Raw genomic sequence first — 56789 nt, 5'->3', positions numbered from 1 at the left:
CGCGCAGGCGTTCCCGCAGCTGTTCCCAGCCGAGATATTGCTGTGGGCGCTCGTCGAACAGTTCGCGGTGCTGCGGCGTGAAAGGAGGCAGCTCGCGGGCCTCCAGGCGCACGGCATGCACGGGGGCGGGCAGTTGCAACTGTTCGAGACGGCCGCGGGTCAGTTCGAAGAGCATGGCCGCCTCGCGTTCGGCGCTGAGCAGGCCGACCGTGACCTGGCTGTCGGCGCGCCCGTGATGCTCCAGGTGCAGGGTGAAGCGCTGCACGCCGCTGTCGCGTCCGGCGAGAAAGGCGGCGAGATCGGCGCTCAGCCGTCGCAGGGGGAAGAGCAGCGCCTGGTGCGATTCCACGTCGAAATTGAGTTCGATGCGCAGGTCGAAGGTGTCCGGCGGCCGGTAGTGCTCCAGCGCCAGTGGGCTGCGGCCGCAGAGGCGGTCGATGTGCAACAGCAGTTCGGCCGGGAAGCGACGCGCCAGGGCGGCGCGCGGCAACTCGAGGACCTGGCGCAGATGGCGCAGTCCCATGCGTCCGAGGGCGACGGCCAGCTCCCGCGAGAGTCCCAGACGGTCCAGCGGAAGGGCGGACAGCTGGCGTTGCAGCGCTGCCTCGTCCTCGATGGCCAGGCCGTCGTGGCTGTTCGCCAGGACCCTCGCCGCCACCGGGTTCGGCGCCAGGCACAGGCGATGGCGGAAGCCCAGCGCCGTGAGTTCCTTGCGCAAGCGGGCCTCGAAGCGTGGCCAGGGGCCGAACAGGGCAAGGCTGGACTGCACTTCCAGCAGCAGCGCACGCGGATAGTGCAGGCTGACCTGCGAGCTGAAACCGTAGGCCCAGGCGGCGAGGAAGGCCTGCCAGCGCTCCACGGCGGCGAGGTCGTATTCCGCCGTGGCGAAGTCCCGGCTCAGGGCCTGGGCGGCGATCAGCGATTGACCGGGCTTCAGGCCGAGCGCGCGTGCCGCTGGGTTGACCGCCTGCAACTGCCGGCGCTGCGCTGGGCCGCCGAGCAGCGCCAGCGGTGCGTCGGGATTGCTCCGTTGACGCTGCGCGCTGTCCATGGCCAGTTGCGGCAGGAGAATGCAAGCCCAGAGCATGGCCACCTCATTGCCAGGCGCTGGCCGGCAGGGTGGTCGCCGGCGCGAGGCCGCCCCGGCACTTGAGGATGCGCAGGCGTGGGGGGCGGGTTTCGATGCACAGGCGTAGCGCTGCCGGCGAAGGGTTGACCGCTTCGCGCAGGGGGCGATAGGCGAAACCCAGGGCCTGGCCGCTTTCGGCGGCGACCTGGAGGCGGCGCAGGGCGCGGTCGTCGGCCTGCTGCGGCCAGCACAGCACAGCGGCGCAACTGCCCGAGCGCAGGCACTGTTCGGCAGCCCACAAGGCGTCGCGTCCGCTGGCCTGCAACAGGACCAGATGGCGCAGGTCGACCGCGGCGGCCAGCCAGGCCTGCGGATAGGGTACGTAGGGTGCGCCGACCAGGACGACGCGACGTTGCGCCTGGGTCAGGCGAGCGATGGTCGGCATCAGTAGTTGCAGTTCGCCGACACCGTCGCGGGCATGGAGGATTTCGCTCAGGGCGTGTTCCGGCCAACCACCGCCCGGCAGCAGTGCGTCCAGGCGCGCATGTCCGGTGGGCAGGGAAGCGCCGGCCGGCACGGCGGACTGGCCTTTCCAGATTCTACGTGCGTCGAGCAGCGCACTCAGCGCTATGTCATTGCCTCGTCCGGCGACGGCCGCGGGTGGAGAGATGTCGGATACGGATGAAAGGGAGGCCAAGGAAATAACTCGAATACTGTATGTAAATACAGTATTTGCTGTAGTCCTTTTCTGGTCAATGGCAGTCGGTCGGCATCCTTTCATGTGACACTGAGATTCAATAACGAATATAATTGAGAATCGTTATTGATCCTGGGTGCGCTATATCGGCCCAGTGCGTTCCGTCCCTCGAAAGGAATTCCCCTATGGATACCCTGGCCCCTGAATCCACTCGGCAAAACCTGCGTTCGCAACGCCTCAACCTGCTGACCAACGAGCCGCACCAGCGCCTGGAGAGCCTGGTGAAGAGCAAGGAACCCTTCGCCAGCCGGGACAATTTCGCCCGCTTCGTCGCTGCCCAGTACCTCTTCCAGCATGACCTGGAGCCGCTTTATCGCAACGAAGCGCTGGCCCGCCTGTTCCCCGGCCTGGCTTCCCGCGCCCGCGACGACGCCGCTCGTGCAGACCTGGCGGACCTCGGCCATCCGGTGCCGGAGGGCGATCAGAGCGTGCGCGAGGCCGACCTGAGCCTCGCCGAGGCACTGGGCTGGCTGTTCGTTTCCGAAGGTTCGAAGCTGGGCGCTGCGTTCCTGTTCAAGAAAGCAGCCGCGCTCGAACTCGACGAGAACTTCGGCGCCCGCCATCTGGCCGAGCCGGAAGGCGGCCGCGCGCAAGGCTGGAAGAGCTTCGTGGCGATCCTCGACGGCATCGAGCTGAACGAGGAAGAAGAGCGCCTGGCCGCCAAGGGCGCCAGCGATGCCTTCAATCGTTTCGGCGACCTGCTGGAGCGTACCTTCGCCTGAGGCGTTCCTTGTCCTTTGATCGGCGGCCAACCTCGCCGACGACGATTGCCCCGGCCTGGTTGCCGGGGTTTTCTGTCTTGCGCCGCCGGCCAGGAGCGTCGACCTGCGGAGGCCCTCAGCGAGGCGGCCGCTGCGCTTCCACTGAGTTGCCGAACGAGGTGCCCAGGCGAATGCGCGTCGCCGATTGGTTGTACAGGCCGAGCTGGTTTGGCGGACGCCGGACGATGGCGGCGGAATCCAGCTCCTGCTCGCGGCGGGCCCTGGCCGCGCTGTCAGGATCGGTCATCTGCTGGCTCAGGCATTCATAGGACAAAGCCTGGTAGCCGTTGACCTCGGTGTTGATGCAGTTCGCCGGTGGCGTCGGCTCGTCGGCCAGGGTGGCGCTCATGGCCAGGCCCAGGATCAGGGCCGGCAGAACCTGCGATGAACGGTGCATGGCGATTCTCCCGCGCTGGGATGGTGGTTTCCCGCTTATACGGCAATCGGTGAAAACATGTCACCGCAGGTACCGTCACACCACAGTCACACAGTGCCATCAGGATGTCCCTCCTGGGTGATGGCCATCTGGCCTGCACCGGGTAGTTCGGACTGGAATCCGTTGATGTCGATCCTCGGGGTGGCAAGGTCGTGCGCAGTGTCGTTGCTCGGTCTCGGCATGCTGCTGCCGGCGTCCGGCGCCGTGCCGGGCGATGGCGGCAGGCCGCCGTTGCGCCTGGCGGTGCACGCGTTCGATATTCCTCCGCAGAGCCTGGCATCGGCGCTGGTGACCTACAGCGGGGTGACGGGAATGGCGGTTCTGGTGGATGGCGAGCTGGCCCGTGGACGGCGCTCGGCCCGCTTGCAGGGGCGCTTCACCGCCAGCGACGCCCTGACCCGACTGCTCGGCGGAACCGGCCTGATGGCGCGCTACACCAGCCAGGAAGCGTTCACCCTGCTGCCGGCGCAGGCCGTCAGGAACGCTGCGCCGCTGCCGGCAGAGATGCCGAAGGTCGAGCAGCCGCTGGATCGCCACTATGCGGGAGCGGTCCAGGCGGCTCTGGAAGAACAGTTGTGCCGCTCGCCGCGCACTCGTCCGGGTACCTATCGCGCGGTGCTGCAACTCTGGATCGGTCGCTTCGGCGAGGTTCGCCACAGTCGCCTGCTCGGTTCGACCGGCGACCCGCAGCGGGACAGCGCCCTGGTGGAAAGCCTGCGCGGCGTGCGGGTGATGCAGGCGACGCCCGCTACGCTGGCCCAGCCGCTGACCATCCTGTTGCTGCCGAAGACGACGGGCAAGGCCATGGAATGCAAGCTGACGGAGGGAGTGGGAGGGTCATGAGCGATTCGCGGCAAAGCGCGATGGTGAAGCTGTTCCTCGCCTCCTACGACGACTTCAAGGCGCGCCTGAAACGGCGCCTGGGCTCCGAGGACCTGGCGTGCGACGTGCTGCACGAAACCTACCTGAGAGTCGACCGGCTGGATGATGCCCTGGAGGTCAAGAAGCCCCAGGCCTACCTGTTCCGCATTGCCCTGAACATTGCCGCCGACCGCCGCGAGGGCGACGCCCGCCTGCTCACCGGGGAGGAGGTGGCGGAGCTGTTGCAGGTGGCCGACGAAGGCCTCGACCCGGAGCGCATCGTCGGCGGTCACGCCGAGATCCGTCGCCTGCTGGAGGCGCTCTGCGAACTGCCGGCGCGGCGCCGGCAGATCCTCATCGCCTCGCGCCTGGAGGAGACGCCGCATGCGGAAATCTCCCGTCGCTTCGGCATTTCCACCCGCACCGTGGAGAAGGAACTCAAGGCCGCCCTGTGGTTCTGCGCGGAGCGCCTGGAAAGAAAAGTCATCCAGAGGTTCGGTCCCGGGGCCGGAAAACCGTCATAAGCATAAGCAGGCGGAAAACCGCCGCCATATCCATCCCATGAGCCATTCCGGTGTCCGTACAGCACAGTCATGACAGCCTCAGACTCCGCCGCCGATGAAACCGGCGACCTTCGCCACGAAGCGCACGCCTGGGTGATCAGCCTGACCTCCGGACGCGTCACCCAGGGCGACGCGCGTGCCTTCCGCCAGTGGTGTGCGCGCAGCCCGCAACACCTGCGAGCGTTCGTCGAGGCGCGCGATCTCTGGCAGGCACTCGGCAGTGCCGCCGCTCTGCCGCTGGAACCGCCGGCCGTGGCGCAGATCGCGCCGAGGCGTTTCGGTCGTCGCTGGTTCGTCGGCGGTGCGCTGGCCGCCTCGGTGGCGTTGTTCGTCTTGCGCCCGTCGCTGCTCGACCATGGCCTGGGTGGCGCCGACTACGTCACGGCGGTCGGCGAGCAACGCCAGGTGCAGGTGAGCGGCGAGACGCGGATCGAGATGAACACCCGCACCCGCCTGAACGTGCGGCGCAATCAAGAGCAGCAGGAAACCATCGAACTGCTCGGCGGCGAGGCCGAGATCATCGCCAGCCACCCGCCGCAGAGCAGCCTGCGGGTGATGGCCGGGAGCGCCTGGCTGAGCGCCAGCCGGGCCCGCTTCAACGTGCGCAGCAGCGGTGACGTCTGCGTGGTGACCTGCCTGGAGGGCAGCGTGCGGCTCGAACACCTGGGCCTGCGGCTGGACCTCCAGGCCGGCCAGCAACTGACCTTCGACGAGCGACGCAACGGTCCGCCGGTGCCTTTCGACGTTGCGGAGGTGATGGCCTGGCGCGAGCGCATGCTGGTGTTCAACGACGTACCCTTGGCCACGGTGATCGACGAAATCAACCGCTACCGTCCCGGCATGCTCCTGCTGCTGGACAAGGCTCTTGGCCGACGCCGGGTCCAGGCCCGTTTCAGCCTCGACCAACTGGCCGACGTGGCGACCCTGATCCGCGATGCCTATGGCATCGAGGTCACCCGCCTGCCGGGCGGGGTGGTGCTGCTCGGCTGAGCCACTGCTTCATTGCAGGGCTACCACCCGTCGATAGCGCTCCACGCCGTTGCGGGTGATCCGCGCCAGGCTGATCTCCAGTCCACTGGCGCGGACTTTGCTGCGTGCCGGCAGGCGCGTCCAGCCCTTTCCCGGCACCCAGGCGCGGATCTCGAACCGACTCACGTCGTCCAGCACAGCTACCCGCTCCGCCAGCGGCGGCAACGGCAGGCGGTCGCCGCTTGGCGAGGCGGCGCGGTAGAGGACCTTGCCCTGTCGCCACCAGCGCACGCGCTGTAGCGGCGCGCCTGGCTCGGTACTGGCGCGGACGATGTCCAGGCGCAATGGAATCTCGCTCAGGCGCTTCAGTGCGAGTCCGGGCGGCAGGCTGTCGCCGGCCCGGATCGGCTCGTCGCCGATGGGCAGGCCGGTCTCCTCCCGGATGGCGCTGTGCAGGGCGATGTCGCGCTCCAACTGGTTCAGCGCGCGCAGTAGCGCGGCGCTCTGCTCGGTGCTGTCCTCCAGGTGCGCGCAGGCCCGGGCGATGCTGTCCAGGCCGCGCCAGGCCATCAGGCTGACGATGGCCATGAGCATGATCGCGACCATCACCTCGATCAGGGTGAAGCCGGCTTGCCGGCGCCGCGTCGTCGCGCGTTCAGCGTACCCGGACATGGCCGTTCGCCTCGCGCAGCACGGTGACGCTGTGTTGGCCGTCGGAGAGCGTTATCCGCAACGGCGCGCCGACCCATTCGGCGTCCAGCAACACCGGCCGCGGCGGGCGCACGCTGACCCGCAGCGGCGCGGCCTGCCAGTCGCGCGCGCGCAATTCGGTGTCGGCGGCGAAGGCGTCGGTCTTGCCGCGATAGGCCTGCGGGCTGAAGCGATAGCCCTTGGCGCTGGGCTGCCAGAGGATCGGCGTACCGCGTACCCGCGCTTCGCCCTGGGCTATTTCCAGCAACCGCGCCAGGCGCGCGGCATCCTGGCGCAGCAGGCCCGTCGGGTCGGGGCGGGCGCTCAGGCTGATGGCCGCCGTGGCGATGCCGACGATTACCAGCACCACCATCAGTTCGATCAGGGTGAAACCGCCTTGCCGGGGTCGCCTCACCGGATGCCGCTCCGCGAAGAGAGAGGTTTCCAGAGTGCCCGACGAAGATGATCGGCGTGTGAAACATAACGGAGAGAATTCCGCGCTAGGCTGGTGCCGGAGCGCCGTTCGTGGCGCCCGTCGCCCATACGCCAGGAGAGCCCCGCCATGCCGGCCATGCCCCGTATCGATCCGCCCCGCCTGGTCCAGTTCGCCGCCGTGCTGGCGATCCTCGCCGGCCTGCTGTTCTGGGGCTATCTGTTGCTGGCGCCGATTCCCGGCGTGGTCCAGGCCGAGGTCGCCGACGTTCCGCCGCCCAGCGTCGAGGACGCCGCTCAACGCTGGTTCGCGGCGCCTTCCGGTGAGGTCGAGGTGCAACTGGCGGGATTGATCAGCGGCGGTCCCGCGGCGATCGCCATCCTCTCGGTGAACGGCGCACCGGCCCAGGCCTATCGCGAGGGCGAGGTCCTGGCACGCGCGGCGAAGGTGCGGCGGATCGAGGCCGACGCGGTGCTCATCGAGCAGAACGGCGAGGTTCGCCGGGTGGCCATGCAGCGGCTCGCCGAACCGCCGCCGCTGGCTACCCTCAAGCGCGGTTGAGATCACCGGGAGCGGCTCAGCAGGGTGTTCAGGCGCGCCAGCGGCACCGCCTGTTCGCGCTGCGTGCGCACACGGATTTCCACCCACAGTAGCGCGGGGGCGTCGGTGGCCTCGACGCGTTGTTCGCAGTACAACCGCAGGCGGCCCTGGGAGCATTCGAAATCGCTGTTTCCCGGAGCCGCGCCGACGCCCAGGCGTAGCTCGGCGAGCCGGTTCTCCGCTGCCAGCAGGGCCAGCGACTTGTCGCGTAACAGACCGTTGCCGTCGGTCATCAGGCCCACCGCGCGAATCGCCGCGGCCAGGGCGATGGCGACGATGGCCAGCGCGACCAGCACTTCGATCAGGGTGAAACCGCGGGAAGACAGGCGCCTGGACATCGCGGGAAGGTCGGCGAAAGGGGACTTCCAGGCTAGCCGGGAAATCTGACCGATTCCTGACAAAAGCTCGGGAGGGCGCTCCCGCGAGCCATCCCCGGCGCCTGCCGGAAAGCCTGGCTCCAGGGCCTTGCGGGCGCCTCCGGAAGGGCGGCGCACCCGAGGATTTTCAATATCGTTGACATATCTTCCTGAAACAATCCGCGGCGAATCGAACCATGCCGAGGAGTGTCGAGATGGATGTCGTGCAGTTCAGCTCCAGCCCGAAAGGACATCGGGGACAGCGGGGCTTCACCCTGATCGAGATCATGGTGGTGGTGGTGATCCTCGGCATCCTCGCCGCGATGGTGGTGCCCAAGGTGCTCGACCGTCCCGACCAGGCCCGCGCCACCGCGGCACGCCAGGACATCTCCGGGCTGATGCAGGCGCTCAAGCTCTACCGCCTCGACCAGGGCCGCTATCCGAGCCAGGCGCAGGGGTTGAAGGTGCTCGCGGAGCGCCCTGCCGATGTCTCGGCGAGCAACTGGCGCTCGTACCTGGAACGCCTGCCCAACGACCCCTGGGGCAAGCCCTACCAGTACCTGAATCCCGGCGTGAACGGCGAGATCGACGTGTTCTCCCTCGGCGCCGACGGGCAGCCGGGCGGCGAGGGCATCAACGCCGACATCGGCTCCTGGCAGCTCTGAGCGCGCCATGAACGGTCGTCGCCAGCGCGGCATGGCGATCATCAGCGCGCTGCTGATCGTCACCGTGGTCGCGGTCATAGCCGCCGGCCTGATCGCCCGCCAGAGCGCATTCATCCGCGCCCTGGAAAGCGAGCAGCTGCGCATCCAGGCCGGCTGGATGCTGCGCGGCGGCCTGGAATGGAGCCGCCAGTTGCTGCTCGAGGACAGCCGCCGCGACCCGCTGACCCGCCTCGACCAGCGCTGGGCGCAACCGATGCGTGGCTTGCGTCTGAGCAGCGCCGAATTGCCGTTCAACGGCCAACTGGAAGACGAGCAGGGCAAGTTCAACCTGCGCAACCTGTTGGTTGACCAGCGCCCCGATCTCCAGGCGCGAGCGAACTTCGAACGCCTCGCCGGTCTGCTCGGCGTGCGCCCGAAGGAGACGCGGCTGATCGTCGAGCGGGTACTCGATTCCTATGCACGGCTGCCCGCCGAAGCGCCGCCGGCCGATACGCAACCCGCAGGCTTCGACAGCGGCCGCGAGACTTCGCCGGGCGCCGTGTTGCGTGTGCTTCCGGCACGCATGCCTGCGCTCAGGCGTCTCGACGACCTGGCGCGGCTGGGCATTCCGCCGGCGACCCTGGAACGCCTGCGGCCCTACGTCACCATCCTGCCCGAAACCACCTGGATCAACGGCAATACCGCACGCGCCGAAGTGCTCGCCGCCTGCGTCCCGGGGCTCGGCCTGGAGCAGGCGCGGCGGGTGCTCGGCGAGCGCGACCGGGGCCGCTGGTTCCTCAATCGCGGCGACTTCGTCAACCGCCTGAACATGCCGCAATTGCAGGCGCAGTCGGTGAAGGTCGGGATCACCAGCGACTGGTTCCTGCTCACCGCCTATGCCCGGCGCGACCGGCAAGAGGTGCGCCTGCAGGCCTTGGTACAGCGCAAGGCCGGCGAAAGCACGGCGGTCAACTGGATGAGGGTGGGCTCATGAAAGCCGCCTGGCGTTGCCTGCTGCCGCCGCTGAGCGAGTTCGCCGAGGCGGCGCCGCTGCATTGTTTGCGCCTGGATGCGCGCGGCGCGGTGCAGGAACGAATCGAAGCCTCGCTCGCGGAACTGGCGCGGCGGCGCCAGGGATTGCCCGTGGCGCTGTTCCTGCATCCGCGCGATTGCCGCCTGGTCAGTCTCGAACTGCCGGCGCTGCCTGCGGCGAAGCTCGCCGCCGCGGTGAACTGCGCGGCCGAGGCGCTGGTCCTCGGCGATCCGGCGCAGCTACGCCTGGCCCACGGCCCGCGCGGCGCCGACGGGCGCCTGACCTTGGGGTGGCTGGAGGCGTCGGCGCTGGCCTCGCTGGAGCAGGCCGTACAGCGGCTGCGGCTCGATGTGCGGGAGGTGCAGGCCGCGCCGTTCCTCCTGCCGTTGCGCGATGACGGTTGGGTGGCCGGCGAGTGGGACGGCCATCTGCTGTTGCGCCGCTCGCTGAGCGACGCTGCGGTCCATCCCTTGCCGGAGCAGGGCCTCGCTGAGGTCCCGCAGGAGTTGCGGCTGTTCTGGCTGGGCGAGCGGCCGGCGTGGCGCTCCGCAGCCCTGGAGCGGGCCGAGGCGCTGGACGAAGCGCTGCGCTGGAGCGGGCCCGCCAGTCCGTGGGGATTGGTGCTGAAATCGCCGGCGACGAGCGCCGGCAACGGCACCTGGAAGATGCCCCTGGTCTGCGCAGCCCTGGCCTTGCTGGTGTGGGTCGCCGGCCTGAACCTGTACGCCGGGCAACTGGCCGGGCAGGGCCAGTCCTTGCAGCGGCAGAGCAGTCAACGCGTGCAGCAGGCCTTCCCGGAACTGTCGGTGGTGCTCGATCCGCTGCGCCAGGCTCGCGAGCGACGCGACGCCTATCTGGCCGGCAAGGCCGATGGCGATGCCGTACCGGGACTGGCCGCGCTGCTGCATGGCGCCGGCGAGGCGATGCCGTTCCTCGCCGGGCGCCTGCAACGACTGCACTACCACGCCGGCGAACTGGACCTGGAGCTGCTGCCGGGACCGCCAGGCGGCGATGCCGCAGCCTGGCAGGGCGAGTTGGGCAAGCACGGGTTGCAGGCCGATGCCTCCGACCAGGGCTGGCAGGTACGGGCCGCGGAAACTCCGCCAGCGCCGGCCGCTGGCGCGGCAGACAGTGGCGCTGCCGAGGCGGCTGCCGATGAAGATGAATAAGCGCCTGGCGGGCCTGCTGAATACCCCGGCGCAGCGCTGGAGTCCCCTGCTGCTGCGGCTGCAGGCCTACTGGCGGCAACTGGCGCCGCGCGAGCGCAAGATTCTCGCCGGCGGTGGCCTGGCGCTATGCCTGGCGCTGACCTGGCAAGTGTTCATCGATCCGCCGCTGGCGCGGATCGAGCATTGGCAGGCCGAGCTGCCGCGTCTGCGTGCGCAGGCCGCGGCGGTGGACGGTGTGTTGCACGAGGTCGAGGCGTTGCGCGGTCCGACCCTGAGCGGTACGGCGGACGCCGAGGCGATCCGTTGCAGCCTGCGCGATCAGGGACTCGACGGTTTCCAACTGAACGCCCCGCAACCGGGCCAATGGCAACTGGACTTCGCCGGCGTGTCCGGCGAGGCCTTGCTGCGCTGGCTGGCGCGTAGCCCGGCAGCGTTGCGCCTGAGCGTCAGCGAGGCGCAGGTGACGCGTCTCGACGCTCCTTCCGAGGAGCGCTCCGGCTCTTCGAACGAGCCGTCCGGCGGGCTGGTGTCCGCCTCGATCCATTTGCAGTCGACTTCCGCTCCCAAGGATTCCCCATGAGGCAATCAGCTTTCCACCATGCCCGGCGTCGTTGGCCTGTACTGGGCGTGGCGCTGGGCGCGCTGCTGGTCGCGGCGTGTAGCGAGACGCCGAAGGTCCCCGGCGTGCCCCCGGCCGACGAGGAAGTCGGCCGGCCGCTGAGCAGTGTCCGCTCCGGTGCGCCGTTGCGCAGCGCCGACGTTCGCGAGCGGCCCCAGGCCGAGCAGGCTCGTCGCGCGCTGAGTGCCGGGCGCGGCGTAGCGCGCTCCGGTGCCGTGGCTCCGGTCTCAGCGACAGCGGCCGAACTCGGCGAGCAGCCGGTCAGCCTGAATTTCGTCGATACCGAGGTGGAAGCGGTGGTGCGCGCACTGTCGCGCGCCACCGGCCGGCAGTTCCTGGTCGACCCGCGGGTGAAGGGCAAGCTGACCCTGGTTTCCGAAGGCCAGGTGCCGGCGCGCACCGCCTACCGCATGCTCACCAGCGCCCTGCGCATGCAGGGCTTCAGCGTGGTCGACGTCGACGGGGTCAGCCAGGTGGTGCCGGAGGCCGACGCCAAGCTGCTCGGCGGGCCGGTCTACGGCGCCGACCGCCCGGCGGCCAACGGCATGGTCACGCGGACCTTCCGCCTGCGCTACGAGAACGCGGTGAACCTGATCCCGGTGCTGCGCCCGATCGTCGCGCAGAACAACCCGATCAATGCCTATCCGGGGAACAACACCGTGGTGGTCACCGACTATGCGGAAAACCTCGACCGGGTCGCCGGGATCATCGCCAGCATCGACATCCCCAGCGCCAGCGACACCGACGTGGTGCCGATCCAGAACGGCATCGCGGTGGACATCGCCAGCACCGTCTCCGAGCTGCTCGACAGCCAGGGCAGCGGCGGTGCCGAGCAGGGCCAGAAGACCGTGGTGCTCGCCGACCCACGCTCCAACAGCATCGTGATCCGCTCGCCGAGCCCCGAGCGCACGCAATTGGCGCGCGACCTGATCGGCAAGCTGGACAGCGTGCAAAGCAATCCCGGCAACCTCCATGTGGTCTACTTGCGCAACGCCCAGGCGACCCGCCTGGCCCAGGCCCTGCGCGGGCTGATCACCGGCGACAGCGGCGGCGAGGGCAACGAGGGCGACCAGCAGCGCGCGCGCCTGAGCGGCGGCGGCATGCTCGGTGGCGGCAACAGCGGTACTGGTAGCCAGGGCCTGGGAACCAGCGGCAATACCACGGGCAGCGGTTCCAGCGGGTTGGGCGGCAGCAACCGCAGCGGCGGCGCCTACGGTGCGATGGGCAGCGGCCAGGGCGGCGCCGGACCCGGTGCGATGGGCGAGGAGAACTCGGCGTTCTCCGCCGGCGGGGTCACCGTGCAGGCCGACGCCACCACCAACACCCTGCTGATTTCCGCACCCGAGCCGTTGTACCGCAACCTCCGCGAAGTCATCGACCTGCTCGACCAGCGCCGCGCCCAGGTGGTGATCGAAAGTCTGATCGTCGAGGTCAGCGAAGACGACTCCAGCGAGTTCGGCATCCAGTGGCAGGCCGGCAACCTCGGCGGCAACGGCGTGTTCGGCGGGGTCAACTTCGGCCAGTCGGCGCTGAACACGGCCGGCAAGAACACCATCGACGTGTTGCCCAAGGGGCTCAACATCGGCCTGGTGGATGGCACCGTGGACATCCCCGGGATCGGCAAGATCCTCGACCTCAAGGTGCTCGCCCGGGCGCTGAAGAGCCGCGGCGGCACCAACGTCCTGTCGACCCCGAACCTGCTGACCCTGGACAACGAGTCGGCGAGCATCATGGTCGGCCAGACCATACCCTTCGTCAGCGGCCAGTACGTCACCGACGGAGGCGGTACCAGCAACAACCCGTTCCAGACCATCCAGCGCGAGGACGTCGGCCTGAAGCTGAACATCCGCCCGCAGATCTCCGAGGGCGGCACGGTCAAGCTCGACGTCTACCAGGAGGTCAGCAGCGTCGACGAGCGCGCCAGCACCGCCGCCGGGGTGGTCACCAACAAGCGCGCGATCGACACCAGCATCCTCCTCGACGACGGCCAGATCATGGTCCTCGGCGGCCTGTTGCAGGACAACGTGCAGGACAACACCGACGGCGTTCCCGGACTCTCCAGCCTCCCCGGCGTCGGCTCGCTGTTCCGCTACCAGAAGCGCTCGCGGAGCAAGACCAACCTGATGGTCTTCCTGCGTCCCTACATCGTCCGCGACGCCGCTGCCGGCCGCAGCATCACCCTCAACCGCTACGATTTCATCCGCCGCGCCCAGCAGCGCGTGCAGCCGCGCCACGACTGGAGCGTCGGCGACATGCAGGCTCCGGTGCTGCCGCCGGCGCAGCAGGGCATCCCGCAGGCCGCCTACGACTTGCGCCCGAGTCCGCGGCCGCTGCGCGCGGTACCCCTCGGCGAGGCGCCGCCGCTATGAGCCTGCTGCCCTACGCCTGGGCCAAGGCGCAGCGCGCCTTGCTGCGGCCGGGCGAGCATGGCGCGACCCTGCTGGTCAGCCCGCGTACGCCCGGCTGGGCGATCAGCGAGGTGCGCCAGCGGCATGCGCTGGCCAGCCTGGAGAGCGTCCGCGACGACGAACTCGACACCCTGCTGGCCAGCGCCTACTCCGATACCGGCAGCGCCGCGGCGGTGGTCGGCGCGGCGGAGAGCGAAGTCGACCTCGACCGCCTGATGGACGATATCCCCGAGGTCACCGATCTGCTCGACACCCAGGATGGCGCGCCGGTGATCCGCATGATCAACGCGCTGCTGACCCAGGCGGCGCGCGACGAGGCCAGCGACATCCACATCGAGCCCTTCGAGACCCATTCGGTGGTGCGCTACCGCGTCGACGGCGCCCTGCGCGACGTGGTCGCGCCGCGCAAGGCGCTGCACGCGGCGCTGGTGTCGCGGATCAAGATCATGGCGCAGCTGGATATCGCCGAGAAACGCCTGCCCCAGGACGGCCGCATCGCCTTGCGGGTAGCCGGGCGGCCGATCGATATTCGCGTCTCCACCGTGCCCACCGGCCACGGCGAACGGGTGGTGATGCGCCTGCTGGACAAGCAGGCCGGACGCCTGAGGCTGGAGACCCTGGGCATGGCCCCGGGCGTACTGGCGCCGCTGGATAACCTGATCCGCCAGCCGCACGGTATCGTGCTGGTCACCGGGCCCACCGGCAGCGGCAAGACCACCACCCTCTACGCCGCGCTGGCACGGCTCGACGCCAGCACCAGCAATATCCTCACCGTCGAGGACCCGGTGGAGTACGACCTGCCGGGGATCAGCCAGATCCAGGTCAACGCGCGCATCGACATGACCTTCGCCGTAGCCCTGCGGGCGATCCTCCGGCAGGACCCGGACATCATCATGATCGGCGAGATCCGCGACCTGGAGACCGCGCAGATCGCCGTGCAGGCCTCGCTCACCGGACACCTGGTGCTGGCCACGCTGCACACCAACGACGCGGTGTCGGCGGTGACGCGGCTGGTGGACATGGGGGTCGAGCCGTTCCTGCTCGCCTCGTCGATGCTTGGCGTACTCGCCCAGCGCCTGGTGCGGCGCCTGTGCACGCACTGCCGGGTCGAAGAGGACGGCGGCTGGCGCTCGGTCGGCTGTCCGGCTTGCAACCAGACCGGCTACAGCGGGCGCACCGGCATCCACGAGCTGTTCGTGATCGACGACGAGATCCGCCGCCTGGTCCACCAGGGCCGCGCCGAGCAGGATCTCCGCGAAGCCGCCCGCGCCGCCGGCATGCGCAGCATGCGCGAGGACGGCGAGCGCTGGATCGCCAGCGGCTCCACCACCCTGGAGGAAATCCTCCGCGTGACCCGGGACGCCTGATGCAGACCTTCCGCTACGAAGCCGCCGACGCCCAGGGCCGGATCGAGACCGGCACCCTGGAGGCGGACAGCCAGCGTGGCGCCCTCGGCCAACTGCGCGCCCGTGGCCTGACCCCGCTGGAGGTCCGCGAACAGGCTGGTGGCGGGGCCGGGCAAGGGGCGGGCGCGCTGTTCGCCCCGCGCCTGTCCGACGGCGACCTGGCCTGGGCCACCCGCCAGCTGGCCAGCCTGCTGGCCGCCAGCCTGCCGCTGGAGGCGGCGCTGAGCGCCACCCTCGACCAGGCCGAGCGCAAGCACATCGCCCAGACCCTGAGCGCCGTGCGCAGCGACGTGCGCGGCGGCATGCGCCTGGCCGACGCCCTGGCCGCACGGCCGCGGGACTTCCCGGAAATCTACCGGGCGCTGGTGGCGGCGGGCGAGGAGTCCGGCGACCTGGCCCAGGTGATGGAGCGCCTGGCCGACTACATCGAGGAACGCAACGCCCTGCGCGGCAAGATCCTCACCGCGTTCATCTACCCGGCGGTGGTCGGCGTGGTCTCCATCGGCATCGTCATCTTCCTCCTCGGCTACGTGGTGCCGCAGGTGGTCAGCGCCTTCTCCCAGGCGCGCCAGGACCTGCCGGCGCTGACCCGGGCGATGCTCCAGGCCAGCGACTTCGTGCGCGCCTGGGGCTGGCTCTGCGCCGGCGCCATCGGTGGCGCTTACTGGGGCTGGCGCTTGTACCTGCGCGACCCGCAGGCGCGGCTCGGCTGGCACCGGCGAGTGCTGCGCCTGCCTCTGCTCGGACGCTTCGTGCTCGGGGTGAATACCGCGCGCTTCGCCTCCACCCTGGCGATCCTCGGCAGCGCCGGCGTACCGCTGCTGCGCGCGCTCGACGCGGCGCGCCAGACGCTGGCCAACGACTGCCTCGCGCAGGCGGTGGAGGAGGCCACCGCGCAGGTTCGCGAAGGTGTCTCGCTGGCCTCGGCGCTGCGCACGCGGCAGGTGTTCCCGCCGATCCTCACCCACCTGATCGCCAGCGGCGAGAAGACCGGCGCGCTGCCGCCGATGCTCGACCGCGCGGCGCAGACCCTGTCGCGCGACATCGAGCGCCGCGCCATGGGCATGACCGCGCTACTCGAGCCGCTGATGATCGTGGTCATGGGCGGGGTGGTGCTGACCATCGTGATGGCGGTGCTGATGCCGATCATCGAGATGAACCAGTTGGTCCAGTAGTCCGGGCTCGAACAAGCCATTCCCGTGCTGGGCGGTTAACCGCTCCCGGCCATCCGCCGTGGAGGCGGGAGCGTCTCCGCAGTGCTCCGAGAGAGAGGTATCGGCGGATAACGCCGCTGGCGTAATCCGCCCGGGAGGGGCCTGTGCAAGCCGGCCTTCCTCTCGCTGTCATCAACCCGTGTGGCCTCTCGCCAGGGCTCGGGTGCATGTTTCAGCGAGGTTGCCCCGAAGGCGCGCCATGGCCGTCGCGGGCTGGCCGCCGGGAGGCGCTCGCGGAACCTCGCAGGTCCCGCGAAAAGGCCCGGTGCAGAGCCTGCGAACACCCGAGGAAAGGCTGCGAAAACAATTCGATGCTCCCGAGATTTTTTCCCCGATCTGTCACCGGAACTTGCGAGTTTTATCCCCAGCGGCCCCTTCGACCGGCTAGGGATGCAAAGCCCGGCAAGCACGGCGCCGCCTCATGCAAGACGACTTCCTCAACGTACCAACACCACGATGAAAGGAGATTCTTCATGTTCAAGCGCTCTCTGATCGCTGCCTCGCTGAGCGTGGCTGCCCTCGTATCCGCCCAAGCCATGGCCGACATCAACGGCGGTGGCGCCACCCTGCCGCAACAGCTGTACCAGGAGCCCGGCGTCCTGACCGCCGGCTTTGCCGCCTACATCGGCGTAGGCAGTGGCAACGGCAAGGCGGCCTTCCTGAACAACGACTACACCAAGTTTGTCGCCGGCACCACCAACAAGAACGTGCACTGGGCCGGCAGCGACTCCAAGTTGAACCCGAGCGGCGAAACCACCCCCTATCTGAGCGCCCATGGCTCCGCCTGGGGACCGCTGATCCAAGTGCCGTCGGTAGCTACTTCGGTCGCTCTGCCGTTCAACAAGTCAGGTAGCAACGCCGTCAACTTCGCAGACGTGAACACCCTTTGCGGTGTCTTCTCCGGCCGTCTGACCGATTGGAGCCAGATTCCCGGATCGGGCCGTAGCGGCGCCATCACAGTGGTCTACCGTTCCGAGAGCAGCGGTACTACCGAACTGTTCACCCGCTTCCTCAACGCCTCTTGCTCCAGCGCCCTCGAAGGTGGCACCTTCGCCATCACCACCAGCTTCGGTAACAGCTTCTCCGGCGGCCTGCCGGCTGGCGCCGTATCGGCCCAGGGCAGCCAGGCCGTGATGAATACGCTCAACGCCGCCGAAGGCCGCATCACCTATATGAGCCCGGACTTCGCCGCGCCGACGCTGGCCGGCCTCGACGACGCCACCAAGGTCGCCCAGGTGCGCGGCGTATCGCCGGCTCCGGCCAACGTCTCGGCAGCCATCGGTGCCGTTACCCCGCCGACCACCGCACAGCGTTCAGACCCGAACAACTGGGTGCCGGTCTTCGCCGCCACTGCCAGTGCGACCGATCCGAGCGTCCGTCCGTATCCGACCACCGGCTATCCGATCCTCGGCTTCACCAACCTGATCTTCAGCCAGTGCTACGCCGACGCTACCCAGACCCAGCAGGTGCGCGACTTCTTCACCCGTCACTACGGCGCCAGCGTCAACAACGACACTGCGATCACCAACCATCGCTTCGTGCCGCTGCCGGCTTCCTGGAAGCTTGCCGTACGCCAGTCGTTCCTGACCTCCACCAACAACCTGTACATCGGCCATTCCAACGTCTGCAACGGCATCGGCCGTCCGCTCTAAGACGCTCCAGTCCACGGGCGATAGCGGAGACCGGCGGTGCGCAAGCACTGCCGGTTTCTTTTTTTCCGGCGCTTAGCCGCTTTCCATGAACTTTCCGTGACAAGACTTCGGCCCGCCCGGTTGCGGGCTGTCTTTCTATCAGGAATGCGCGTTGGCAAGCCGACGCGTCGAGTTGAACACGCCCAAGGAATCTCGCGTCATGCCGTCTCGTCCGTTCGTGCCGTCGTCCCCCGTCACCGTTTCGCTCGATGGCGGCTTGCCGCGGCTGAAACCGCTGGCGCAGATCATCGCCTTGCTCATGGTTGCAGGTGGCGCCCAGGCTTCCCAGCCGTTCAGCGCCGCCTGGTTCGCCGCCAAGGGCGCCCAGCAGAGCGCCGGGGCGGCGCGTCCGAGTGCGCAGATGCCGGGCATGACGCCACCGCCGCTGGCCCAGCAGCAGAAGGTCAACCAGCAGTTGCAGCGCTCGCTGCAAAACCTCAACAACACCGTGGCGGCCATCGCCGCGCAGCAGGCCGCCCAGGCGGTGGGACGCCAGGCCGCGCTGGCTGCGCCGACGGACATCCCGGACGGCCTGGGCGAGGGCGGCCTGAAAGTGGACGCTTCCCTGCCTTTCGAGCAGGCCTGGCAGAACGCCAAGGCGCCAGTGCAGTCGCAGGCCGACGGGCGTACCACGGTGACGGTCGAGCAAACCGCGGATCGGGCGATCCTCAACTGGGAAACCTTCAACATCGGCCGGCAGACCACCCTGCAGTTCGACCAGCAGAGCAACTGGGCGGTGCTCAACCGGGTCAATGACCCGAGCGCCCGGCCGAGCCAGATCCAGGGCCAGATCAAGGCCGACGGTACGGTGATGGTGGCCAACCGCAACGGTGTGGTGTTCAGCGGCAGCAGTCAGGTCAACGTACGCAACCTGGCCGTCGCCGCAGCAGCCATCAGCGACAGCCAGTTCCGCGAACGCGGCCTGTATTTCGACGCCAACGGCAGCCAGCCGAGCTTCACCGACGCCGCCGGCGCGGTACGGGTGGAGCAGGGCGCCTTGCTGCAGACCGCCAATCCGGCCAGCTCCACCGCGGCGGGCGGCTACGTGCTGTTGCTCGGCAGCGAGGTGGAGAACGCCGGGCAGATCGTCACGCCCAAGGGCCAGACCACCCTGGCTGCGGGCGACAGCTTCTACATTCGCCGTGGCGTCGGCACCGATGGCAACCTGCGCTCCACCACCCGCGGCAATGAAGTGGCCACCTCCCTGGCCGCTGACAGCGCTGCCGGCCGGGTGGTCAACCAGGGTCTGATCCAGGCGGCCACCGGCGACATCACCCTGACCGGGCGCCAGGTCCGCCAGGAGGGCGTCGCCCTGTCCAGTAGCTCAACCGACGTGCGCGGCACCATCCACCTGCTCAACTCGGCCAGCGACGCCAGGGGCAGCGTGGTCCTGGGCGAGGGCAGCACCACCGCGGTGCTGGTCGATGCCAGCGGCGCCGGCGCCCTCGACAGCCAGCGCGATGCCGCCCAGCAGGCGCTGGATGGCACCACGCCGACCAACAACGTGATCGGTCGTTTCGACAACCTCAGCCGGGTCGCCGATCGCAGCGAGCAGTCGCGGGTCGAGATCGTCAGCGGCGGTAGCGTGGATTTCCAGGGCGGCTCGCTGACCCTGGCCAGCGGCGGCCAGGTGGCGGTCAGCGCGGCGGGCCGGAGCCTGCTGCGCGACGGCGCGCAGGTGGACGTCGCCGGCGCCGTCGGGGTGAAGGTGGCGATGGAAAGCAACAACATCCAGATCAATGTCCAGGGCAACGAGCAGCGCGACGCGCCGGTCAACCGCGACGGCGGCGGACTGGCCAGCAATGATGTCTGGGTCGATGCCCGCGAACTGGTCCTGGTTCCGGCCGGCACCAACGGCTACGCCACCGATCGCTGGTATACCGCCGGCGGCCTGCTGGAACTGGGTGGCTACCTTGGCACGCGCAACCATTCGGCCGGCGAGTGGATGGCCCAGGGCGGCACCCTGACCTTCACCGGCGGCGAGCTGGTGAGCCAGCCCGGCTCGACGGTCAACCTCTCCGGCGGGTCCCTCGATGTGCAGGGCGGCCTGATCCGGCAGACCTGGCTCAAGGGCAGCGACGGACGTCTCTACGAAATCTCCCGCGCCCCCGGCGACCTGCTCTACGAGGGCATCTACCGCGGCTATGAGGACAGCAGCCCGCGCTGGGGGCAGACGCGCTATTTCTACAATCCGCTGATCGCCCCGCAGAGCCGTTACGAGAGCGGCTACATGGTCGGCCGCGATGCTGGCCGCCTGGTGGTCGGCACCGCTTCGGCGGTGCTCGAGGGCGACCTGCTCGGCAAGGTATTCCAGGGCGAGCGCCAGGTGCGCGCGCCGCAGCCGGGCGCGGATGGCTACCAGCAGGCGCAGAACGCAGTGGCGCGCGGCGCCGAGCTGATCGTGGGCAGCTATACCCCGCGCTACGAAAGTGCCAGCGGCAACGTGCTGTACAACCTTGCGCCGACCCTGCAGCAGGTGCGCCTGGCCGATGGCGGCGAGCCGCTGGCGGCGAACCTGGACCTGGATACCGCGCTGGCCGACGAACAGCGGGGCGTCCTCCTGCTCGACAGCGAACGGCTGTCGGGTTTCGAGTTGGGGGCGCTGCGCGTGGCCGCCCGTGAGCGGATCGCGGTGGACAATGCCCTGCAGGTCAGCGATGGCGGCGAGATCGTCCTGTACGCGCCCGAGGTCGAGGTGAACGCCGACCTCACGGCGCGCGCCGGCAGTTTGCGCCTGGGCAACGTGCTGGAGCAGGTGGAGGTAGCCCGTGGCGAGCGGATCGATACCTATCTCACCCCCGCCGCCGGCCAGCGTGCCGCCCTGACCCTGGGCGATGGCGTGACGCTGGATGCGCGTGGCTTCTGGAGCAACCAGGCGCAGGGCGGCGTGGATGCCGATCGAGCTCATCTCGACGGCGGGCGGATTTCCCTGCGTAGCAGCGGCGACCTGTCGCTGGGCGATGGCAGCCGGATCGACGTGTCGTCCGGGGCCGCGCTGCTCGCCGATGGCAAACAGGTGGGCGGCAAGGGCGGCGACCTGACGCTGTCGGCCAATACCGGCTCGGCGGCAGGTGACGGCCGCCTGCAGCTGGGCGGCGAACTGGCCGGCCATGGCGTCGCCGGCGCCGGCACCCTGAGCGTCCAGGCGCCGCGGGTGAGCATTGGCGCGGCGGCGCAGGACGGCACCCTGGCGTTGGCCGCCGGGTTCTTCGACAAGGGCTTCGCCAGTTACCAGGTGATCGGCGAGCAGGGACTGGAAGTGGCGGAAGGTGCACAGGTGAAGGTGCTGCGTCCGCTGTACCGTTTCCGCGACGACGCCGTCAGCGTCGCCAGCGGCGCCGACCCGCTGCTCGCGCTGGAGCCTTGGCTGACGCCGCTATACGAGGAGCGGCCGGCCGACGGCGAACTGCGCCAGCGTCCCGGCGCCAGCCTGTTCCTGCAGGCCGGCAGCCGCCAGAGTGGTGCCGGGCAGGTGGCCGACAGCGACCTCGACGTCGGTCGTGGCAGCCTGCTGGAGGTTGATCCCGGCCAGCGCATCGAGCTGCGCAGCGTCGGCCAGTTGAACGTCGATGGTCGCCTGAACGCCTGGGGCGGCTCGATCGAACTGGGCAGCGTGGCGTTGCCCGATCCGGTGCGCGATCAGGTCGAGAGCGTCGGCCACCAGCGCGCCATCCGCGTTGGCGAGCAGGGTGTGCTCGATGTCGCCGCACGCGCTGCGACCGCGCTGGACTTCCAGGGGCGGCGCTACGGCCAGGTGGCCGATGGTGGCAGCATCGTCATCGGCGGCACGGTCGAACATGCCAGCGGCAAGGCCGATGCCGCCGAACTGTTCATCGACCTGCGCCCGGGAAGCCTGTTGGATGCCTCCGGCACCCAGGCGCTTCTGGACGTGCCCGGAGTCGGCCAGACCCGGGTCAGCAGCGCCGGCGGCAGCATCTCCCTGGCGTCGGCCAACGGCTTGTACCTGGATGGTGACCTGCGCGCCTTCGCCGGCGGGGAAGGTGCCGCCGCCGGCAGCCTGACGCTGGCGCTGGCCACGCCGAACTACCTGACCAGCCTGGCGTCCGACCAAGTATTGCGCCCGCGCGAGCTGATCGTCGGCCAGCAGCGCGAAGCCGCCGGGGAAGGGCGAGACTATGCCTATGGCCATGGCCGCCTGGCGGCGAGCCAGGTACAGGATGGCGGGTTCGGTGACCTGACCCTGTTCAGCGGCGGCCTGCTGAGTTTCGCCGGCGATCTGGAGCTGTCCCTGGCGCAACGTTTGCGCCTCTACAGCGGGGCATTGGGGCTTGGCGAAGGCGCCGCCGGCGATAGCCGGGTCAGGTTGTCGGCACCGTCGCTGCTGTTGGCGGGAGCGTTCGTCAACGAAGCGGCGGAGAACAACGAAACCCAGCCGCTGTCGACCGGCCTGTTCGAGGTTTCCAGGCAACCTAGCGAGGCGCTCTTCGAAGCCAGCGCGCAGGTGCTGGATATACGCGACAGCCTGGTCTTCGGCTCGCACGGTAGTTTCCGTGACGCCAGTGGCGGGACGCAGATGATCGACCGACGTGGCTTCGACCGGGTCGAGCTGTCCAGCACGGGCGACATGCGTTTGCTGGCGGGGAACGCGACGCCCGTAGAGCGCATCAACACCCAGGTGCTCAGTGGCGGCGATCTGCTCATCCGTGCTGCGCAGCTCTATCCGGGCACCGGGGCGGGCGCGCGGATTCTCGCCGGCTACGGCTACCAGGCCGATGGCACCGCTGCGGCGTTCGACCCGGCGCGCAGCTTGCGTATCGAGCGCAGCGACGCGACGACGCCAGAGCAGCCCCTGGCGGTCTTCGGTCGCTTGTCGCTGGGGGCGGCGAGCGTCGTTCAGGGCGGCGTCGTGCGCGCTCCGTTAGGCTATCTGGAAATCGGCCAGAACGCCGACAAGGTCGAGTTGTTGTCTGGCAGCCTGACCTCGGTCAGCGGCGCCGGCCTGACCTTGCCCTACGGCGGCACGGTAGACGGCCAGGTCTGGCGCTATGCCGGGGAGGAAATCGCCTTGACCGGCGTCGGCGGTAGCTTCAACGAGAGGGGGATAATGGATACCGGGGTCGACCTGGATGGCCGCTCCGTACGGGTGGCGTCCGGAGCGACGCTGGATCTTTCCGGTGGCGGCGAACTGCTCGGCGCCGGTTTCGTTTCCGGCCGCGGTGGCTCCACCGATGCGCGCTACAACCCGCTGGTGCGTTTCGACGAGGAGGGCCGCTTCGACCTGCCGGGACTGGCCGACAATCCGATCTACGCCATTGTGCCCGGGGTTCAGCGCATCGCGCCGGTGGCCGCCGAAGGCGGCGCCGTCGACCCGCTGGTCGGCCAGCAGATCAGCATCGGTAGCGGCGTGCCCGGCCTGTCGGCGGGAAGCTACACCCTGTTGCCGTCGACCTACGCCCTGCTGCCCGGCGCGTACCGGGTCGAACTCAACGGCCAGGCAGGGCTGGGACGGGCAGCGCCCACCCAGCTCATGCGCAGCGGCTCCTGGTCGCTGGCCGGGCAGTTGTCCCTCGCCGGCACCGGGGTGCGCGACGAACTGTTCCGCCAGGTGCTGCTGACCCCGGCGGATGTGCTGCGGCGCCATTCGCAGTACAACGAAACGAGTTACAGCGACTTCGCCATGGCCGATGCTGCTCGCCGTGGCATCCCGCGGCCGATGCTGCCGGTGGATGCGCGCAGCCTGCGCCTTGACCTGCTCGCCGGTGGCGGTGCCGATGCGCTGGCGTTCGACGGCACCGGGCTGTTCCAGGCCGCCAGAGGCGGCTATGGCGGTAGTCTGGTGGTATTGGGCAACAACCAGCGGATCGAGATCGTCGGCGCCGGCGCGCAGGCCAGCGAGGGGTTCCAGGGCGTGACGCTGCGGGCCGACGATCTCAACGCCTTCGGTGCGGCGCGCATGGTGATCGGCTCGACGCCAGCAGTGCTCTACGGGCAAGGCGGCAATTACGTCACCTTCGACATCACCGATGGCGCGCAAAGCATCGTCCTGCGCAATGGCGCCGAACTGGCCGCACCCGAGGTGTTCCTCCTGGCGAATCGGCCGGGGGAGGCGATCAGCCTTGAACAGGGTGCCGCTATTGTCACCCTAGGGCGGGGGGCTGCTGCCTACGATGCACGGGATGGCTTCCTGTATGCGTCGGGAGGGCGTTCCATGCTCGCCCTGTCGAACGGCGTGCTGAACGTCTTGCCACCAGAAGCCGGAACGCCGGACAGTGGTCCCGGCGACATCCTGCTTGGCGTTCCCGCTGCCGATGGTGTGGCCGGCGAAACCCGGCTGTATTCCGAGGGCAGTCTGGTCGCGGCCACCGACAAGCGCTTCGTGCTCGACGGCAGCGTGCGTTACGGCACCCGCAACCTGACCCTGGCGGCAGGCGGCTTCAATGTCGGCGAGCAGGCGCTGCTGGCCGAACTGGCCGAGCGCGGTGTGCTGCCGACCGGGTTGGCGCTCGACCAGCAAGTGCTCGACCACCTGCTGCAGGGTGATGCGTCGGAGGGCGCGCCGCCCCTGGAGACGCTGGTGCTGAACGCCCGCGACGCGTTCAACTTCTACGGCGACGTCAGCCTCGATTCCTACGATCCGAGCAGCGGTCGCTCCCGCTTGTCGCGCCTGGTGCTGGGCACCCCGGCGATCTATGGCTACGGCGACAGCGACAGCGTCGCCTCGATCCGCACCTCCAACCTGATCTGGAACGGCGCGCAGACGCCGGCCGCCGGGGTCATCACCGGCGGCGCCGGCAGTGGCCAGGGCACGCTGGACATCCGCAGCGAACGCCTGGAGTTCGGCTACGGTCCCTTCAGCCAGCCCAGCGCCATCGACAGTTACCAGCGCCTGGCGCTGGGTTTCGCCACGGTCAACCTGGCGGCCAGCGAGCGGATCACCGCCAACCACAAGGGTAGCCTCGCGGTCTACCAGAGCCAGGGCGAGTATCGGGCTGGTAGCGGCTACGCATACAGTGGCGGCGATCTCAACCTGATCACACCCTTGCTCACCGGCGAGGCCGGCTCGCGCAACAGCCTGCTGGCGGGCGGTGCGTTGTGGGTCAGCGCGGGGGGCGGCGGCGCGGCATCCACCCCGGCCGAACTAGCCAACGGCGCACTGGGCGCCGAACTGGCCCTGGAGGGCGCCAGCCTCCTGCTGGACACCCGCGTCGGCCTGCCCAGCGGCAAGTTGAGCCTGACCGCGCAGGAGGATCTGGAACTGGGCGCCGGCGCCCAGCTCGACCTGGCCGGGCGCGCGCTGCGTTTCGACGACGTGACCCGCTACAGCTGGGGTGGCGAAGTCAACCTGCTGAGCCACGGCGGCAATATCCGCCAGGCCGGCGCTTCGCGCATCGACCTGTCGGCGAGCAACAACCAGGCCGGTAGCCTGACGGCGGTGGCGCTGGACAGCGCGGCCGGCGTGGTCGACCTGCAAGGGCAGATCCTGGCGGCGAGCAGCGGCGAATATGACGCTGGCGGCACCCTGGTGCCGTACGCCGCGGGCAGCGTCGAGATCCGTGCCCAGCGGCTGGGCGAGGACGGTACGCCAGACAGCCGGTTCGCCGCTCTCAACCAGCGACTGAATGCCGGTCAGATGTTCGGTGCGCGCAGTTTCCAGATCAAGCAGGGTGACCTGAACATCGGCAACGACGTCAGGGCCTCGACGATCGAGGTGTCGCTGGATGGTGGCCATCTGAGCGTGAACGGCGTGCTCGACGCCAGCGGCGAGCAGGTCGGCAGTATCCGCCTGGCCGCCAAGCAGGGCCTGAGCATCGGTGGCGAGGCGCTGCTCGATGCCCATGGGCGGCGGCTGCGGGTGGACAGCTACGGCAAGATCATCGATTCGCCTAACCGCGCGCTGATCGAGCTGAACGCCGGAGACGGGCTGCTCAGCCTCGGCGCCGGTGCCCGTATCGACCTGCGCCACGGCACCGAGGCGGCAGCGGGAAGCGCGCCCGGGCAGAACGACGGCGTCGCCCGCGGCACCCTCGACCTGTACGCGCCGCGTCTGGGCGGTGCGACGGCGGGCGATATCGCCATCGACGCCGGTGCGCCGCTGCAGATCCTCGGTGCCCGCGCCATCACCCTCAGCGCCGTGCAGCGCTACGACGACGCGCCGGTCGCCGCGCTGCCGGCGAGCAACGGCCGGCCGTACCAGGAGATCACCCAGGCCTACCTGGATGGCAAGCACCAGCAGAGCGAACTGTTCATGCAGGCGGCGTTGGCCACTAGCGCCCTGCTCGACGGCAAGCTGGCTGGATTGAACAATGCCACCTACGCGGAAGCTTTCCACCTGCGCCCCGGGCTGGAGATCGTCAGCGCCACGGCCGATGGCGACCTGGTGGTGCAGGGCGACCTGGACCTGTCGGGCCATCGCTACGCCAGCCTCAACCCGCGGACGGCGAAAACCTCGGTATACGGCTCCGGCGAGGCCGGTTCGCTGGCGATCCGCGCCGGCGGCGACCTGAACATCTACGGCAGCGTCACCGACGGTTTCGCCCCGCCGCCGGAAACCGACGACGATCAGGGCTGGTTGCTGCTAGCCGGCCAGGATCACCTGGGCGGCGATCGGGTGGTGCCGACGGCTGGCGTGCGGCTGGACGACGACAGCTTCTTCCCGGCCGGCAAGACGCTCAACTTCGAACTGCCGATCAAGGCCATGACCCTGGCCGCCGATACCCGGCTGCCGGTCGAGGCGGTGCTCAGCCAGCCGCTGCAACTGCCGGCGGGGACGGTGCTCGAGGGAGCGTTGCTGGATGCCGCCGGCAACCTGCTCCGGCCGGCCGGCAGCCTGCTCGGCGAGGCTCTGGACCTGCCCGCCGGCACCCGCCTCGGCGCCGGCAGCCGTCTGCCGCTGGCGGCGCCCGTGACGGGGATGACCTGGCCGGGCGGCGTGCCACTGCCCGGCCGCGCCACGCTGGCCAGCGGCGAAGTCGACGGTGTGCGTCTCGCCGGTGGACTGGCCTTGCGCGCCGGGGCCTTCCTGCCGGCTGGCAGCAATATCCGCCTGCCCGATGGCGCCGCGTCGGTGGACGTACGCCCGGCCGGTGCGGTTTCGCACAATTGGGCCATCGCGCCGATGCTGGCGGCCGGTTCGCAGTCCTGGAGCGTGCGCCTGGTGGCTGGCGCCGATCTGCAGGCGGCCGATCCGCGGCTGACCGATCCGCGTTCCAGCGGGCAGATGCGCCTCGCCGATACGCACTACGGCATGCGGCGCATACCGGCGGCGGGTGGTGGGCTGGTATGGACCCAGGAAGGGGTGGATAACTGGGGCGATCCTAGCCTCAAGCCCGGTGATCCACTGGACCCGGAGGCTTTGGGCTACCCGACCATCTGCGACGATTTCCCGACCTGGTGTGCCGCGAGTTCGGGCGGCATGGTGTGGACCGAGGAAGGGGTGGCAGGATGGGGCGACCCCGGCATCAAGCCGGGCGACCCACTGGACCCGGAGGCTTTGGGCTACCCGACCATCTGTGACGATTTCCCGACCTGGTGCGCTGCGTCCAGCGACGACTATGCGCTGGAAGCCGAACCCTACGCTTCGCGCTTCAGCGTGCTGCGTACCGGCACTGGCGATCTCGACCTGTTCGCCGCCGGCAACCTGCGTATGGATTCGCCATTCGGAGTCTACACCGCCGGTACCGCGAGCGCGGTCGATTCCAGCTACAACCTGGCGCGTGCCAGGGACGGCGGCAGCGTTCTGCGCGATCCGGCGCTGGGCGGTTACGAGCAATGGGTGGACGGCGGCGAACAGAGCCTCTACAGCACTTGGTACCCGACCCTGGGCGGCAACCTGACGCTGGCGGTCGGTGGCGACCTGCGCGGCGATGTGCTGGGTCGGTTGTCCGGCGCCGTACCCAACGCCGGCTACGACTCGGCGGCCGTCGGCAACTGGCTCTGGCGCCAGGGCAGCGGTTCGACCGCCGGTACGGCCGACCGCACCGCCTGGTGGATCAATTTCGGTACCTATGCGCGCCAGCCGGGCGGCGATGGAGCGGCTGCCGCCACGCAGCAGGTGGGCTTCACCGGCATCGGCACCCTGGGCGGTGGCGATCTGAGCCTGAAGGTCGCGGGCGATGCGGGCGTCATCGAGGCGCGCACGTCCAGCGTTCCGCAGGAAACGTCGCAGCGCAGCCAGGGGCTGGTGCTGGCGGTGGGCGGTAGCGGCCGGGTAGGCGCCGATGGCCAACTGACCCTGAGCGGCGGCGGCGACATGGACGTACGTATCGGCGGTGCGCTCAACCCGTTGACGCCCTTCGATCAGGGCAGTTCGCTGTACGGCGCGATGGTCAACCTGCGCGGCAATGCTCAGGTCCGGGCGACGAGCCTGGGTGGTATCGATCTGATCTATGGTCGTCTGGATAGCGATCAGGTTCCGGGCGAACGGCGCGCCTACGATCCCTTCGTCTCGACCCTCGGCCTGGCCAACGGCGGGCCGTCGCTGGTGCCGGGCGACGCCACCTTCAGCCTGAACAGCCTGGGTGATCTGGTGCTGCAGGGGGTGGTCGATCCTGGGCGGACGCCATTGATGAACGGCACCTCCTATACCAGCGCCAGCGGTGTCGAGGGTTACGGCCTGAGCGGTTTCTCGTTGTGGACCGAACGCACGGCGATCGACCTGACGTCAGCGGGAGGCAACCTGACCCCGGTTTCCCGAGGCAGGACGGAACAGGACACCGATTCCGCGCTGGTCTATCCGGCGAAGCTGTCGGCCGTGGCGCTGACCGGCAGCCTCTATTATGGCAACGCGACACTCCGCTCAAACGCTCGCAGCGACAGGACCGCGCTGGTCCTGGCACCGTCGAGTCAGGGCCGTCTCGACCTGCTGGCCGGCGACTCCATCTACGCCGGCGGCTACAGCATCAGCCGTTCCGGCGCCAGCGCAGGCAGCCTGGCCACGCCGCTGAATCCGAGCTACCAGGGCTATACCGGGATCACGCTGCAGGTCGACAACCTGTCCAGTGATGGCAGCCGCGCCAACCAGGAGCGCTTCCCGTTGTTCGCCTTCGGCGCCAACAGCGTTTCCGGCGAATGGGGGGCGGCGCTGGAACCGTCGCGCTTCTACGCCCTTGCGGGCGATCTGGTCGGTGTCGACAGTGGCCGGCTGCTACGCTACACCGGGACCAGCGATGTGCGTTTCGGCCAGTTGCGTTACGAGGGGCATGGGGCGGTGCGCATGATCGCCGGCCGTGACATCGTCAGCAGCGGCACTGGGTTGGGCTCCGAGCGGACCGCGAACGACAACATGGGGGACTACGCCAGCAGCGGCAATCTGTTCGTCAATACCTCGGCTACCGACGTGTCGCTGGTGCAAGCGGGGCGCGACATCCTCTACGGCAACTTCAACGTCGCGGGACCGGGCAGCCTGGAGATCAGCGCCGGACGCAACCTGTTGATGAACGACGAGGTGGCGGTCACCAGCCTGGGGGCGGTCGCCGCGGGCGACACGCGCTCCGGCGCCAGCATAGTCCTGCAGGCGGGCGCCAGCCAGGCGGACTACTCCGGCTTCCTCCGGCGTTACCTGGAGCTCGACAACCTGGCGCAGGCAGGAACGCCCCTGGCGGAACAGCCCGGCAAGGTGGTACGGACCTACGAAAACGAATTGATCGAATGGTTGAGCGGGCGTTATGGCTTCAGCGGCGACGCCCTGCAGGCGCGGGAGTTTCTCGCCGGTCTGCCGGCGGAGCAGCAGCGGATCTTCGCCCGCGAGGTGTACTTCGCCGAGCTCAAGGCCGGCGGCCGCGAGTACAACGAAGTCGGCGGGATACGCCAGGGTAGCTACCTGCGCGGGCGCAACGCGATCGCCGCGCTGTTCCCCGAGCGCGATCCGGCGGGCAATCCGATCAGCTACGAAGGCGATATCGTCATGTATGGCGGTGCCGGCGTGCACACCGACTTCGGCGGCGACATCCAGTTGCTCACCCCGGGTGGGCAGCAGGTATTCGGTATCGAAGGTGAGGCGCCGCCGTCCACCGCCGGTGTGGTGACCCAGGGCGTTGGCAATATCCGTTCCTACGCCCTGGGCAGCATCCTGCTCGGCCAGAGCCGGGTGATGACCACCTTCGGCGGAGATATCCAGATCTGGTCGGCCGAGGGTGACATCAATGCCGGTCGCGGCAGCAAGACCACCGTGGTCTACACCCCGCCGCGGCGCATCTACGACGCCTGGGGCAACGTCAGCCTGTCGCCGCAGGTGCCCAGCACCGGCGCCGGCATCGCCACCCTCAACCCGATTCCCGAAGTGGCACCGGGCGACATCGACCTGATCGCCCCGCTCGGTACCATCGATGCCGGCGAGGCGGGCATCCGGGTTTCCGGCAACGTCAACGTGGCGGCGCTGCAGGTGGTCAACGCGGCGAACATCCAGACCCAGGGCCAGTCCAGCGGCATTCCGCTGGTGGCTTCGGTGAATACCGGGGCGTTGACCTCCGCCAGCGCCGCGGCGAGTTCCGCGACCCAGGCGGCGGAGGACGTCAGTCGCCAGCAGCAGGCCGCCGCGCGGCAGCGCATGCCGTCGGTGATCACGGTGCAGGTGCTCGGGTTCGGCAACGAGCGCCTGGAGCCTTCGCGCGATGGCGCCAGTCGTTCACCGGGCTACAACCCGGACAGCGCCGTGCAGGTGCTCGGCGCCGGAGCCCTCGGCGAACAGGCGCGCAGCCAATTGACCGATGAAGAGCGCGGCAACCTGATCCTGTAAGGCTCCGCCGCGGAGGCACGATACTCGCCAGGCCCTCCCTACGGAGGGCCTTTTTTTCCGGCGAACTTCCGAAGCGCTGGTCGATTCTCGGGTGAATGCCCGTTCGTCCCCGCCGGCGGTGCGCGAACGGCCGGTCTCATGAAGTTTTCATGACAAAAGTTCGGTGGTGCGGCGGGGTTGCCGTCAAACAGATGTGAATGAGGAAAACGGAATTCAGCGGTGAAAGGCAGGGACGGGAACGAAAGGAATCGGCCATTTCCCGGTTGCGCTGACCGGTTGCTGGAAATGAGCGTGTCGTTCGAGCAAGACGCGTTCCGCTCTGAAACAAGAGAACAGTATCCGCTAACGGCCGTGGTCACTCCGGCGAGTACGGCAAAGGACGGTGAGTATTGATGGAAAGTTACTCGAAAGTCGGTATGCAGGAGCTTGACCAGCGCCTATCGAAGATCGTCGAGGCCGCACGCAAGAAACCGGTATCGGTTTATCGATATGGGGCGCCATGGGTCTGGATAGTGTCCCAGGAAGATTGGCAGGGTGCGCTCAAGGAAGTGTCAAGTTACATACCGCCTGGACATTCCCTGGCGTTGCTGAAACCGCAAATAGAAAGTCTTCTTGGCGAAGAGGCGAAAGTCCTCTTGGCGCTCGTCCGCGAACATGGCATGCAGTTGGCCCCGGAGCCGCTGATCCATGCGCTGCTGCTACAACTGCTGTACGCGATTCCCAGCGAGCAGCAGTTGTACGAGCAATTGAACTACAACCTGCTGTATCGCTGGTTCGTCGGCCTGGAAATGAAACAGAAGATCTGGAGTTTTCCGGTTTTCGTCAGCGATATAACCGTCCTGCTGAACAGCGCGGAGGCGGTAAGGATAATAGGCAGGATTATCGGGGAAGTGATTTCCGGGGATCTCATGCAGATGCCGGAGTTCTCCCTGAACTTCGCTTTGTTGCATACATGGCAAGCGCGCCATGGCGGAGCGCGACGGCTGGATATCTAGCGCGAAAGTGAAAATAGAAAAGAACGAAATTTCATAAGGGCGAGCGCCGTTTTTAACAGGTTGTTCATGCGTCGTCGCTAGCTTTTTGTCTTTCACAGAACTGTTCGATGAACGGACTTGTTGCATTAGAACAATAAGTCCCGATGGAACTTCGGGGGACCGTGTGAAGCGTTCGCTGTTCAATTGTGCGCACCCGTTTCGCCAGCGCTGGTCGATCGGTTGCCTGGCTGTCGCATTGTCGTGCGCTTCGCTGGCCGACGAGGCCCCTCCCGCCGCGGCGGGAGCCGAGCCCCAGCGTCTGGTGGACATCAACGAGTACGTGGTACGCGGCAACACCGTGCTGGACAACCGCGCCATCGAGGCGGCGGTGTATCCCTTCCTCGGACCGCAGCGCAGCCTGGGCGACATCGAGGGCGCGCGCGATGCGCTGCAGGCCGCCTACCAGGAGAAGGGCTACCAGTCGGTCTACGTCGAGCTGCCGGAGCAGCAGGTAAGCGGCGGGGTGGTCTACCTGCAGGTCACCGAGACCACTGTCGGTCGCGTCCGGGTGGTCGGCGCCAAGCACTATTCGCCGGTGGAGTTGCGCGAGGAAGTGCCGGCCCTGGAGGAGGGCAAGGTGCCCGACTTCGCCCAGGTCCAGCGCGAGCTGGCGCAGGTCAACCGCACCCCCGGCCGCCAGGTGCTGCCGATGGTGCGCGAGGGCCAGCGGCCCGGCACCATGGACGTCGACCTGCAGGTGGAAGACAAGAATCCCTGGCACGCCAGCATCGGCCTGAACAACGACTACAGCGCCGATACCCGTCACTTGCGCTCGGTGGTTTCGCTGGGCTACGACAACCTCTGGCAACTCGGCCACGCCATCTCGCTGACCTATTTCACCGCGCCGCAGGACCAGGACAACGCCAAGGTCTGGTCCGGCACCTATACCGCGCCGCTGAGCCAGCGCTGGAGCGTGCAGCTGTCCGGCTACCAGTCCGACAGCGACGTGGCCACGGTGGGCAGCATGAATGTGGTCGGCCAGGGCCATTCCTATGGCGTCGCGGCGATCTACAGCCTGCCGGTCACCGGCCTCTGGTCGCACTCGTTCTCCTTCGGCGTCGACTTCAAGGACTTCGAGGAACAGACCCGGATCGGCGGCAACAACGACAAGGTGCCGATCAAGTACGCCCCGCTGACCCTCGGCTACAACGGCTTCCGCTACACCGAACGTTCCCAGTTGGCCCTCGGCCTGAGCCTGGTGGCCGGTACCGGCAGTCTCCTCGGCTACGGCGACGACGACGAGGAATTCGACCGCAAGCGTTATCGCGCCAAGTCCGGCTTCGGCGTGCTCAAGGGCGATCTCAACCACACCCTGACCTTCGGCGGCGACTGGCAGGTGGCGACCAAGGCGGCCTTCCAGCTCGCCTCCGGGCCGCTGATCTCCAACGAACAGTTCGCCGCCGGCGGTGCCACCAGCGTGCGTGGCTACCTGGCGGCGGAGAACACCGCCGACGACGGCTACCTGCTCTCCCAGGAATGGCGCACGCCGTCCCTCGGACGCTTCCTCGGCAAGCGCGCCGGCGGCTACGTCAACGACTGGCGCTTCTACCTGTTCGCCGAGGGCGCGCAACTGCGCCTGCAGGATGCGCTGCCCGAGCAGGACGACGACTTCAGCCTGGCCAGCGTCGGCATCGGCACCCGCGCGCAACTCGCCGACTGGCTGTCCGGCAGCCTCGACTGGGCCTTCCCGCTGCTGGAAGGGACGAACACCGACAAACACGATTCGCGCCTGCATTTCAGCGTGCAGGCGAGCTTCTGACGCTGACCCCGGAGTAACCCCACATGTATCGCTTATTGCTGACATCGCTGATCTGCCTGGGCCTGCTGGCCCCGGCCAGCGCCAGTGCCTGGTGGCAGGACGACTGGCAGTACCGCAAGCAGGTCTCGGTCGATACCACCCCGCAAGGCGCGGCGATCAACGACAGTCTCGGTCGCCTGCCGTTGCTGGTGCGCCTGCATACCGGCAACTTCACCTTCGACGGGGTCAACGAGAACGGCTCGGACATCCGCTTCGTCGCCGCCGACGACAAGACCGTACTGCGCCACCAGGTCGAGAGCTTCGACCCGCTGATGGGCATGGCCCTGATCTGGGTCGACGTGCCGCGGGTGGAGGGTGGCCAGCGCCAGGACATCTGGATGTACTACGGCAACGCCAAGGCGCCGGAGAGCGGCAACGGCCAGTCGGTGTTCGACCCGGACTACACCCTGGTCTATCACTTCGACGGTGCGCCGGGTACTCCGCCGCGGGACTCCACCGCCTACGCCAACAATGCGCAGAGCGCCGCCGGCAGTCCGGTGGAAGGCGTCATCGGTCGCTCCGCGCAACTGCTGGGCCAGCCGCTGCTGCTGCCGGCCAGCCCATCGTTGGCGGTGAGCGCCGGTGGCACCTTCAGCTTCAGCGGCTGGGTGCGTCCCGACCAACTGGCCGGCGAACAGGTCCTGCTGTCGCGCCGCGAAGGCGGCAACGCCCTGTCGCTCGGCCTGGCCCAGGGCGCTCCCTTCGTCGAGCTGAACGGTCAGCGCGCTGCCGCCAGCCAGGCCCTGGTGCAGGGGCAATGGCAGCATCTGGCGCTGGTCGCCGACGGTGCCCGACTGGCGCTGTATCTCGGCGGTCGCGAAGTCGCCAGCCTGGCGGCGGCGCTGCCGGCGTTCAGCGGCGCGATCGCCATCGGCGCGGAAGGCCAGGCCGCGCCTGCGGCCGCCACCGAGGCGGCAAGCGGGGACGGTGAGGCGAGCGCCGCGGCGCCGACCCTGCAACCCTTCCAGGGCGCCATCGACGAGTTGCGCCTGTCGAAGATCGCCCGCCCGGCGGCGCTGCTACTCGCCGACGCCACCGCCCAGGGCGCCGAGTCGCGCCTGGTGGCCTACGGGGTCGACGAGAAGCAGTCCGGCTTCGGCTTCGGCAAGCTCGGTTTCCTGCTCAACGCGGTGCCGCTGGACGCCTGGGTGATCATCGCGATCCTGGCGCTGATGATGGTCCAGTCGTGGGTCATCATGTACCGCAAGAACCAGAACGTCGGCCGCGTCAGTCGCGCCAACGGGCTGTTCCGCGAGCGCTTCGCCGAGGTCGGCACGCGCCTGGAACTGCTCGCCGACGACCGCGAGCTGGCCGCCCGCCTGCAACACTCCTCGCTGTGGCGCCTGTACCTGGTGGCGGTGAAGGAGATCCGCACCCGCCGCGAGCAGGGCGCCGACACCTCTTCCGTCTCCGCGGCCACCATCGAGGCGATCCGCGCCTCCATGGACGGCGTGCGCACCAAGGAGAACCAGCAGCTCGGCTCGCGCCTGTCGAGCCTGTCCAACGCCATCGCCGGCGGTCCCTACATCGGCCTGCTCGGCACCGTGCTGGGGATCATGGTGGTGTTCCTCGGCACCGCCATGGCCGGCGACGTCAACATCAATGCCATCGCCCCGGGCATGGCCGCCGCCCTGCTGGCCACGGCCATGGGCCTGTTCGTCGCGATCCCCGCGTTGTTCGGCTACAACCGCCTGGTCACGCGGAACAAGGAAGTCAGTGCGGACATGCGGGTGTTCGTCGACGAGTTCGTCACCCGCCTCGCCGAGGTGCATGGCGAAAGCCAGCTCAGCGAAGTGGCCCATCGTCGCAACGGCCAGCCGTTGCCGGCCTGAGGAGAACGCCATGGCTTCCGTGAACAGCAGCCACGACGATGACGACGACGGCGCCGTCGACAGCATCAACATCACCCCGCTGGTGGACGTGCTGATGGTGGTGCTGGTGATGTTCATCCTCACCGCCACCGCCCAGGTCGCCGGGATCCAGATCAACCTGCCGAAGGCCAGTGCCACCGTGGCGCTGTCGCAGCCCAAGACCAAGGCGATCTCGGTGAACGACGCCGGCCAGGTGTTCCTCGACGCCTACCCGGTGACCCTGCCCGAGCTGGAGGACCGCCTGCGTACGGAGAAGGCCCTCAACCCCGACTTCCCGGTAGTGGTCCGCGGCGACGCCACGGTGCAGTACCAGAAGGTCATCGAGGTCCTCGACCTGCTGCGCCGCCTGGAGCTGTCCCAGGTCGGCCTGGTCACCGGCAAACCGACCTGAGGCCCGGGATGAACATGTCCGCCGACCCCAAGCACACCCCCGAGCCGAAAAATGCCGCGCCGCTGTCCATCGACGGCCGCCCGGCGAACCCGACCCTGCGCTACCTCAAGTGGGGCCTCGGCGCGCTGCTGCTCGCCGGCCTCGCCTGGCTGGTCTGGGAGTGGGCCAACGACATGAGCGGCGTGCGCCGCGAGGCGCCCAAGGTGCCGGCGATCATCCCGCTGCCGCCGCCGCCTCCGCCGCCGCCGGAAAAACCGCCGGAACCGGAGCAGCCGGTGGAAGAGGAAAAGATCGTCGAGCCGGAACCGCAACCCGAACTGGAGGAGGTCAAGCCGCAGGAGGAAGCGCCGCCGTCGCCGGCCGACGACCTGGCCGACCCGATGCAGATGGATGGCGACGCCCAGTCCGGCTCCGACGCTTTCAACATCGGCGCCGGCAAGGGCGGCGGGATGGCCGGTTCCGGCGGCGGTCGCGCCGGCAACGCCAGCTATAGCCAGTACCTGGCCTACGCCTTCCAGCGCTTGCTGCGGGACAACCCGGAGCTGCGCAACCTGGCGTTCCGCCTGCAGGCGGAGATCTGGCTGAGTTCCTCGGGGGATATCACCCGGGCCGAACTGACCCGCTCCAGCGGCGACCCCGAGACCGACCAGAAGGTGCTGGCCGCGCTGCGCGCCGCCGGCCGCCTGGACGAACGCCCGCCGGCTTCGCTGACCCTGCCAGTGCGCATCGCCCTGCAGGGCAAGCGGCCGGGATGAGAAGACGCCAACCCAGAACGATTTCCGGCAGGCGACTGCCTTGAAGGACCTTAGGAGCCGTACACAGATGAACGCGAAAGTGAACCGACTGGCGCTGGGGATGGGCGTCATGCTCGCCGCGCTGGCCGGCCAGGCGCAGGCCCAGCCGCCGGCGCCCTCGGAGAACGCCACGATCAACCTGATCCGCCTGCTGGTACAGCAGGGCGTGTTGAAGAAGGAACAGGCCGATGCGCTGGTCAGGCAGGCCGAGGCCGAGGCGCAGCAGGCCCAGCAGGCGCGCCAGGCCGTGGCGCCCGCGGCGGCCGTCGCCGCGGTCCCCGGGGAGGTCCGCGTACCCTATATCCCGCAGGTGGTGCGCGACCAGATCCGCGACGAAGTGAAGGCCGAGGTAATGACCCAGGCCAAGGCGGAGAACTGGGCGCAGCCCAACACCTTCCCGGACTGGGCCTCGCGCATCAGTTTCGACGGCGACGTACGCCTGCGCTACGAGTCGCGCTCCTTCGGCAACGGCAACAGCAACCAGATCACCGACTTCGCCGAACTCAACGACGACGGTCCCTATGACGTCAACCCGAATACCAGCTCGGGCCTGCCGCCGCTGCTCAACACCCGCGAGGACCGCGACAGCCTGCTGCGCCTGCGCGCGCGCTTCGGCCTCAAGGCGGCGCTGTCGGAAAGCTGGAGCGCCGGCATCCGCATCGGCACCGGTTCGGACAACAACCCGGTGTCGACCACCCAGACCCTCGGCGGCGGCTTCGGCAAGAAGGACCTCTGGCTCGACCAGGGCTACCTGACCTGGAAGCCCAGCGAGCGCCTGAGCCTGACCGGCGGGCGGATCGCCAATCCGTTCCTGTCCACCGACCTGCTGTATTCCAACGATCTCAACTTCGACGGCGTGGCGGCGATCTTCAACCAGCCGCTGAGCCGCGATGTCGCGCTGTTCGGCACGGTCGGCGCGTTCCCCGTGGAATACAGCTCGGACACCGCCTCGTCGAACGGCTTCGACAAGGAAGACAGCGACAACAAGTGGCTCTACGGCGCGCAACTGGGCGCCACCTGGAAGATCAACCCGCAGCACAGCCTTACCGGCGCGCTGGCCTACTACCGCTTCGACGATATCGAAGGGCGGCGTTCCAGCCCTTGCCGGCCCTGGGCCGGAGATCCGGAGTGCGACACCGACGGCAGCCGTCCGACCTTCATGCAGAAGGGCAACACGGTGTTCCTCCTGCGCGACATCGTGCCCAACCCGGCCGACCCGGCGAACACGCCGAACCCGCAGTACGTCGGCCTGGCCTCGGAATTCAACCTGCTCGACCTGAATCTCGGCTGGGATGCCGAGCTGCCCAACGACTTCAAGCTGCGGGTGGCCGGCAACTACGTGCACAACCTGGGCTACGACGAAGGCGACATGCGCAAGCGCGCCGGCGGTGTGGCGCAGATCGCCAACAACCTCGGCTCCGATGGCGACATCAAGAGCGGGGCGAACGCCTGGATGCTCCAGTTCACCCTGGGCAACGCCCTGGACATGCGCGACGCCGGCGACTGGCAGGTCTTCGCCGCCTACAAGTACATCCAGCCGGATGCCCTGCCGGACGGTTTCAACGATTCCACCTTCCACCTTGGCGGGACCAACGCCAAGGGCTACATCCTCGGCGCCAGCTATGGCTTCGACAAGCGCGTCTACGGTACCGCGCGCTGGCTCAGCTCCGACGAGGTCTACGGCGCACCGTTCTCCATCGACGTCCTGCAACTCGAGGTCAACACGCGCTTCTGAGCGCTCCTCGAGGCAGACCATGAAGAGGCAGACCATGAACACGCGACCTTTCTCATTACCGATCTGGGCCCAGGCGCTGCTCGCCGGGGCCGCCTTCGCCGCCTACGCCAGCCAGGCGGCCTACGCCGACAGCCTGGAGGAACGCCTGCGCACCCAGTTGCGCAGCACCACCCAGCAACTCCAGGCGCTGCAGACCGAACAGGCCCAGGCCGCCGCGGCGAAAGCCGCGCTGGAGAGCCAGCGCGATGCGGCGCTGGCCCAGGTCAAGCAACTGACCGCCGAGCTGACCCGGGCCAAGGGCCAGGCCGAGCAGCTCTCGGCCCAGCAACAGGGCTTGCACGACCGGGCGCGGCAGATGGTCGAGGCGAGCAACGAGCAACTGGGCAAGTACAAGCAGGCTTACGACGAGTTGCTGGCCATGGCGCGAGCCAAGGAGGCCGAGCGGCAGAAGCTCGACCTGGCGTTCCGCGAGCACGACCAGCAGTTGCAGCAGTGCACCGCGAAGAACCGGGAAATGTATGGCGTGGCCAAGGAGATCCTCGGCGCCTACGAGAACGTCAGCGTCGCCGAGGTGATGAAGATCCGCCAACCATTCGCCAGCGGTGCGCGGGTGAAATTCGAAGAGATGGCGCAGAAGCTCGGCGACGACCTCTACAAGACCCAGGTCGAGAACCGCCAGGCGGCGCTCGCCCAGTGAAATCCGATAGCAAACCAGGAACCCGGACATGAACGACATCACCCCGATCGAACACCTTTCCGTCGACAGCCTGACCGAGGCCTTGCAGGACGCCGGCTACCGGGTCAACCGCAGCGAGCAGAACGGCGTCGTGCAACTGCTCAGTGCCAGCCAGGGAATCGGCTACGCGGTGCGCTTCGGCAACCCGGCGGCGACGCCGGCGAGCTACCTCGACTTCACCTTCAGCTGCGCCCTGCGCGTGCAGGGCGAGTTGCCCGCCGGGCTGACCGAGCGCTGGAATCTCAGCCGGCGCTTCGGCCGCCTGTCGCAGCAGGGCGAGTTCCTGGTGATGGAAATGGACGTGATCGTCGCCGGCGGCGTCAGCCCGGCCAACCTGCGTAGCCATATCGAACTGTGGGATCGCCTGTTGCAGGAGTTCATCGCCTACCTGCGCGACTACAGCCGCCTGGCCGCGGAGCAACAGGGCATGGCGCAGGATGCCGGTCAACCCGTCGATGGCGAGGCCTGAGTCGATGCGGCCGGCATTTCGTTGCGGCGTCCTGGCGCTCGCGCTTGCCGTTCTCGCCGGCTGTGGCCAGCGCGAGGACGGTGGCGCGGGCCAGGCCCAGGCCGCGCTTGCCAAGCCATCTGCCAGCGCCGCCGCGGAGCCCGCGGTGGCCCGCCTCGGTGCCTTGCAGGTGGCGCCGGACGAACTGAAGGCGCTGCTGGCCGAGGTGCCGGCGGAAACCCGCGCGCAGTTGAGCGAGAACCGCGACGCGCTGGAACGCTGGATGCGTGCGCGGCTCGCGGAGAAGGCGCTCTACGAACAGGCCAGCGCCCAGGATTGGCAACAGCGGCCGCGGGTGAAGACGCTGATCGATGCGGCGGCGCGGCAGATCGTCCTGCGTACCTACCTGGAGTCGGTGAGCACGGTGCCCGAGGACTACCCCAGCGATGCCGAACTGCAGGCCGCCTACCAGGCGAACAAGGCGCAACTGGCTGTACCGGCGCTGTACCGGGTCAGCCAGATCTTCATCGCCGCCTCTGCGGCCGGCGGGCTTGCCGAAGCGCGCAAGCGCGCCCAGGAACTCTACCGGCAGGCCGCGGACGGTGACTTCGCCGAACTGGCGCGCAAGCATTCCGACGACCCGCAGACCGCCCGCAACGGTGGCGACATCGGCGGCTTGCTGGCGCAGGCGCAACTGCTGCCGGCGATCCGTCCGGCGCTGGAACGGCTGAAGGTCGGCGCGGTGTCCGAGCCGATCCAGGGCGCCAACGGCTTCCATCTGGTCAAGCTGACCGAGCGTCGCGACGCCCGCCTCGCCACCCTCGACGAGGTGCGTGGTCGCCTGCGCGAAAGCCTGCGCGCGCAACGCCAGGAGCAGATCGCCAAGGCCTATCTGGATGGCCTGGTGAACAACGCTACCCTGAGCATCGACGGCGCGTTGCTCGGCAAGACCCTGGCGGAACTGCACTGATGGGCGGCATCCCGGAGGCCAGGCGTGGGCCGCGCGCGAGCCGCTGGCGGCACCTGCGCAGCTGGCTGTTCGGCGAGCCCGAGCGGTTCCGCGACGAACGCCAGCGGCTCTGGGGCGCCTATGCCGCATGGCTCGGCGAGCAGGTCCAGCAGCGCCTGGGCGAAGACGCCGAAACCGCGCCGCGGCTGCTGGCCTTCCTGGAGTCGCGGCGTGCGGCGGGGCAGTTGCCGAATACCGACATCGACCTGCGGGTCTGGCTCGACGAACGCGGCTGGATCGTCCGTCTCGCCTGCCTGCGCAGCGACGCCGAGCCGATCGAGAATGAACTGCGGCGCGCGCTGATGGACCGTTCGTTGCGCCTGCCGCCGCCGGAACACATGCCGCAGCCGATCGAACTGCGGATTCGCCTCATGCCTGGACGCTAGCGAGGAAGCATGGCCCTATCGGAGTCCGCCGGGCAGCGCCCGGCACTGCTCAGGCCCGCGCAGGGACGCGACGACCGTGCCTATTGGCACGAGCTGTTCGGCTCCCTGGAGGTGGTGCATTTCTTCCTGGTCACCGCCCGTTGTGGCTGTTTCATGCAGGCTGCGCGCAGCCTGGACGTCAAGCCGACACTGCTGCGCAAGACCCTGGCCCGGCTCGAGGAGCGCCTCGGCCTGCATCTGTTCGTGCATGAGGGCAACGCCCTCTCGCTGACCCGCGAGGGCCGCATCGTCCAGGCCGCCGGGCAGCGCCTGGTCGAGGACAGCCAGAGCCACGCCGATCTTCACCGGCAACAGCCGCTGGTGCGCCTGGCGGTGGCCGAAAGCGTCCTGCACGATGTGCTCAGTCGCGAGCTGTGGGGCTACCTGCGCAAGAACGCCAACCTGCGCGTAGCCCTCGCCGAGTTGCGCGAGGGCTGGCCGGAAAGCGCAGGGCCGGCGGAGATCGCCATCTGGATCGCCGATCCGGGGCAGCCGCATCCGGCGATGGAAGGCCACTTCGCCGCACCGGCGCGCATCGCCGAGCTGGAGTACCAGCCGCACATCGGCAAGCGCTATTCGCGCGAGCGCACGCGGCCGGCCAGCGAGGACGAGCTGGACGACTACCTGCTGGCGCAGCTCCACGGTCACGCCGCCAGCGCCGCCCTGGCACCCTGGAACCGGCGGGTGGCGGCTCGCCAGTCGGGAGTGATCGAGGTGCAGAGCCACGACCTGCTGCTACAGGCGATCCTCTGGGGCGCCTGCATCGGGCTGCTGCCGCATTACGCCGGACGCCTGGAGCGCAACCTGGCGGCGTTGCCGCAGGTCTTCGACGAGCCGATGCGGCGGGAGGTCTGGATGAGCGTGCAGCCGGAAGCGGAGAACCGCGTGGAGGTGCGTGCCTTGCTCGATCTGATCGAGCACGCCTTCGACGACCGGCGCGACTGGTTCGGACGCTGACCTTGCGGGCTTGACGGCGGCCGCCATAGCCGACACCGTTTCGCCACGGAACGGCTGATGGAAGGTACGCGATGACGGAGCGGCATTGGCAGGGCGAGGTCTGGCTGGCGCGGGACCACGCGCTGTTCGCCGGGGTCAACGGCGATACCCGCGAGCACGCGCACTATGCCCACCAGTTGCTGCTGGCGGAGACGCCGCTGCGGGTGTGCGTCGCTGGCCAGGTACTGGAGGCCCGGCGCTTGCTGGTGCCGTCGCTGCAAGCCCATCGCGTCGAAGCGTCGCAGTCGTTGCTGGCGCTGTACGTCGAGCCGCTGGCGTTCGACAGCGACGACCTGCGTCAGCTTCTCGAGGACGCTCCCGGCGAGCCCGAGGCGTTGCTGGGGCGGCTTGCGCGGCTGCCTCGCCGACGGCTCGACCGCCGCGTCGAAAAGGCCCTGGCGGCGCTCGACGAGCAACTCGCGGCGCGGGTCGAGGCGGAAAGACTGGCGCGCAGCGCCAGTCTTTCGCTGAGCCAACTGGAGCGGCTGTTCGCCGTCCAGGTCGGCCTGTCGGTACGCCGCCTGGTGCTCTGGCGTCGCCTGTACCTGGCCTTCGCCCTGGCCTTGCAGGGGCGCAGCCTGACCGAGGCGGCCCATCACGCCGGCTTCGCCGACGCCGCGCACCTGTCGCGCAGCGTACGCAGCCTGCTCGGTATCCGCGCCGGCCTGTCGCTGCCGCACCTACGCCTGGCCGGCTGAACGCCCCAATCCTTCCGGCGGCTGTGGGACGTGCCTGCTGCGTGGCAGGTCGCGGAATGGCGCGAGCAACTGGCCGGTATAGTCGCGGGGATAGTCAGGCTGGTCGCCGATGCCCATGTCGGCGCTGTCCAGGCGGTAGTCGGGACGATGGAGGGCGGTGCCGAGCAGGCGGTCCCAGACGCTGAAGAACAGCGCGAAGTTGACGTCGCCGGCGCGCCCGTAGCGGATGTGGTGCAGGCGATGCAGCGGTGCCCAGGCGAACACATGGCGTAACCCGCCGATGCGCATGTCGACGTTGCTGTGTTGCAGCAGCAACTGGATGCCGATGGCGAAGGCGAGCAGCGCGGCGACCGTCTGCGGCACGCCGAGCAGCAACAGCGGCAGGGTGCCGCCGAGCGCTTCCAGGCCCAGGTGCAGGGGATGCTTCATCAGCCCGTTGAAACCGTACAGGCGCTGCACGCTATGGTGCACCGCGTGCAGCCGCCAGAGCAGCGCCGAACGGTGGCTGGCGTAGTGCACCAGGGTGATGCCGAGATCGGCCAGGACGATAGCCAGCAACAGTTGCAGCCACAGCGGCCAGGCCTGCGGCCATACCGGCCGGAAGCCCAGGACTCCGGCCAGCAGCGGCAGGGCGAGGATGCCGAGTGCGTTCAGGCTTTCGTTGACCGACGCGTGCAGGACATCGCGCAGGCGGTCGGCGTGTGGCCGGTTCCAGCGTGGCTGGTAGGGCAGTCGTCGTTCGGCGAGAAAGGACAGGCCGAGCGCTCCCAGGAACAGGACGACCAGCCAGATGTGGGAAGCCTGGCGATAGCCGACCTGCCAGGTCGCCAGGCCGATGAAGCCGGACCAGAAGAAGGGCGCGTAGGCGTAGCGCAGGAAGAACTGCATGGTGGGACCTCCGGATGAATGAGGTCCCCAGCGTCGCTCGCGACAGGCCGGCGGCGCTTGAACGAACCGCGCAAGTTCTCAGTCGCGCACCACCAGCGGCGCGCCTCCCATGTCCCCGCGACCCGGCCAGGTCTCGCGGGCCAGCCAGGCCCCACCGAGGCAGACCAGGTTGGCCAGCAGCAGGTAGCCCAGCGGCGACAGCGGATTGCCGGTGACGCCGATCAGCCAGGTCACCACGATCTGCGCGGTGCCGCCGAACGCGGCGACGCCGGTCGCATAGACCAGGGAAAAACCGGTGGAGCGCAGCGCCCGGGGGAAGCTTTCCACCAGCAGCACGATCAGCGCCGCGCCGCTCATGCCATGCAGGGCCGAGAGCAGGGCGAGGACGGCGAGGAAGACTGCCGGCTCGGGGTGACGGGTCATTGCCTGCAGTGCCGGGAACAGCACCGCGAGCAGCGCCAGGCGCGGCAGGATCAGCACGGCGCGGCGCCCGTAGCGGTCGCAGAGCACGCCGCCGAGCAACGCCGAGAGCGCCAGGGCGGCGCCGGCGACCAGCGTCGAGAGCATCGCGATGCCCGCCGGCAGGTGCAGCTCGGTAAGGGCGAAGGTGGTCATGTAGTTGAGGAAGTACTGGGTGATGGTGCTTCCGGAGAGGATCAGCAGGCCGAGCAGCAGGGCCCGCCGATGATTGCCGAACAATTCGCCGAGCAGGCTCCGGGTGCTGGCCTGGCGGCCGCGTCCGGAAAAGGTCTCGGCCAGGTTGAGGCGGATGTACAGGCCGATCGGCAGGACCAGCAGGCCGGCCGCGAAGGGAATCCGCCAGCCCCACTCCTGCAGTTGGCGCTCGTCGAGCCAGAGGGTGAGCAGGTAGCCCATCAGCCCGGCGGCGACCGCCGCGATGCCTTGCGCCACGACCTGCCAGCAGGCGTAGGTGCCGCGCTTGTGCGGCGGTGCCGCTTCGAGGATGTAGGTGGTCGCCGGTCCGGCCTCGCCGCCCCAGGCCAGGCCTTGCAGCAGGCGGGTCAGCACCAGCAGCAGCGGCGCGGCCGGGCCGATGCTGTCGTAGCCGGGGAGCACCGCGATGCCGCCGGTGCCCAGCGCCATCAGGAACAGGGTAAGGAGCATCGCCGGCTTGCGCCCGGCGCGGTCGGCGTAGGCGCCGATAAGGACCGCGCCGAGGGGGCGGATGACGAAGCCGACGCCGAACGCGGTGACCGACAGGAGCAGGCTGACGAAGGCGCTGTCGGAGGGGAAGAACGTCCGTCCGATCATCACCGCGAAGGTGGCATAGACCCCGAAGTCGAAGAATTCCACGGCGTTGCCGAGGACCACGGCAAAGACGCTGCGGCGGTTGGCCGGATCGGCGGCCGCCGGGGGACGGGTGGGGGAGCGCATGGCGAGGCCCTCTCGGAGTGACGACTGAAACACTCAGGCCTGGAGCCGAGCGACGAACGGCCGCCGGCTTCAGTCAGCCGGTGGCCGGGGCCAGCCGTGGATCGGACCGCGCCAGCCTTCGTAGGTCTTGCCGATGCGCAACAGCCAGGTATCGGCGAAGCGCGGCGCGACCAGTTGCAGGCCGATCGGCATGCCGGCGGCCGTGAAGCCGCAGTTTATCGAGAGCGCGGGCTGTTCGCCCATATTCCACGGCACGGTGAAGACGATGTGCTCGAATGGTCGCTGCGGATCGTTCAGCGGCGAGGCCCAGTCGGCGGGGAAGGCCTCGACCTGGTTGGTCGGCGTCAGCAGCAGGTCGATCTCGCCGAACAGCCGGGCGGCGCGCCGGCGCATCTCGAAGGTCTGGTTGAAACCGCGCACCGCATCGACCCCGCTGACCCGCTCACCACCCTCGGCCCAGGCGTGGATGTAGGGCAGCACCCTGGCCCGCCGCGTCTCGTCGAGGAGCAGCAGTTCGCCCCACAGGCGGGCGCGCCAGAAGTCGTTCAGGCCGTCTAGCAGGTTCCGCTCCATCAGCGGTTCGACGATGCTGAGCTGGGCGCCGTGCTCCTCGAACAGCCGCGCCGCGGCCTCGATCGCGGCGCGGATTTCCGCGTCGGGCTGCAGGCCGCAGCCGGGATCGAGCTGCAGACCGACCCTCAGGCCGCGCACCGACAGCGGCTCGGCGCTCCAGTCCAGCGCTTCCGGCGGCAGGCTGGTGGCGTCGCGGGCGTCGGGCTGCGCGAGGTAGCGCATCAGCAGCAGGCAGTCGTCCATGCAGCGGGTCATCGGACCGGCGCAGCGCCCGGTGTAGTAGGGGTCGATGGGGATCCGCCCGAGACTTGGCTTGAAGCCCACCAGACCGCACCAGCCAGCCGGCAGTCGCACCGAGCCGCCGATGTCGGTGCCCAGGTGCAGCGGTCCGTAGCCGGCGGCGGCCGCCGCTGCCGCGCCCGAACTGGAGCCGCCGGGATTGTTGGCCAGGTTCCAGGGATTGCGGGTGACTCCGTGGAAGCTGGAGAGGCCGGATGAGAGCATGCCGAAGTCCGGAACCGTAGTTTTCGCCAGGACGATCGCGCCGGCTTCGCGCAGCCGAGCGGCCGGTGGCGCGTCGCAGGGCGCGGGTTGCAGGCGGGTGGCGGCGCTGCCCAAGGGGATAGGTTCGCCAGCGGTGGCGATCAGCTCCTTGATGGTTACCGGCAGCCCGTCCAGCGGGCCTTTGGGCTGTCCCTTGCGCCAGCGCTCGGTGGCTGCCGCGGCCTGTTCGCGAACCCGTTGCGGGTCGAAGCGATACAGCGCGTTGAGATGCGGTTCCCAGCGCTGGATGTGGGCCAGCAGATGCTCGTAGTACTCACCAGGCGAGAGTTCCCGGCGGGCGAACAGTGCCAGCAGGCGGGTTCCCGAGAGGTCGTGCAGCGCGGTCATTCAAGCTCCCTCGAAGAACGGCCGCAGACGTGAAGCGGCCGGCCTACCCGTTGTCGGGCGGCGATTCGAAACCAAGGTGTATCGGGGAGGTATAGCCCATGACCGGCGATCGTTCCCGCCGGGGAATCAGCCCTTGCGTTGCTCGATGTAGCGCAGGAAGGCTGTCATGTCGGTACTGCACAGGGTCCGGGCGACCTGCTTCACCTCGTCCACCGGCCAGTCCCACCAGGCCGAAGCCAGCAGGGCTTCGCGGATGTCTTCCTCGAAGCGCCAGCGGATCTGCCGGGCCGGGTTGCCGCCGACGATGGCGAACGGCGGCACGTCGCGGGTCACCACCGCGCCGGCGGCGACTACCGCGCCATGCCCGATGGTGACGCCGGAGAGGATCAGCGCGTTCGTACAGATCCAACAGTCGCTACCGATGATCACGTCGCCGCGGCTCGTGGTGCTGTCGGGGATGTCGGCGACTTCGTCGATCATCTTCGGGAAGGGGTAGGTGGTGAGCCAGTCGGTATGGTGCTCGCCGCCGAGGAGGATCTTCACGCCGGCGGCGATCGAGGTATAGGCGCCGATCCTGAGGGTGGCCTTGTCGCCGAACTCGGTGACCTCCGGGATCCCGTAGGTGCCCACGCCGACCTCGTAATGTGGGTAGGCAAGACGGATCTTCTCCGGGGCCTTGAAGATCTTTTCCCAGCCACGGAAGTACTTCCGCTCTTTGCGTTTTTTCAGTTTTTCCAGGAATTTCATCGAATTACCTTGCCACCTTGGAGTCCGTGGGGCTCAGGTGGTCTCGTGATGGAGGAGGAAGCGCTTCAACCGGCGGAAGGTGGTGCGGTTCCACTGCCGCAGCGGTAGCGAGCGGAGCAGTTGCCAGGCGTGCCGCTTGTCCGCGACCACGGCGTATTTCAGGGCCTTGTTGACCAGCTCCGTGCGGCCGCGCTCGTAGGCGGGATGCGACTGGTAGGGTGCGATGGTACGCAGGTCGGCATCGAGCAGCACCTTGTAGCGCCGCGACAGGTTGTCCGGGTGGCGCCGGTAGCGGGTGACCAGCACCGGCAGCTTGTGGATCTGGTAGCCCTGACTGGCGATGCGCAGGGTCATCTGGAAGTCCTGCACCTTGATCTCGGGATCGTAGAAGCCGGCGGCGCGCAGGGCCTCCATGCGGTACAGGGACACCGGGGCGCCGCAGACGTAGGCGTTGCCCAGCAGGTAGTCGAAGTCCAGCTGGCGGATGCGATTGCCGTTCTGCCGCTTGGTTTCCTGGCCTTCGCTGTCGATGTAGATCACCAGGGCGCCGACGCAGCCGACTTCCGGGTGCTGGTCGAGGTACGCGGCGCGCACGCTCAACGAGTGCGGCAGCATGATGTCGTCCAGGTCCGGCGTGGCTACGTAGTCGCCGCGGGCGTGTTGCAGACCGAAGTTCAGCGCTGCGCTGACGCCCTGATTCTGCTGGCGGTAGAGCTGGAAACCGTGGACTTTCTGCAACTGCTCCAGCATGGCGTAGCTGTTGTCGGTGGAACCGTCGTCGACGATGATCACTTCGAAATTCGGGTAGTCCTGCTCGTAGATGCTGCGCAGGGCTTCTTCCAGGTACTTTTCCGCGTTGAAGCAGGGCGCTACGACGGATACCAGCGGGGCGTCCGTCGTGCCTGAGTGCTTGCTGGAAGTGGCTTCTTCAATCATGTGTCGTTCTTGTCACTCGTCTTGCCCGGTAGCCGTTCCAGGGGGCCGTCGGTCATGAAGTCCTGCGATCGTTCCGGCGATCGGTGCTCGGCACGGGCTGTCGGAAATACAGCGTTTCGCTCCGCCGGTACGGTCGCTGGAGTGGCTCTGGCACGCATGCCTGGATGGCCAGGCATCGCGACAGTATACCGTTGGAAGCATAGAGGGTAGGCCATCGGGCCCGAGAAAAATCCTCGACCTCCTTCGTCCAACCGTCAGGCCGTGGCCTGGCGCTGCTTCCAGTGCCGGTACAAGGCGGGGATATCCCCGGCGCACAGCAGCGGCATGGCTGCCTCGATATCGGCCAGTGGCCAGTCCCACCAGGCCATTTCCAGCAGGTTCTGGATGTCGCCATCGGAAAAGCGCTTACGAATGGTCCGGGCCGGGTTACCGCCGACGATGGCATAGGGCTCGACATCGCCGGTCACCAGCGCGCGACTGCCGATGATGGCTCCGTGGCCGACCCGTACGCCGGGCATGAACATCGCCTCGGTACCGATCCAGACGTCGTGGCCGATCAGCGTGTCGCCCGCTGGCTGGTAGCCGTTCACGGCGCCGGCGAAGGCAGGCTCTTCGTGCATGAAGTGGAAGGGGAAGGTCGACGCCCATTCGGCGCGATGTCCCTGGTTGCCGGCCATGATGAAGGCGGCGCCACTGCCGATCGAGCAGAAACTGCCGATGACCAGCTTGTCCACGTCGTCGCGGTCCGGCATCAGGTAGCGGGCGCAGTCGTCGAAGGAGTGCCCGTGATAGTAGCCGGAGTAGTAGCTGTAGCGCCCCACCCGAATGTTCGGGTTGCTGACCTGTTCCGAGAGCAGCTTGCCCCTGAAGGGGCTCTCGAAATAGTTGCCCATGACCGTCGTCCCTGTCCGTCGAAACCGCCAAGGGTAGCGCCAGGCGGGATAGCGGGCCAGCCTGGCGTGACAGCTGGCAGCCGCGTCGGCGTTCAGCAGGCCGGGCTGCTGAACGGCCAGGCCTGGAAAGGCTCCGAATAGTGCCTGCCGTGCCGGAAGGCGAAGGGGAGCGCGTTGGCTTGTTGGTGCAGTTCCTCGTTGTCGACGTTGAGGCAAAGCATCTGGATGTCCTGTGCCACCAGCAGCCGGTTCAGGTACTCGATGCTCTTGCGCTGGCGCAGGTTACGCGTCAGCGGGCCGGGTGCAAGCAGGCGTGCGTCCAGGCCCAGGTAATCGCAGAGGCCGGCGTCGACCTCGGCGAAGCATTGGCGTGCGTCGGTATCGATGCGTTGCGGGTGCAGCGCGATGCGCACGCCGCTGTCGCGTAGCCGGGCCAGGGATGCCAGGTACTCCGCCGAGGCGGGTTCCTGCTCGTCGATGGCCAGCAGCAGGCAGAGTTCGACCTGGTGCTGCTGCAGTTGCCTGGCCGAGGCCAGGATCCGCTCGCAGACCCCGGCGTTGCCCAGGCTGCTGGCATGCAGGGGAATGAAGTTCTTGCCGAGCAGTTCGAGGTCGGTGTTGTGCCGGTGCACGCACAGGAGGCGCGCCAGCAGGTGCTTGACCGCCGCCTCGGCAAGCAGCGGCGGTGCGCCGGAAAGGAAGGCCGACAGATCGACGCGCTGGCGCCGTTCGCGCAGGGAGAGCTTGCTGCCGACCAACGCGCCGTTCCTCGCATAGATGCCATGGGCGAAGAGCTCGAATCCGTCGTTCGCATCACGGTTGCCGAGGCAGAGCCATTTCAATGGCGGGGGCGTTCTGTCTGTCGCAGTCATAAGTGATGGCTCTATGGGCAAATCTCGCCAAGGCGCTCGGGCATGGAGCCCGCACGCAGGGTTGAGGGGTATCTAGCGGAGACGACCCTACCTCCCACGAATCAAGGTCTTTCGTCGGAAAACCCAGGGGGCAGGTAGGGGATCGGCTCGGCAATCGGCCGCCGAGGGTACTTCCGGTGTCGCCGCCAGGCCTGGTTGGTGGCGGCTTTTTCTCTGGTCTGTGCAGTGGTTCCGCTGTTACCGATTTTTCCGAGTGCGTTTGTGTTGCGGCATCGTTCGCTGGCGTCAGTCGGCGCCGATGCTGTCGATGAAGCCCTGGATCAGCGGCGAGGCTTGCTGTTTGCGCCAGACGAAATGGATATCGCTGGAGTCCAGGCCGGCTACCGGCTCGGCATGGAAACCCCGGCGCGTGGAGGGCATGCGTGCAACGAAGCTCTCCGGCACGCAGGCGAAGCCGAGACCGGCCTCGATGCAGGCGAAGAGGCTCGGGTAGGACTCGATTTCCAGGGTTGCACGCGGCTGGATACCGCTCTCCTCCAGCCAGCGGTCGACCTGGCGGCGGTAGTGGCAAGTGTGGCCGAACACATAGAGTTCGAGGCTGGCGAGGTCCTCGGGAGTGGGGGCCGGCAGGTCGGCGGGAGTGACCCGCAACAGGCGCTCGCGGAAGGCCAGGCGGCTGGACAGCAACGGGTGTTCGATGGGGCCGTCGGTGACGATCAGGTCCAGCTCTCCCTCCATCAGCAGGCGCTCGAGCAGCAGCGAATGCTCCGGGCGGATGTGCAGTTCAACGCCCGGCGACTCGCGGCGGTAGCGGGCCAGGCGCTGGGGCAGGTGATTGGCCAGGGCCACGTCCAGTGCGCCGACCCGTAGCGCGCCTTGCGCCTGGTCGCCGGCGAACAGCGCGGCGGTCTCGTCGGCCAGCGCCAGCAGGCGCCGGGCGTGGCGATACAACAGGCGGCCCTCGGGGGTGACCAGCAGGCGGTTCCTTTCGCGATTGAACAGGGCTACGCCGAGTTGTCCTTCGAGTTCGCGCAAGCGGGTAGTGATGTTCGACGGCACGCAATGCAGCTGTTCGGCCGCGGCTGCGATGGTGCCGCGTTCGACCACCGCACAGAAGAATCCGAGTTGAGAGAGTTTCACGTCATTCTCTTTAAGTGAGTGCCTTGCTGATTATTGATTACTTTTAATGAATGAAAGGCCACCCTAGCATGGACCTCGCGATCGCTTCCAACCCCATTTCACGAGGAAAGATTCCATGACCTACCACGTACTGGTTCAGTTCGACGTTCCCTCCGACAAGCGCGAAGCGTTCGCCGCGGCAGGCCTGTTCGATGCCAATGGCTCGTTGCAGAACGAACCGGGCACCCTGCGTTTCGAGGTGATCCGCGACGAGAACAACCGCAACCGCTTCTACCTCGACGAGGTGTACGAAGACGAGGCGGCGTTCCTCCAGCATTGCCGCAACGAAACCATCGCACGCTTCTACGAACTGATCGACAGCTACGCCTTCGGACCGCTTTTCCTGTTCAAGGGCTACCGCGTCGAGGGTTGATCCCCGCTCCGGCGGCTCGCCGCCGGACTCCACGGAGAATTTCCATGCGAATCCTACATAGCATGCTCCGCGTGGCCGATCTCGAGGCCGCGCTGGAGTTCTACACCCGCGCCCTGGACATGCGTCTGCTACGGCGCCGGGACTATCCCGAAGGCCGCTTCACCCTGGCCTTCGTCGGCTACCAGGACGAGCGCGCGGCCGCTGCCCTGGAATTGACCCACAACTGGGACCGGGACGGCTACACCCAGGGCGACGGCTACGGCCACCTGGCCATCGAAGTCGAGGATGCCGCCGTCACCTGCGCCCGGGCCAGGGCGCTGGGCTATCGGGTCACCCGCGAGGCCGGGCCGATGCAGCACGGACGCAGCGTGATCGCCTTCCTCGAAGACCCGGACGGCTACAAGGTGGAACTGATCCAGAAGGGTACCCAGTTCGATTGAGCCCGCGACCAGGGGGGCGACATAGCGGCTGCTGTCGTTGCGGCTCAGCCGCTGGCGTCGAATGCGGCGTGGAAGGCCACTATTCCTCGCTCCATGCGCCCGTTGAAGGACTGTGCCTGGAAGTATTCGGCGGGAACGCCGGGTAACGCCAGGCCGCTTTCCACCCGAAAGCCGAAGCGCGAGTAGTAGGTCGGTTCGCCCAGTACCACGCAGCCGCCCGCGGGCAGCAGTCGCAGCTCGGCGAGCAGGCGCCGGACCAACTGCGAACCGAGACCCTGGCGCTGTCGCCCGGGCGCCACCGATAGCGGCGCAAGGCCGTACCAGTCGCCCGCTTCGCCATCGATGGTCACTGGCGAGGCTGCGATATGGCCGATCACCTGGCCATTCGCTTCGGCCACCAGCGAAAGCGTCAGCGCGCTGGCTCGGCGCAGGGCATCGACGATGTACTGCTCGGTATGGCTGCTATGCGTTTCGTTGCGGAACGCGGCTTCGGTCAGGCGGGCGATGGCGTCGATGTCGCCGGGCGTTTCCGCACGGATGGAAATATTCATGCAAGCACTCCTCGGAACCCCCGCCTTGTCCCGGCGGGGGCAATGGAAAAGGAAAGGGGTCAGCGATTGTCCGCCTGCGGGCGCACGGCTTTCAGCCCGGCCATGGATATCCGGTAGGGCCTGCCCTGGCGGGAGTGGACCAGGCCCTTGTTCTTCAGCCTGGAGAACACCGCCAGGGTGCAGTCGAGCAGCAGGTGGCCGTCGCGGTTGTAGCACTCGACACGGGTGATCTTGCCCGAAGCGTCGCGAAGGAAGGCGATATGGCCGCCCTGGGCCAAGGCGTGAAGCGTCCGTTGTTCCGGCTTGGAAACGTTCATGTCGGTAGAACCTGTAATCATCGGTGTGACAACGCGGCCGCACTGCGCGAAAAGGCGCGTGCGAGCCATGGCGAAGGCAGATAACCGGCGACACCTCGTGCGGGACGACGAAGTGGCGGTTATCGGATGACTACTATCTCCAACATGCAAGCCTCGGATCGGGGAGGGCGCAGCCACGAAAGCGTGCTGCGATGCGGCAGTCTAACGAAGCTGGCGAAGCGACGGCAAGGAATTGCCTGCGTCGCCATGCCGCTGTGCGACGCTTGCGCCTTTGTGAGGGAGTTCGCCTCGCCCCGCGACGGTCCGCGCTTTCATTATCGGGGGACGCGGGAGGTATCCATGTTTCGCACGGCGCTGACGCTGTTCATGTCTTCGTTGGCAATTCCTGCCGTCGCCTCGATGAGATGCGGCACGCATCTGGTGGACGAGGGCGACAGCGTCGAGCAAGTCCTGGAAAGGTGCGGGCAACCGCTGAGCAGGATCGTCAACGAGCCTGCCCTGCGCAACAACGGCGTGCCCAAGTTGAATGCCGCACGCACCGAATTCTGGGTGTATGGCCCCAGTGGAGGCGTCTACCGACACTTGCGCTTCATCGATGGCAAGCTGGTCGAGATTCGGCTCGAGCGGAAGTGATACGAGGCTGTTGAGGAGTTATTCCTACAGATAATTACTAATTTGCTGCGGGACACCGTGAAAGAGCGCTGAGCGAGAAGACGAGCCGGGTGCGGAGCCAGGTGGATGCGTCTTCCGTCGTGTAGGAATTGCCCGATATCGGGCTGCGGGGCGGAAGGTTGCGGGCCACCCTGATCGCATACCTGAAAAGTTGGCGGCGTAATCTCCGCGATTTTCAGGCGAGGACGCGTCGTGTTGAAGTTATTGGTCGTGGTTGCTTCCCTGTTCATCGGTGGAGGCATGGCCATGGGAGAGCCCGGGGGGGCGGATGGGTTTTCCGCTGTCGCAGCGGTCGATCCGGGAGCGAACCCCGAAGCGCAGCTGGACGGGGAGTCCCAGGAGGTCAGCGAAGCGCCGGCCTATCGCGTGGATGACCTCACCTTCCTGTACCTCACCCATGAGGTCTATCTGGAACCCTACGTTTCCTGCCGTCCGAAAGTCCTGGGCGAACGTTCGTACGTCGCCTGCTGGAACGAAACCTATTCCGGCCGCTCCCCGCTGAATTTCTGGGAATACGCCGAGGGCGACTTCCTCGCCCTCAACGACCCGGCACGTGTGTTGGCCGAGGGAAAGTTCGCCAGCGAGCAGCACATCGGCGAAGCGCCCCTGCCGCTGCCTCTGGATATCGATCTGGACCAGTTGGAGCGAGCCTATTCGCTGATGATGTAAGGAAGAGGAGCCTTCCGACCGCGCCTCCGCCGAAATCCAGCGGGCGCTACCGATCTTTCCCGGGTTTACGCGGGGAAAGCCTGAAAACAGAAAGCCCCTGGCACTGGTTGGTGTCAGGGGCTTTTGCATTGGAATCTGGAGCGGGTGATGGGAACGACACCCGGTTTCTAACTCGTTGAATAAAAACAATTTTCCAACGATGCAAAAATTAAAATGGACTACATCGTGGACTGGCTTCTCACACGTAGGCAATGGCTACGTCCAGCCTCCGCTACTGGTGTCCACGCCAATCCAACAACTCCGCAGTGCGAGCGTCACTTTCTGCTTCTGGTATCTACCCTCGTACTGGTCCATGGTTTCAAAGAAGGAAACCTTCCCACTGCGCGACAAGACCCGATCCAATGCGAGATGGGGTGGCAAATCGAGTTAGACGTAGAGATCCGGCCGGGGAAGCAATGCTGCGTTTGTGGAAGTGAGCGCCGAGAAGGGATACCGCAAAACCGGTCATACAACCTACCCGTGAGATCATATCGGTCACAAACCACAAGCTGTGCAGGCGAACCGGCAACCTGCTCCATGGTGTACGCAGCGGAAGCCCAGAGGCATGCGGAGAGCATCTCGTTTGTGATGCAGTGGTGGGCTTCGAAATTCCGGATGATATCCTTGACCATTGGTTGGTCGTGGAACGATCGCTTCAGGAAGCTTACATTGCGCTGCATCGAGCGCGCCTCGAGCGCCTGAATCAGGGTAGATTTCCCTGAACCATCGGAGCCCTCGATGGCGACGAGGAATCTCGCGGTGTTGGATTGCATCAGGAAAGCCCGGCAATGCGTGCGGCGTCGGCCGCTTCGCTGAATTTACCCTTCTTTAGCCAAGTGGAAATCGAAAGTATCGTCCGCAGTTGAAGCGCTGCACCGAATACCTGTTCGCGGATTCCGCTATCGGATAAATACGAGAACCTGTAGATTTGCGCGGCGTCTGCCTGACCACCGAGGCTGAGTCGCAGAAACGTATACGCCGCGCACATGGCCGGATGCGTGAGGCGGCAATTCGGATCGATGATCACGATTTCTCCGGCCGTATTCAGCAGGACGTTGTCCATGGAAAGGTCCGAATGGGTCAAGGTACCACCGCTTCTTTCGCGTTCGCAATCCGATTCGATGCGGCACGTTGCGGCGAGAAATTGCGAGCGCAGTCGCCCCTGGAACATTTCGTGCTGCACTATCTGAGCAAGACGTCGTTCCCACTCGATCTCCATTTCGTCGGAGAAGGTGTCGGCCACACCTCGCCACGGGTGTTCCCTGTCGGGACGACCGTATCCTTGTCCGGCGGCACGATGCATCAGACTTTGAAGTTTGGCGATTCGCTTCACCATGTCGGTTGACACATGGCCGGACCTGGCGAGCGGCGAGCCATTCACTCTCTCCATGACCAGAATGTCGGGCTCATGGTCGTGGGTTGCGTCGTCAACCAGCAAGACATTGGGGACCGGAACGCCGCTGGCTCGCCAGGAATCCAGGAAGTAGGCCTCCGACTTTGCAGTGCCCGGCGCAATCGTAAGCTTCACGACCACCGGCAGACCGGACAAGCGCTGTGTCCCACTCAGCACTGTCGATTGTCCGTTCGACAAAAGCTGCAGATCATGAAACCCGCCTTCGCACCGGCGAACAAGCAAGGCGTTGATAGCGGCCAGCGACCACGACGAACCATCACTCAAGCGTATATCCATAATTTCCTCTTTCCCGTACCTGCTCACGGAGCCTGAAAAGCGACGAAAAGCGCTCCATGAACAGATTCCTGGCTTGTGCCGGTACGTGCATCGAATGTGCGATCAAGAGCCGTATGACGGGAGACCGCGACGTAGGTTCTGTGAGCAGCCGAAGGGTGAGATTCCCTTCGCCTGACTCGACTTCTCGCCTGACTCGACTTCCCGGGGCGCTGCGCAGCGGCAAGCGGGCGGCGGCGATCATGAGCCTGATCCCGTCGGCACGGATGAATGGGCACGATCCGTATGCCTATTCAAAGATGTGCACACACGGCTGCCAACGCAGCGGGTGAGTGAAATTGGGCAACTTCTACCGCATCGGTGGGTGTGCCGACTTAAGCTACGCAGGGTGAGTTTGGCGTACGCTGAGACTTCAGCGAGGCTAATCCTAAGAAAGCCCAAGGCATCCTTGAAAATCTGATGCCATCTTTCAGACGGCTCGCTCGCCAGTGGGTGCCAAAAAAAATCTGAATTCATGCCCTCCATCATCTTCTGCAAAATGAATCCAGATATCAGGAAGATCCTGCGCCACATGACATTCATGGAATACCCATGTGTGCCCCGTTGTGATCGAGCGCCATTCACCTAAATCCCGCTTCACCGTGGCTGGAATTCCTGCTTCTTCTCTCAGCTCTCGTACAGCGGCCATGTCGGTTGACTCACCTGGTTCCACACTCCCTTTGACCAGTTGCAGGCCTGCCAATGGATGCTCAAACGCCAGAATCTCCAGTGTTTCACGGCCTCGCAGTACCACTGGGCAAGCTTTATCCGCTGTCATGCAGTTACACCTTTTCCCTTTTCAGTTGATCCCTAGAAGGGTCGAGAAGCATACGGGAGGTAAGCTGCCATCGGAACCGATGCCGCGAAAGCAGCGTCAAGGTGTGTTTCGCATCCGCTTATCGTTCACGTCAATTCACGTGTATGCATCAGCTTCTGACATCCCGCCCCGCCGGATAAGAGGTCTGATTAATTTCCAGGGAGCGATGCGATCATTTGATCAAAGGGGTTCTACCCCATTTCCATGGACAGTTTGAAAAGGCTGAAAACTTCAGATCTTGCCGGGCGACTCTACGACGCATTCGTGGGTTGTGAAACCGCTCGATGTAGTCGAATAAATCCGCCCGTGCTTCATCACGAGTGCGATACGACTGATGGGCAACGCGCTCCCATTTGAGCTGACCGAAGAAGCCTTCACAGGCAGCGTTGTCGCCGCAATGTCCGACGGCACTCATGCTGCAGACCAGCGTGTTGAGATTCAGAAAGCGCTGGTAGTCCGCACCGGTGAATTGGCTGCCGCGATCCGAATGCAGGATCACTGAC

General features: G+C 67.5%; 49 protein-coding genes and 2 pseudogenes (1 of these 51 running past the window's edge). 31 read left to right on the top strand and 20 right to left on the bottom strand.

Going from position 1 to position 56789, the window contains the following annotated elements:
- Together HMPREF2886_RS03555 and imuA are read right to left on the bottom strand one after the other, a co-directional pair.
- Nucleotides 1–1087: the 5' portion of a Y-family DNA polymerase gene (locus HMPREF2886_RS03555; RefSeq protein ID WP_033973139.1), read on the bottom strand. It extends 329 nt beyond the left edge of the window; only the first 1087 of its 1416 coding nucleotides appear in the window; its start codon is at nucleotides 1085–1087; the stop codon falls past the left edge of the window.
- Nucleotides 1088–1094: 7 nt separating this feature from the next.
- The gene (gene imuA / locus HMPREF2886_RS03550; protein ID WP_371915120.1) at nucleotides 1095–1700 is read right to left on the bottom strand and encodes a translesion DNA synthesis-associated protein ImuA; all 606 of its coding nucleotides are present in this window, start codon (nucleotides 1698–1700) and stop codon (nucleotides 1095–1097) included.
- A 251-nt stretch (nucleotides 1701–1951) separates the two neighbouring features.
- Between imuA and pigA the strand changes: the two genes are divergently transcribed.
- Complete coding sequence (gene pigA, locus HMPREF2886_RS03545) at nucleotides 1952–2548, top strand: biliverdin-producing heme oxygenase PigA (RefSeq protein ID WP_003085321.1); 597 nt, start codon at nucleotides 1952–1954, stop codon at nucleotides 2546–2548.
- Between the two features lie 115 nt (nucleotides 2549–2663).
- Here the strand turns inward: pigA and HMPREF2886_RS03540 are convergent, their stop codons facing one another.
- Nucleotides 2664–2984 (bottom strand): hypothetical protein, encoded by a 321-nt coding sequence (locus HMPREF2886_RS03540; RefSeq protein ID WP_033973136.1) that lies wholly within the window; start codon nucleotides 2982–2984, stop codon nucleotides 2664–2666.
- Between the two features lie 165 nt (nucleotides 2985–3149).
- Between HMPREF2886_RS03540 and vreA the strand changes: the two genes are divergently transcribed.
- From vreA to vreR, 3 genes are all read left to right on the top strand, one after another.
- Nucleotides 3150–3866, top strand: coding sequence for a TonB-dependent outer membrane receptor VreA (gene vreA / locus HMPREF2886_RS03535; protein ID WP_033973134.1), 717 nt, complete (start codon nucleotides 3150–3152; stop codon nucleotides 3864–3866).
- On the top strand, nucleotides 3863–4408 hold the full coding sequence (gene vreI, locus HMPREF2886_RS03530; protein ID WP_003085329.1) for an RNA polymerase sigma factor VreI: 546 nt from the start codon (nucleotides 3863–3865) through the stop codon (nucleotides 4406–4408). The genes vreA and vreI overlap by 4 nt, the downstream gene beginning before the upstream one ends.
- Nucleotides 4409–4477: 69 nt before the next feature.
- Nucleotides 4478–5437, top strand: coding sequence for an anti-sigma factor VreR (gene vreR, locus HMPREF2886_RS03525; RefSeq protein WP_033973133.1), 960 nt, complete (start codon nucleotides 4478–4480; stop codon nucleotides 5435–5437).
- Between the two features lie 9 nt (nucleotides 5438–5446).
- On the opposite strand, the gene HMPREF2886_RS03520 is transcribed toward vreR, so the two are convergent.
- Together HMPREF2886_RS03520 and gspH are read right to left on the bottom strand one after the other, a co-directional pair.
- Nucleotides 5447–6088 (bottom strand): PulJ/GspJ family protein, encoded by a 642-nt coding sequence (locus HMPREF2886_RS03520; protein ID WP_070746800.1) that lies wholly within the window; start codon nucleotides 6086–6088, stop codon nucleotides 5447–5449.
- A complete protein-coding gene (gspH, locus tag HMPREF2886_RS03515; RefSeq protein ID WP_033973130.1) occupies nucleotides 6072–6521 on the bottom strand; it encodes a type II secretion system minor pseudopilin GspH in 450 nt (149 codons plus the stop codon). The genes HMPREF2886_RS03520 and gspH overlap by 17 nt, the downstream gene beginning before the upstream one ends.
- A 147-nt stretch (nucleotides 6522–6668) precedes the next feature.
- On the opposite strand from gspH, the gene HMPREF2886_RS03510 reads away from it, so the two are divergent.
- Nucleotides 6669–7100: a type II secretion system protein N gene (locus HMPREF2886_RS03510; RefSeq protein ID WP_033973128.1), complete on the top strand. Its 432-nt coding sequence runs from the start codon at nucleotides 6669–6671 to the stop codon at nucleotides 7098–7100.
- Nucleotides 7101–7102: 2 nt separating this feature from the next.
- On the opposite strand, the gene gspI is transcribed toward HMPREF2886_RS03510, so the two are convergent.
- Nucleotides 7103–7477 carry a type II secretion system minor pseudopilin GspI gene (gene gspI, locus HMPREF2886_RS03505; RefSeq protein ID WP_033973127.1) on the bottom strand — a complete coding sequence of 125 codons (375 nt, stop codon included), beginning with the start codon at nucleotides 7475–7477 and terminating at the stop codon, nucleotides 7103–7105.
- A gap of 233 nt (nucleotides 7478–7710) precedes the next feature.
- Between gspI and gspG the strand changes: the two genes are divergently transcribed.
- The 21 genes from gspG to HMPREF2886_RS03400 all read left to right on the top strand — a co-directional run bounded on the left by gspG (nucleotide 7711) and on the right by HMPREF2886_RS03400 (nucleotide 42308).
- Nucleotides 7711–8160 carry a type II secretion system major pseudopilin GspG gene (gene gspG, locus HMPREF2886_RS03500; protein WP_033973125.1) on the top strand — a complete coding sequence of 150 codons (450 nt, stop codon included), beginning with the start codon at nucleotides 7711–7713 and terminating at the stop codon, nucleotides 8158–8160.
- 7 nt (nucleotides 8161–8167) lie between these two features.
- Entirely contained in the window at nucleotides 8168–9133 is a 966-nt protein-coding gene (gspK, locus tag HMPREF2886_RS03495; RefSeq protein ID WP_039027213.1) for a type II secretion system minor pseudopilin GspK, read from the top strand.
- Nucleotides 9130–10341 carry a type II secretion system protein GspL gene (gspL, locus tag HMPREF2886_RS03490; protein WP_039027214.1) on the top strand — a complete coding sequence of 404 codons (1212 nt, stop codon included), beginning with the start codon at nucleotides 9130–9132 and terminating at the stop codon, nucleotides 10339–10341. Before gspK ends, gspL begins: the two co-directional genes overlap by 4 nt.
- On the top strand, nucleotides 10328–10921 hold the full coding sequence (locus tag HMPREF2886_RS03485) for a type II secretion system protein M (protein WP_039027215.1): 594 nt from the start codon (nucleotides 10328–10330) through the stop codon (nucleotides 10919–10921). Before gspL ends, HMPREF2886_RS03485 begins: the two co-directional genes overlap by 14 nt.
- Nucleotides 10918–13329 carry a type II secretion system secretin GspD gene (gspD, locus tag HMPREF2886_RS03480; RefSeq protein ID WP_033973121.1) on the top strand — a complete coding sequence of 804 codons (2412 nt, stop codon included), beginning with the start codon at nucleotides 10918–10920 and terminating at the stop codon, nucleotides 13327–13329. Before HMPREF2886_RS03485 ends, gspD begins: the two co-directional genes overlap by 4 nt.
- Nucleotides 13326–14735 carry a type II secretion system ATPase GspE gene (gene gspE / locus HMPREF2886_RS03475; protein WP_070746798.1) on the top strand — a complete coding sequence of 470 codons (1410 nt, stop codon included), beginning with the start codon at nucleotides 13326–13328 and terminating at the stop codon, nucleotides 14733–14735. Before gspD ends, gspE begins: the two co-directional genes overlap by 4 nt.
- A complete protein-coding gene (gspF, locus tag HMPREF2886_RS03470; RefSeq protein WP_022579875.1) occupies nucleotides 14735–15949 on the top strand; it encodes a type II secretion system inner membrane protein GspF in 1215 nt (404 codons plus the stop codon). Before gspE ends, gspF begins: the two co-directional genes overlap by 1 nt.
- A gap of 512 nt (nucleotides 15950–16461) precedes the next feature.
- Nucleotides 16462–17640, top strand: coding sequence for a substrate-binding domain-containing protein (locus HMPREF2886_RS03465; protein ID WP_033978391.1), 1179 nt, complete (start codon nucleotides 16462–16464; stop codon nucleotides 17638–17640).
- Nucleotides 17641–17839: 199 nt separating this feature from the next.
- A complete protein-coding gene (locus HMPREF2886_RS03460; protein ID WP_070746796.1) occupies nucleotides 17840–30373 on the top strand; it encodes a filamentous hemagglutinin family protein in 12534 nt (4177 codons plus the stop codon).
- Between the two features lie 392 nt (nucleotides 30374–30765).
- Nucleotides 30766–31368 (top strand): transposase, encoded by a 603-nt coding sequence (locus HMPREF2886_RS35270; protein ID WP_070746793.1) that lies wholly within the window; start codon nucleotides 30766–30768, stop codon nucleotides 31366–31368.
- A gap of 163 nt (nucleotides 31369–31531) precedes the next feature.
- Nucleotides 31532–33166, top strand: a complete 1635-nt coding sequence (locus tag HMPREF2886_RS03450; RefSeq protein WP_033973115.1) for a ShlB/FhaC/HecB family hemolysin secretion/activation protein — start codon at nucleotides 31532–31534, stop codon at nucleotides 33164–33166.
- A 23-nt stretch (nucleotides 33167–33189) separates the two neighbouring features.
- Nucleotides 33190–35037: a DUF2341 domain-containing protein gene (locus HMPREF2886_RS03445; protein ID WP_033978393.1), complete on the top strand. Its 1848-nt coding sequence runs from the start codon at nucleotides 33190–33192 to the stop codon at nucleotides 35035–35037.
- 10 nt (nucleotides 35038–35047) lie between these two features.
- Nucleotides 35048–35467 carry an ExbD/TolR family protein gene (locus tag HMPREF2886_RS03440; protein WP_003085366.1) on the top strand — a complete coding sequence of 140 codons (420 nt, stop codon included), beginning with the start codon at nucleotides 35048–35050 and terminating at the stop codon, nucleotides 35465–35467.
- 8 nt (nucleotides 35468–35475) lie between these two features.
- Entirely contained in the window at nucleotides 35476–36222 is a 747-nt protein-coding gene (locus HMPREF2886_RS03435) for an energy transducer TonB family protein (RefSeq protein ID WP_073649734.1), read from the top strand.
- A gap of 67 nt (nucleotides 36223–36289) precedes the next feature.
- Entirely contained in the window at nucleotides 36290–37996 is a 1707-nt protein-coding gene (locus tag HMPREF2886_RS03430) for a putative porin (protein WP_039027219.1), read from the top strand.
- A gap of 34 nt (nucleotides 37997–38030) precedes the next feature.
- Nucleotides 38031–38693 (top strand): hypothetical protein, encoded by a 663-nt coding sequence (locus HMPREF2886_RS03425; protein WP_033973109.1) that lies wholly within the window; start codon nucleotides 38031–38033, stop codon nucleotides 38691–38693.
- A 28-nt stretch (nucleotides 38694–38721) separates the two neighbouring features.
- Nucleotides 38722–39201, top strand: coding sequence for a YbjN domain-containing protein (locus HMPREF2886_RS03420; RefSeq protein WP_033973107.1), 480 nt, complete (start codon nucleotides 38722–38724; stop codon nucleotides 39199–39201).
- 4 nt (nucleotides 39202–39205) lie between these two features.
- Nucleotides 39206–40150, top strand: coding sequence for a peptidylprolyl isomerase (locus HMPREF2886_RS03415; protein ID WP_033973105.1), 945 nt, complete (start codon nucleotides 39206–39208; stop codon nucleotides 40148–40150).
- Nucleotides 40150–40575 (top strand): hypothetical protein, encoded by a 426-nt coding sequence (locus HMPREF2886_RS03410; protein ID WP_042931479.1) that lies wholly within the window; start codon nucleotides 40150–40152, stop codon nucleotides 40573–40575. The genes HMPREF2886_RS03415 and HMPREF2886_RS03410 overlap by 1 nt, the downstream gene beginning before the upstream one ends.
- Nucleotides 40576–40584: 9 nt before the next feature.
- Nucleotides 40585–41571 (top strand): LysR family transcriptional regulator, encoded by a 987-nt coding sequence (locus HMPREF2886_RS03405; RefSeq protein WP_003098443.1) that lies wholly within the window; start codon nucleotides 40585–40587, stop codon nucleotides 41569–41571.
- 71 nt (nucleotides 41572–41642) lie between these two features.
- A complete protein-coding gene (locus HMPREF2886_RS03400) occupies nucleotides 41643–42308 on the top strand; it encodes a helix-turn-helix transcriptional regulator (RefSeq protein ID WP_042168873.1) in 666 nt (221 codons plus the stop codon).
- Here HMPREF2886_RS03400 and HMPREF2886_RS03395 read toward each other — a convergent pair.
- The 8 genes from HMPREF2886_RS03395 to HMPREF2886_RS03360 all read right to left on the bottom strand — a co-directional run bounded on the left by HMPREF2886_RS03395 (nucleotide 42291) and on the right by HMPREF2886_RS03360 (nucleotide 50643).
- The gene (locus HMPREF2886_RS03395) at nucleotides 42291–43196 is read right to left on the bottom strand and encodes a sterol desaturase family protein (RefSeq protein WP_070746791.1); all 906 of its coding nucleotides are present in this window, start codon (nucleotides 43194–43196) and stop codon (nucleotides 42291–42293) included. The genes HMPREF2886_RS03400 and HMPREF2886_RS03395 overlap by 18 nt on opposite strands.
- Nucleotides 43197–43274: 78 nt before the next feature.
- A complete protein-coding gene (locus HMPREF2886_RS03390; protein WP_039027221.1) occupies nucleotides 43275–44591 on the bottom strand; it encodes an MFS transporter in 1317 nt (438 codons plus the stop codon).
- 69 nt (nucleotides 44592–44660) lie between these two features.
- On the bottom strand, nucleotides 44661–46055 hold the full coding sequence (locus tag HMPREF2886_RS03385; protein ID WP_057389233.1) for an amidase: 1395 nt from the start codon (nucleotides 46053–46055) through the stop codon (nucleotides 44661–44663).
- Nucleotides 46056–46181: 126 nt separating this feature from the next.
- The gene (locus tag HMPREF2886_RS03380) at nucleotides 46182–46802 is read right to left on the bottom strand and encodes a CatB-related O-acetyltransferase (protein WP_033973100.1); all 621 of its coding nucleotides are present in this window, start codon (nucleotides 46800–46802) and stop codon (nucleotides 46182–46184) included.
- A gap of 33 nt (nucleotides 46803–46835) precedes the next feature.
- Nucleotides 46836–47738, bottom strand: a complete 903-nt coding sequence (gene migA, locus HMPREF2886_RS03375) for an alpha-1,6-rhamnosyltransferase (RefSeq protein ID WP_003098436.1) — start codon at nucleotides 47736–47738, stop codon at nucleotides 46836–46838.
- A gap of 254 nt (nucleotides 47739–47992) precedes the next feature.
- Nucleotides 47993–48631 carry a type B chloramphenicol O-acetyltransferase gene (gene catB, locus HMPREF2886_RS03370; protein ID WP_003120801.1) on the bottom strand — a complete coding sequence of 213 codons (639 nt, stop codon included), beginning with the start codon at nucleotides 48629–48631 and terminating at the stop codon, nucleotides 47993–47995.
- A gap of 92 nt (nucleotides 48632–48723) precedes the next feature.
- A complete protein-coding gene (gene toxR, locus HMPREF2886_RS03365; protein ID WP_003120800.1) occupies nucleotides 48724–49503 on the bottom strand; it encodes a toxA transcriptional regulator ToxR in 780 nt (259 codons plus the stop codon).
- A 285-nt stretch (nucleotides 49504–49788) separates the two neighbouring features.
- Entirely contained in the window at nucleotides 49789–50643 is an 855-nt protein-coding gene (locus tag HMPREF2886_RS03360; RefSeq protein WP_033973099.1) for a LysR family transcriptional regulator, read from the bottom strand.
- Between the two features lie 115 nt (nucleotides 50644–50758).
- On the opposite strand from HMPREF2886_RS03360, the gene HMPREF2886_RS03355 reads away from it, so the two are divergent.
- Entirely contained in the window at nucleotides 50759–51055 is a 297-nt protein-coding gene (locus tag HMPREF2886_RS03355) for a heme-binding protein (RefSeq protein ID WP_003085421.1), read from the top strand.
- 44 nt (nucleotides 51056–51099) lie between these two features.
- Nucleotides 51100–51495: a lactoylglutathione lyase gene (gene gloA / locus HMPREF2886_RS03350; RefSeq protein WP_003098430.1), complete on the top strand. Its 396-nt coding sequence runs from the start codon at nucleotides 51100–51102 to the stop codon at nucleotides 51493–51495.
- 44 nt (nucleotides 51496–51539) lie between these two features.
- Here the strand turns inward: gloA and HMPREF2886_RS03345 are convergent, their stop codons facing one another.
- Both HMPREF2886_RS03345 and HMPREF2886_RS03340 read right to left on the bottom strand, forming a co-directional pair.
- Nucleotides 51540–52046: a GNAT family N-acetyltransferase gene (locus HMPREF2886_RS03345; RefSeq protein WP_033978404.1), complete on the bottom strand. Its 507-nt coding sequence runs from the start codon at nucleotides 52044–52046 to the stop codon at nucleotides 51540–51542.
- 59 nt (nucleotides 52047–52105) lie between these two features.
- On the bottom strand, nucleotides 52106–52363 hold the full coding sequence (locus HMPREF2886_RS03340) for a YjhX family toxin (RefSeq protein ID WP_003085431.1): 258 nt from the start codon (nucleotides 52361–52363) through the stop codon (nucleotides 52106–52108).
- Between the two features lie 339 nt (nucleotides 52364–52702).
- Between HMPREF2886_RS03340 and HMPREF2886_RS03335 the strand changes: the two genes are divergently transcribed.
- Nucleotides 52703–52996: a DUF2845 domain-containing protein gene (locus HMPREF2886_RS03335; protein ID WP_003141121.1), complete on the top strand. Its 294-nt coding sequence runs from the start codon at nucleotides 52703–52705 to the stop codon at nucleotides 52994–52996.
- A 231-nt stretch (nucleotides 52997–53227) separates the two neighbouring features.
- The gene (locus tag HMPREF2886_RS03330; protein ID WP_033978405.1) at nucleotides 53228–53704 is read left to right on the top strand and encodes a hypothetical protein; all 477 of its coding nucleotides are present in this window, start codon (nucleotides 53228–53230) and stop codon (nucleotides 53702–53704) included.
- Between the two features lie 314 nt (nucleotides 53705–54018).
- Here the strand turns inward: HMPREF2886_RS03330 and HMPREF2886_RS35265 are convergent, their stop codons facing one another.
- Together HMPREF2886_RS35265 and HMPREF2886_RS03325 are read right to left on the bottom strand one after the other, a co-directional pair.
- The gene (locus HMPREF2886_RS35265) at nucleotides 54019–54516 is read right to left on the bottom strand and encodes a nucleoside/nucleotide kinase family protein (RefSeq protein WP_079387666.1); all 498 of its coding nucleotides are present in this window, start codon (nucleotides 54514–54516) and stop codon (nucleotides 54019–54021) included.
- The gene (locus tag HMPREF2886_RS03325; RefSeq protein WP_070746789.1) at nucleotides 54516–55433 is read right to left on the bottom strand and encodes a phosphotransferase family protein; all 918 of its coding nucleotides are present in this window, start codon (nucleotides 55431–55433) and stop codon (nucleotides 54516–54518) included. Before HMPREF2886_RS03325 ends, HMPREF2886_RS35265 begins: the two co-directional genes overlap by 1 nt.
- A gap of 203 nt (nucleotides 55434–55636) precedes the next feature.
- On the opposite strand from HMPREF2886_RS03325, the pseudogene HMPREF2886_RS34915 reads away from it, so the two are divergent.
- Nucleotides 55637–55890: pseudogene (locus HMPREF2886_RS34915) on the top strand (transposase domain-containing protein); the annotation flags it as partial.
- Here the strand turns inward: HMPREF2886_RS34915 and HMPREF2886_RS35190 are convergent.
- Nucleotides 55842–56247 (bottom strand): annotated as a pseudogene (locus tag HMPREF2886_RS35190) (NUDIX domain-containing protein); the annotation flags it as partial. The pseudogenes HMPREF2886_RS34915 and HMPREF2886_RS35190 sit on opposite strands and share 49 nt — an antisense overlap.
- A gap of 211 nt (nucleotides 56248–56458) precedes the next feature.
- Nucleotides 56459–56789, bottom strand: a 331-nt coding sequence (locus tag HMPREF2886_RS32850; protein ID WP_139148385.1) for an IS3 family transposase, incomplete at its 5' end; no start/stop codon positions are given.

Source organism: Pseudomonas sp. HMSC066A08, from assembly GCF_001813025.1.
Lineage (GTDB): Bacteria > Pseudomonadota > Gammaproteobacteria > Pseudomonadales > Pseudomonadaceae > Pseudomonas > Pseudomonas aeruginosa.
The sequence above is the reverse complement of the archived record's forward strand: the minus strand, read 5'-3'. Positions and strand labels throughout refer to the sequence as shown.

Bases quoted from the DNA above. Each gene is read 5' to 3' on its own strand.
- pigA (WP_003085321.1), top strand. From the start codon at position 1,952: ATGGATACCCTGGCCCCTGAATCCACTCGGCAAAACCTGCGTTCGCAA.
- HMPREF2886_RS03540 (WP_033973136.1), bottom strand. From the start codon at position 2,984: ATGCACCGTTCATCGCAGGTTCTGCCGGCCCTGATCCTGGGCCTGGCC.
- vreA (WP_033973134.1), top strand. From the start codon at position 3,150: ATGTCGATCCTCGGGGTGGCAAGGTCGTGCGCAGTGTCGTTGCTCGGT.
- vreI (WP_003085329.1), top strand. From the start codon at position 3,863: ATGAGCGATTCGCGGCAAAGCGCGATGGTGAAGCTGTTCCTCGCCTCC.
- vreR (WP_033973133.1), top strand. From the start codon at position 4,478: ATGACAGCCTCAGACTCCGCCGCCGATGAAACCGGCGACCTTCGCCAC.
- HMPREF2886_RS03520 (WP_070746800.1), bottom strand. From the start codon at position 6,088: ATGTCCGGGTACGCTGAACGCGCGACGACGCGGCGCCGGCAAGCCGGC.
- HMPREF2886_RS03510 (WP_033973128.1), top strand. From the start codon at position 6,669: ATGCCGGCCATGCCCCGTATCGATCCGCCCCGCCTGGTCCAGTTCGCC.
- gspI (WP_033973127.1), bottom strand. From the start codon at position 7,477: ATGTCCAGGCGCCTGTCTTCCCGCGGTTTCACCCTGATCGAAGTGCTG.
- gspG (WP_033973125.1), top strand. From the start codon at position 7,711: ATGGATGTCGTGCAGTTCAGCTCCAGCCCGAAAGGACATCGGGGACAG.
- gspK (WP_039027213.1), top strand. From the start codon at position 8,168: ATGAACGGTCGTCGCCAGCGCGGCATGGCGATCATCAGCGCGCTGCTG.
- gspL (WP_039027214.1), top strand. From the start codon at position 9,130: ATGAAAGCCGCCTGGCGTTGCCTGCTGCCGCCGCTGAGCGAGTTCGCC.
- HMPREF2886_RS03485 (WP_039027215.1), top strand. From the start codon at position 10,328: ATGAAGATGAATAAGCGCCTGGCGGGCCTGCTGAATACCCCGGCGCAG.
- gspD (WP_033973121.1), top strand. From the start codon at position 10,918: ATGAGGCAATCAGCTTTCCACCATGCCCGGCGTCGTTGGCCTGTACTG.
- gspE (WP_070746798.1), top strand. From the start codon at position 13,326: ATGAGCCTGCTGCCCTACGCCTGGGCCAAGGCGCAGCGCGCCTTGCTG.
- gspF (WP_022579875.1), top strand. From the start codon at position 14,735: ATGCAGACCTTCCGCTACGAAGCCGCCGACGCCCAGGGCCGGATCGAG.
- HMPREF2886_RS03465 (WP_033978391.1), top strand. From the start codon at position 16,462: ATGTTCAAGCGCTCTCTGATCGCTGCCTCGCTGAGCGTGGCTGCCCTC.
- HMPREF2886_RS03460 (WP_070746796.1), top strand. From the start codon at position 17,840: ATGCCGTCTCGTCCGTTCGTGCCGTCGTCCCCCGTCACCGTTTCGCTC.
- HMPREF2886_RS35270 (WP_070746793.1), top strand. From the start codon at position 30,766: ATGGAAAGTTACTCGAAAGTCGGTATGCAGGAGCTTGACCAGCGCCTA.
- HMPREF2886_RS03445 (WP_033978393.1), top strand. From the start codon at position 33,190: ATGTATCGCTTATTGCTGACATCGCTGATCTGCCTGGGCCTGCTGGCC.
- HMPREF2886_RS03440 (WP_003085366.1), top strand. From the start codon at position 35,048: ATGGCTTCCGTGAACAGCAGCCACGACGATGACGACGACGGCGCCGTC.
- HMPREF2886_RS03435 (WP_073649734.1), top strand. From the start codon at position 35,476: ATGAACATGTCCGCCGACCCCAAGCACACCCCCGAGCCGAAAAATGCC.
- HMPREF2886_RS03430 (WP_039027219.1), top strand. From the start codon at position 36,290: ATGAACGCGAAAGTGAACCGACTGGCGCTGGGGATGGGCGTCATGCTC.
- HMPREF2886_RS03425 (WP_033973109.1), top strand. From the start codon at position 38,031: ATGAACACGCGACCTTTCTCATTACCGATCTGGGCCCAGGCGCTGCTC.
- HMPREF2886_RS03420 (WP_033973107.1), top strand. From the start codon at position 38,722: ATGAACGACATCACCCCGATCGAACACCTTTCCGTCGACAGCCTGACC.
- HMPREF2886_RS03415 (WP_033973105.1), top strand. From the start codon at position 39,206: ATGCGGCCGGCATTTCGTTGCGGCGTCCTGGCGCTCGCGCTTGCCGTT.
- HMPREF2886_RS03410 (WP_042931479.1), top strand. From the start codon at position 40,150: ATGGGCGGCATCCCGGAGGCCAGGCGTGGGCCGCGCGCGAGCCGCTGG.
- HMPREF2886_RS03405 (WP_003098443.1), top strand. From the start codon at position 40,585: ATGGCCCTATCGGAGTCCGCCGGGCAGCGCCCGGCACTGCTCAGGCCC.
- HMPREF2886_RS03400 (WP_042168873.1), top strand. From the start codon at position 41,643: ATGACGGAGCGGCATTGGCAGGGCGAGGTCTGGCTGGCGCGGGACCAC.
- HMPREF2886_RS03395 (WP_070746791.1), bottom strand. From the start codon at position 43,196: ATGCAGTTCTTCCTGCGCTACGCCTACGCGCCCTTCTTCTGGTCCGGC.
- HMPREF2886_RS03390 (WP_039027221.1), bottom strand. From the start codon at position 44,591: ATGCGCTCCCCCACCCGTCCCCCGGCGGCCGCCGATCCGGCCAACCGC.
- HMPREF2886_RS03385 (WP_057389233.1), bottom strand. From the start codon at position 46,055: ATGACCGCGCTGCACGACCTCTCGGGAACCCGCCTGCTGGCACTGTTC.
- HMPREF2886_RS03380 (WP_033973100.1), bottom strand. From the start codon at position 46,802: ATGAAATTCCTGGAAAAACTGAAAAAACGCAAAGAGCGGAAGTACTTC.
- migA (WP_003098436.1), bottom strand. From the start codon at position 47,738: ATGATTGAAGAAGCCACTTCCAGCAAGCACTCAGGCACGACGGACGCC.
- catB (WP_003120801.1), bottom strand. From the start codon at position 48,631: ATGGGCAACTATTTCGAGAGCCCCTTCAGGGGCAAGCTGCTCTCGGAA.
- toxR (WP_003120800.1), bottom strand. From the start codon at position 49,503: ATGACTGCGACAGACAGAACGCCCCCGCCATTGAAATGGCTCTGCCTC.
- HMPREF2886_RS03355 (WP_003085421.1), top strand. From the start codon at position 50,759: ATGACCTACCACGTACTGGTTCAGTTCGACGTTCCCTCCGACAAGCGC.
- gloA (WP_003098430.1), top strand. From the start codon at position 51,100: ATGCGAATCCTACATAGCATGCTCCGCGTGGCCGATCTCGAGGCCGCG.
- HMPREF2886_RS03345 (WP_033978404.1), bottom strand. From the start codon at position 52,046: ATGAATATTTCCATCCGTGCGGAAACGCCCGGCGACATCGACGCCATC.
- HMPREF2886_RS03340 (WP_003085431.1), bottom strand. From the start codon at position 52,363: ATGAACGTTTCCAAGCCGGAACAACGGACGCTTCACGCCTTGGCCCAG.
- HMPREF2886_RS03335 (WP_003141121.1), top strand. From the start codon at position 52,703: ATGTTTCGCACGGCGCTGACGCTGTTCATGTCTTCGTTGGCAATTCCT.
- HMPREF2886_RS35265 (WP_079387666.1), bottom strand. From the start codon at position 54,516: ATGCAATCCAACACCGCGAGATTCCTCGTCGCCATCGAGGGCTCCGAT.
- HMPREF2886_RS03325 (WP_070746789.1), bottom strand. From the start codon at position 55,433: ATGGATATACGCTTGAGTGATGGTTCGTCGTGGTCGCTGGCCGCTATC.